A 57,671-nucleotide genomic window follows, 5' to 3' on the forward strand; every position below is an offset into this window, starting at 1 on the left:
GCGCACACTGTCAAAGATCGTTCGCTTGCATCCCGTTTCCGGTTTGCGCCCCAAGACGTTTCGTCCTAGGTGAGCCGCCCATTCTACATCGCTTTTCCTGTTCGTCAACACCCTTGTTGAAGCTTTTTTCGGGGTGGTTTTGAAGCAGGAGCCTTCGCAAGAGGACGCCTCGTCGAAGGGGCGTGAATCATAGCGCCGGGCAGCGCATCTTGGAAGGGGGGCGAGCCATTTTTTCGCGACTTTTTCCGTACAGGGGCTTCCGAGGCGGCACTACACTCATAAGCCTGTCTTCCGTATCTGATGAGGATGCTATGAAACGATGGCTGACATTGATCCCGTTGCTGCTGGCCGCCGGCTCCTGCAGCGCAAGGACAAACTCAGCGGCGGCCGCGGTCGAACTGGGCGGGCATCGCTTCTCGGTCGAGCTGGCTACCAATGACGAAAGCCGCCAGCGCGGGCTGATGATGCGCACCACGCTGGCGGCGGACCACGGAATGCTGTTTGCGTTCCCGGTGATCGGGCCGCAGGGGTTCTGGATGAAGAACACGCTCATTCCGCTGGATATCCTCTACTTCAACGAGGACAGGAAACTGGTTTCGGTCCAGCAGGACGTGCCGCCCTGCACCGCTGATCCGTGCCCGGTCTATCCCAGTGCCGCGCCAGCCATCTATGTTCTGGAGCTGCCGGCGGGCACGGCTCGGCGCATGGGGTTCAAGGCTGGAGACGTGTTGAAGATTGATGCGGATCTCGGCGAAGTGCGCTGAGCACTTGGCTCGATCGGATCAAGCAGATCGACGCGGAAAGGAATCAGGTCTTCAGGACGCAGGTTTTCCAGCGCGTCCCAGTCATCTTCGAAAGGAATGAACTGCTGCATGAGAGGCGTTCCCGTGTGGCGCGCCACTGATCGGGCGCAGGAACATCAAAGCAGCCGGCCCGGTCCGCATGCTGACAGGATCGGGCCATTTGGTGACAGGGATGGGCGTTCAGTCGAGCTCGATCATCTCGAAGTCATCCTTGGTGGTGCCGCAGTCCGGACACGTCCAGGTATCAGGCACGTCTTCCCAGCGGGTGCCGGCAGGAATGCCTTCGTCGGGAACGCCGAGGGCTTCGTCATAGATATAGCCACATACCACGCACATCCATTTGCGCACGGCGGTTTCGCTGGAACTCTGGCTCATGGTCGGTTTTCTTCGGATCGCAAGGGAATGGAACATTCTCTCAACTCGCCCATCAATGCGAAAGCACGAGTTGTGAAGGCTCCCGTTCTCGCCCCCAGGAGATGATGCTTTGACTACGTTCAGAACACCCCTATTCCGCGGACTTTACGCCGTCACCGACGGGCCGCGAGCCGACTTGCTCGAGGTCGCGGCACTGGCACTCGAGGGTGGCACGCGGATGCTGCAGTACCGCGACCTCAGCCGCGATACCCCGCGGCGACACCTTGAAGCCCTGGCGCTGGCACAACTGTGCCGCGCCCACGACGTGCCACTGATCATCGATCACGATATGGCGCTGGCGGTCGAGGTCGGCGCCGGGGGCGTGCACCTGGGCGGTGATGAAGATCCGGCTGCCGCAAGACGCGTGATGGGCGAGCAGGCGATCATCGGCGTGTCCTGTTATGACTCGCTGGCCCGCGCCGAGGCCGCTACTCGCGCCGGCGCAAGCTACGTCTCATTTGGTGCGTTTTTCCCGTCGTCGACCAAACCCCTGGCTTCCCTTGCCCCGCTGGAGCTGCTGAGGCAAAGCGCCGCGCTGGGAATCGCGCGAGTGGCGATCGGGGGCATCACGCCGGACAATGGACGGTCACTGGTTGAAGCAGGCGCCGACTGTCTGGCCGTGGTGGCGGCAGTCTTCGCCACCACCGATGTTCGAGCAGCGGCCCAACGTTTCACCGACCTGTACTCCTCCGATCGAGAACCTGCATGACGACCAACCACGAACTCTTCCAGCGCGCCCTGCCCCTGATGCCCGGCGGCGTGAACTCACCGGTGCGTGCGTTCAAATCCGTGGGCGGCGAACCGTTCTTCACGGAGCGCGCGGACGGCGCGTACCTGTGGGACGTCGAGGGCCATCGCTATATCGACTATGTCGGCTCCTGGGGGCCGATGATCGTCGGACACAATCACCCGTTCGTGCGCGAAGCGGTGGAGCGCGCCGTGAAGCACGGCCTTTCGTTCGGCACCCCGTGCCAGGCCGAAGTGGTCATGGCCGAGACCATCACGCGTCTGATTCCCTCCATCGACATGGTGCGCATGGTGAACTCGGGCACGGAGGCCACGATGTCGGCGATCCGCCTCGCCCGCGGCGCCACCGGCCGCAGCAAGATCGTGAAGTTCGAGGGCTGCTACCACGGTCACGGCGACAGCTTCCTGGTCAAGGCCGGCTCCGGGGCCCTCACTTTCGGCGTGCCCACCTCGCCGGGCGTGCCCAAGGCAAACGCCGACCTGACCCTGACTTTGCCCTACAACGATCTCGATGCCGCCAAGGTCCTTTTCGCCCAACACGGCCACGACATCGCTGGACTGATCATCGAACCGGTCGCCGGCAACATGAACTGCATATTGCCGGTGGACGGCTATCTGCAGGGCTTGCGCGAGCTGTGCACGCAGTCCGGCGCACTGCTGATCTTCGACGAAGTGATGACCGGCTTCCGCGTCGCGCTGGGCGGCGCGCAGGCGCACTACAACGTGACCCCGGACCTGACTACCTTCGGCAAGATCATCGGCGGCGGCATGCCGGTGGGAGCCTATGGCGGTCGGCGCGAGTTGATGGAGCAGATTGCCCCGGCCGGCCCGATTTACCAGGCGGGCACGCTGAGCGGGAATCCGGTGGCGATGGCAGCGGGCCTGGCCATGCTGGAATTGATCCAGGCACCCGGCTTCCACGAGCAACTGTCCGCGAGCACCCGCCTGCTGACGGACGGGCTGCAGTCGGTTGCCGACGGCGAAGGCGTACCGTTCAGCACCAATCGCGTGGGCGGCATGTACGGGCTGTTCTTCACCGCGGAGAAGGTCAGCACCTTTGCTCAGGCGACGGCGGCGGATACGGCACTGTTCAACCGCTTCTTCCACGGCATGCTGAAGCGTGGTGTCTATCTTGCCCCGTCCGCGTTCGAGGCCGGCTTCATGTCCAGCGCACACAGCGACCAGGACATCGCCGACACCCTCGAGGCCGCACGCGGCGCATTGCGCGAGGCGAAGGGCTGAATCACCACTCGCCGGTATTGGGCATCGACGCCCACGGCTCGCGCGGCGGCAAGTGGCCTTCCTGCAACAGCTCGACCGAGATCAGATCGGGTGAGCGCACGAAGGCCATGTGGCCGTCGCGCGGCGGACGATGGATGATGCAGCCCATGTCCTGCAACCGCTGGCAGGTCGCATAGATATCGTCAACACGAAATGCGAGATGGCCAAAGTTGCGGGCGGTCCCGTAATCCTCCTGCGAACCCCAGTTGAAGGTGAGCTCGATCTCGGCCTCGGGACTCTCCGCGGCACTCAGGAATACCAGGGTGAACTTGCCTTCGGGAACTTCCGTGCGCCGCACTTCGCGCAAACCGAGACCTTCGCAATAGAAACGCAAGGAGGCCTCCAGATCGCGCACGCGCACCATGGTGTGCAGATATTTCATCACCAACTCCGGGTTATGGATTGTCTGAGCTTGCCGCGAAATCGCTCAATGCCGCGTGCAGACGGGCAAGGCCATCGGCCAGCTCCTCGTCAGTGATCGTCAGTGGCGGAACAAAACGCAGCACGTCGGGGCCAGCCTGCAGCAGCAACAGACCGTGGGCGGCTGCGTGATCGAGAATGACGCCGGCCTTGCCCCGATGGTGCGCAGCCAGCACCGCACCGATCATCAGGCCGCGTCCACGCACCTCATCGAACAGATTCAATTCGTGATCGATGCGCAACAGCCCGGCGCGCAGGTTGTTCGCCTGCCGCTCCACATTGGCCAGTACCGCCGCAGAACCCAGTTTGGCCAGCGCGACGCGGGCCACCGCGGCCGCCAGCGGATTGCCGCCGAAGGTGGTGCCGTGGGAGCCGTAATGCATCACCTCGGCCACCTTCGGTCCGGCCAGCATCGCGCCAATCGGAAAGCCGCAGCCCAGCGCCTTGGCCAGCGTCACGATGTCTGGCGTGATGCCATCATCCGTGTGGGCAAAAAGTGCGCCGGTACGGCCCATGCCGCACTGGATCTCGTCCAGCACCAGCAAGGCGTCGTGCTCATCACACAACTCGCGAACACGCCTCAGGAAACCCGGTGCCGCAGGCAGTACGCCGCCCTCGCCCTGCACCGGCTCAAGCATCACTGCGGCGATGGGGTGGGTGGCGAACGTCGCTTCCAGCGCTTCGACATCATTGAAGGCCGAATGGATGAAACCGGCTGGCAAAGGCTCATAGCCGGCCTGGTATTTCGGCTGCGCCGTGGCGGTGACCGTCGCCAGAGTGCGGCCGTGGAATGAGCCGAAGAAAGTGAGAATGTTTCGCTGTTCCGGCAAACGACCCTTTCCGGCCGCCCATTGGCGAACCAGCTTGATCGCCGCCTCGTTCGCCTCCGCGCCCGAATTGCACAGGAACACGCGTTCGGCGAAGCCGGATGCCTCCACCAGTTCCGCGGCAAGACGCAGCGGCGGCTCGGTGTAAAAGACGTTGCTGCTGTGCCACAGCTTTTTCGCCTGCCCGGTCAGTGCCGCCAACAGGTCCGGATCCTGATGACCGAGCGCATTCACCGCGATGCCGGCACCGAAGTCCACGTAGTCGCGACCTTCCGCATCCCATACGCGTGCGCCCTTGCCGTGGTCCAGCACCAGTTCGCGCGGCTTGTACACCGGCAGCCAATAGCGTTTGCCCAGTTCGATCAGATCGGAAGATTGCTCGTGCATGCTTTTCTCGGAAAGGTGACTTCATTCGTACGGCCATGATGGGCGCGCCGTGGCGCGCATCGTAAAGCCCGGCCGCCGGTTCGCCCAGGTTGTTGGCCTGGCTCGTTCACCCGAAGCACTGCGATGTAACACGCCGGCGAACTGTATCTCAGCCGTTACAGACTTGCCTCGATGCAGGCGCCGCGGGCGGTTCGCCCATTCAGACGAGTCTCGCCTCTCTTCAGACTGTATCTGCCATGACACGACCTGAGGCCAGCGGCCGCGAGGCAAGTCGTCGCATGGCGCATGGTCAGACGCTTCCGCATGCATGGCACGCAGTTTGCTCTGAGTTACCGGGACAGTGAGAAGCGCACAGGCGAGTGCAGCATTTCTCTGCAATACGGTGGCATCGCGCCCCGTGATGCGGAACGCCGCTCACGCGGCGAACGAGGGCGGTAACCCGGCTATCCCTGTCGCCGGGCACCAAAGGAACCCCCCGGCCCGTCCCCTGCGGGTCGGGGGGCACTCCTTCAGCGGGCAACGCCGCTGGCCGGCTTGCCATGGATATTCCGACTCGTCGGCGAGCCACGCTCGTCGGGCTCGGTCGGAGCTTGCGCCGACTTTGCCGCGAACACCCCGCGGGGATGGGCGCGCAGGCTTTCCAGTTCCAGTGCGTGCTTCTTCAGCAAGCGGTACACCGTGACCCTGGACACGTGGAGCCGCCTTGCGCATTCGCTGATGTTGTAGCGGCTTTCGTGCAGGCTGTGCAGTACCGCCGCGCGCTCGGCCGACACGCGGCTCAGGTCGAGGCTGGAATTCGCCCCCTCGGCCGGCTGCGTGCCGACGAGATCAAGGTCGGCTGCGGTGATGAGGCTGCCTTCGGCGACCACGGCTGCACGCTGTACCCGATTGAGCAACTCCCGCACATTGCCCGGCCAGCCGAAGTCACGCATGGCTTGGCGGGCACCTTGTCCAAATGCGTGGGCGCAGCTGCGATGACGCTGCCGGAATGCATCCAGGAAACACTGCGCGAGCAATTCGACGTCACCTTCGCGCTCACGCAGCGGCGGCATGCGCAAGCGCAGGACGTTGAGTCGGTAGTAGAGGTCCTCGCGAAAGCGGCCTTGCGAGACGGCTTGTTCGAGGTCGACGTGGGTGGCGGCCAGCACCCGCACGTTCATCTTGATGGATTGACTCGAGCCGACCCTCTCGAGGGTCCCCTCCTGCAGAAAACGCAGCAAGCTGGTCTGGGCATCCAGCGGCAGGTCGCCTATTTCATCGAGAAACACCGTACCACCCGCGGCGGCCTCGAAATGTCCGATGCGCCTGGCATTGGCCCCGGTGAATGCACCGCGCTCGTGCCCGAAGAGTTCCGATTGCACGAGATTGATCGGCAAGGCGCCGCAATTGATCGCGACAAACGGATGCTCATGACGCGACGACAAGGTGTGCAACGCGTGCGCCGCCACTTCCTTGCCCGTGCCCGTCTCGCCAATGATCAGCACCGGCAAGTCCACGCTGGCGTATTTGCGCAGACTGAGCACGGTCGCGCGCATCACCGGGCTCTGCGCTCCGGTCATACCCGGCAGCAGATCCCCTGCTTCGCCGATGGGGGTCAGGCCTTCACCGAGTTTTTCGAGGGTATCGATCAGGCGCTGCATGTCGACCGGCGAAGTGACGCACTCCGCGCTCGCTTGCAGGATTTCCTCCACCTCGCGGGTATCGACGGCGGTCTGCCGGGAGATCAAGGCGAGCCATGGCAACCAGCGATGTTCCGCCATCAGTTGCCCCATCGCCTGCAGTGCGTCAGAGGTGTCGCAACGCAAATCGGCCAACGCGACCACCACGTCCCCGTGCCGCATGCCCACGCCATCGGGCCGTCGTGCGTCACTAATCCGCGTACGCCATCCGGCGTCTGCCAGACATGCACGCTCCATGTCCGTCGGCTGGCCGAACCAGACCACGCAACGTCTTGATGCCCGCTCCACTGTCATGGCATTTGACCCCTTCCCAAGGTCGCAACTGCGTATCGGGAAGACACGCCCGATGGTCGGGCCCTGAAACCCGACACGGCCCCCTTGCGAGCAACTTCGGCCGCAGAAAAGTGTGATCTACATCACATAACATACATCCGGACAAGCGGGCAAGATGTTAAGGGGCAAACCATTTCATCGAAGCAACGGCAAGTCGGAGGCGACACGCGCCCGCCTGAGCCCTGTCGCCGGACCCGTCCCGGATCGAAGCACCGCGGATCAATCCAGGAACAGATCGGGCAGCAATGGGGAGCCGGGTTGCACGGCGTAGCCGGAAAAGTCACTGACGCCCGCGTCACGAAGTACCTCCTCGTCGATCGCGAAATGCCCTGTGTAACTTCCTGCGGGGCGAGTCAGGATCACGTGGGCGGCGTCGGCCACGATCTCCGGCTTGCGGCAGTGTTCGACCTTCACCCCATCGATCATGCCGATCGCGGCCGTGGCGATGACCGTGCGCGGCCACAATGCGTTCACCGCGATACCCAGCGGCGCAAACTCGGGGCTCATGCCCAGCACGCACAGACTCATGCCGTATTTGGCGATGGTGTAGGCGGTATGTGGGGCAAACCATTTGGGCTCGAGGTTGGGCGGCGGCGACAACATCAGGACGTGGGGATTGGCCGCCTGCTTGAGATACGGCAGGCAACTGCGCGTGACCAGAAAGGTGCCACGGGTATTCACCTGCTGCATCAGGTCGAAACGCTTCATCGGTGTTTCCGCGGTGCCGGCCAGCCAGATCGCACTGGCATTGTTCACCACGATATCGATGCCACCGAAGTGGTCAGCCGCCCGTGCGGCAGCCGCCACCACCTGTTCTTCTTCACGGATGTCCACTTGCAACGCCAGCGCCTTGCCACCGGCCGCCTCGATTTCTGCGGCGGCGGTATGGATGGTGCCCGGCAGCTTCGGATTGGGCACGCCACTTTTGGCTGCGATCACGATGTTGGCGCCATCACGCGCCGCACGCAGCGCGATCGCCAAACCGATGCCGCGCGAAGCACCGCTGATGAACAAGGTCTTGCCGGCCAGCGTATCCATGAATGTCCGCTCCCTGGGAAAGGAATAGTGGAGCTGTTCAGTCTAATGCGTAATGCCTAGGCCTTCTGGAAACGCGGCAGGATGTCGCGCAATTCGGCCAGGCGCAGCAACGGGTCGGTCAATTCCAGCATCGCCTGTTGTTCGGCAAGATCCAGCGGCAGCAATTCGGCAAGACGCAGTCCAAGCCAGCTGGCATCGTCGTAGGCGCTGCGTGGGGCTTCGCGCCAGTGCGGCCGCATGGTTTCGACAAGCCGCTCCAGAATGCTCTGCAACAGTGCGAACTCCACCGGGACCGGCATGGCCGGCTCGTCCTGCCAGACTTCCACTTCGCCACGCAGCAGCCCGTCGGATCTTGCGCGGCTGCGCGCCACGCGGAAGCGCTGGGTCCCGATCGCGAGGATGCCGAGCAAACCACTTTCGTCGGTATGAAAATCATGGATGCGGGCCATCGTGCCGATCGCCGCCGGCAGCGCGGGTGCGCCCGTCTCGTGTCCCTGCAGGATAGAGCAGACACCGAATCCGGTGCCGTAGCGAGTGCACTCGCGCACCAGATCGACATAGCGTGGCTCGAAGATGCGCAACTGCAGCTGTCCGCCGGGAAACAGCACCGAAGAAAGCGGAAACAGGGGCATCTCGATGAAGGGTGATCGGGACTGGGCAACCATCCGTCGAGTGTAACCACAGCGGTCGACAGGGTCACCGCACCGATCGCTCAGCTGTGCCGCAGGCTCTCCACGAACCGCCGTGGTGCATTCTCGAAGCCGCCGTTGGACATGAACACCACTTGATCACCCGGCTTCGACAGCGAGTGCAAGGCGGCAAGCAGCGCATCGACCGTCGGCGTACTCGTCCCCCGCCCGTTCAGTGCATCCGTCACCCGGTGGGCATCCCAGGGCAACTCCGGACGCTGCAGGAAAACCACCGCATCAGCATCGACCAGCGATGGCGCCAGTGCCTCGGCATGGGCGCCCTGACGCATGGAATTGGAACGGGGCTCCAGCGCCACCAGGATGCGGCCGTCGGGCATGCTGGCACGCAGGCCGGCCAGGGTGGTGGCGATGGCGGTGGGGTGATGGGCGAAGTCGTCGTACACGCGCATGCCGTTCACTTCGCCGACCAGTTCCATTCTCCGCTTGACGCTTTCGAAGCTGGCGAACGCGGACAGCAGCGCTTTCGGCTCGGCGCCAGCGGCGGTTGCCGCAGCCAGGGCCGCCAGCGCGTTCATCACGCTGTGGTTGCCAAGCAAACTCCAGCGCACTTCGCCAATCCGCTCGCCGCGGTGGCAGACCTCGAACACCGACCCATCCGCCTCGACCAGACTGGCCTGCCAGTCACCGCGACCGATGCCGAAGGTTTCCACCGGGGTCCAGCAACCCATCGCCAGCACTTCGGCGAGACGCTCGTCGTGCGCATTGACGATCAACCGGCCATTGCCGGGTACGGTGCGTACCAGATGATGAAACTGGCGCTGGATCGCCGCGACATCCGGAAAGATGTCGGCGTGGTCGTATTCGAGGTTGTTGAGAATCGCGATGCGCGGCCGGTAGTGGACGAATTTCGAGCGCTTGTCGAAGAACGCGGTGTCGTATTCGTCCGCTTCAATGACAAAAGGCGCGGTCGAAGACCGTTCCAAAGATCCTTCTCCCTGCGGGGGAAGGTGGCGCGCAGCGCTGGATGAGGGTTCGGGGCCCGCGCAAACCTGCTTGCCTCCCAACCGTGCCGACACCCCGAAATTTCCCGGTACCCCGCCGATCAGAAATCCCGGCGCCATCCCGGCGCTTTCCAGCAAATGCGCCAGCAGGCTGGTGGTGGTGGTCTTGCCATGCGTGCCGGCCACGGCCAGCACTTCGCGCCCGGCCAGCACCGTCTCGCCCAGCCATTGCGGGCCGGAGATGTAGCGCAGTGACGCATCAAGCATGTACTCGACGGCAGGATTGCCACGGGTCATCGCGTTGCCGACCACGACGCTGTCCGGCGCCGGCTGAAGATGGCTGGCCGAATAACCGCTCATCAATGCGATGCCGAGCGCTTCCAGCTGGGTGCTCATCGGCGGATAGACATTGGCATCGGAGCCTTCGACCGTATGGCCGAGCTCGCGCGCAAGGGCTGCGACGCCGCCCATGAAGGTGCCGCAGATACCGAGGATGTGCAGACGCATGCCGAACGATTCCGTGAAGTCCGCCCCATCGGGAGCGGGAAATATCAGCCGTTCGCGGCGACCGGCTCGCTCTGCAGGGCCCGCTCGACCCGCGCGGTGACTTCGCTCAGCTCGCCGACGCCATCCACCACCTGCAACTTGCCGCGGCTGGCGTAGAAATCGGCGACCGGCGCAGTCTGCTCGGCATAGATCGACAGTCGTTTGCGCACCGTATCGGGATTGTCGTCCGCGCGACCTTCCGCCTTGAAGCGGATTTCGCAGCGGCCGATGATCGCCTCGTTCGGCACTTCCAGCTTGATCACCGCGTCCAGCGGCTGACCGAGCTTGGCCAGCAGATGGTCGAGCGCATCGGCCTGGGCGAGATTGCGCGGGTAGCCGTCAAGTATGAAACCCGCCCTGGCGTCGTCCTGGGCCAGCCGCTCTTCCAGCATGCCAAGCAGGATGTCATCGGACACCAGCTGACCGGCATCCATCACGGCCTTGGCCTTCAGCCCCATCGCGGTCCCCGCCGCCACCGCGGCGCGCAGCATGTCGCCGGTCGAGATATGCGGTACGCCAAGCGCCGACTTGAGTCGGGTTGCCTGCGTGCCTTTGCCCGAACCGGGCGCACCAAGTAGGACGAGTCGCATAATGCTCCACAAGTTCGACGCACTGCCGCACACTGCCGCAGTCCGTCCGATATCCCGGATATTGTGCGCCAAATTAGCCGCTGCACCGGGTGCCGTCAAACGGCGATCACCCGAAGACAGTCGCAAGTGACTGTTGTGCAAAGCGTTTGCATCCCATCACCCACATGCCCCACCAGCCCTGTCGAGGAACCCATGAGCCCTGGCCGCCGTTCTTCCCGCCCCACCGGCAATTTCCTGTACGCCCAGTCCGGAGGCGTCACCGCCGTGATCAATGCCACCGCGGCCGGCGTGATCGAAACGGCACGGCGCAAGGGCGTGAAGGTCTATGCGGCACACAACGGCATTCTTGGCGCGCTGCGCGAGGACCTGCTCGACACCTCGAAGGAAACCGCCGCAGCCATCGCCGCCCTGCGCCACACCCCCGGCGGCGCATTCGGCTCGTGCCGCTACAAGTTGAAGTCGCTGGATGAAAACCGCGCCGAGTACGAACGGCTGATCGAGGTGTTCCGCGCCCACGATATTCGCTGGTTTCTCTACAACGGCGGCAACGATTCAGCCGATACCGCGCTGAAAATATCGCAGTTGGGCAAGGCCATGAACTACGACATTCGCTGCATCGGCGTGCCGAAAACCGTGGACAACGATCTGGCGATTACCGACTGCTGCCCGGGCTTTGGCTCGGTGGCGAAATACACCGCCATTTCCACGCTGGAAGCCAGCCTGGATGTGGCCTCGATGGCCGAGACCTCGACCAAAGTCTTCATTCTTGAAGTGATGGGGCGCCACGCCGGCTGGATCGCGGCCGCCGCCGGCCTGGCCGGCGAGGGCAACGATGCCCCGCCGCACATCATCCTATTCCCCGAGAATGCCTTCGACGAAGCGGCCTTTCTGGCAAAAGTCAGGGCCACGGTCGAGCGTGTCGGCTGGTGCACCGTGGTCGCCTCCGAAGGCGTGCGCAACGCGGCCGGCCAGTTCCTGGCAGAAGCGGGCACGCGCGACGCCTTCGGTCACGCGCAGCTCGGTGGCGTGGCGCCGGTGCTGGCCGCACTGGTGAAGGAGAAGCTTGGCTACAAATACCACTGGGCGCTGCCGGACTACCTGCAGCGCTCGGCGCGCCATGCCGCTTCGAAAGTCGACGCCGACCAGGCCTACGCGGTGGGCAAGGCCGCGGTGGAATACGCGCTGGCGGGCATGAATGCGGTCATGCCGGTGATCGTGCGCACCGCCGACGCACCTTATCGCTGGAAGATCGAGGCGGCGCCGCTGACGAAGATCGCCAACCGCGAGAAGAAGATGCCGAAGAGTTTCATCACCCGCGACGGCTTCGGCATCACGGCTGCCGCACGGCGCTATCTCGCGCCGCTGATTCGCGGCGAAGCAGCGCTGCCATACGGCAAGGACGGTCTGCCGCGCTACGTGACCCTGAAGAAGACCGCCGTGCCGCGCAAGCTGAGCGACTTTCATCGCTGAACCGACGCTTTGCCGGAAAGCGGCCATCCTGAGTGCGACCTGAAACCGTCCCACCCGAATTGGGTGGGGTTCAGGCGCAACTTCCTACGATCTCTGCCACCCTGGTTGACGCTGCATTGTCGCGGCACGAGAACCGGGGAAGGAGACCCTAACATGACATTCTTCGCCCGCCTGCTCATTGCTTTCGCCCTGCTCACCGCCGGCAGTTACGCCTTGGCTGCGCCCGGTCCGGGCGACCACGGCGGACACGGTCACGACCGCGGCCACGATCGCCATCATGACAACCGTGGTCATGGTGACCGCCGCCACGATGATCGCCGCCACGACAACCGGCGCTATGTGCGCAGTCATGGCTACGGTCACGCCGCCCCGCGTTACTACGGCCGACCGCATCGCTGGGAGCGCGGTCATCGTTATTACGGACCGACGTATGTCGTGCGCGACTACCGGCACTATCGCCTGCGTCATCCGCCGCGTGGCTATCGCTGGGTCCGCGCCAACAACGATTACCTGCTGGTTGCCATTGCCACCGGCATCATCCTGGATGTCGCGCTGCGCTAGATCCGTTCGCGAATGAACGAAGCAAGGGCCACGTCTTCTCACGTGGCCCTTTTTGTTTTCAGGACGGCGCTGCGCCGCACAACAACTTGCGCCGGATGGTCTGCCTATACTGCCCCTGACCGCCCGTTCCGGACGGCCACATGAAACTCATGGGGAGGCTCCGATGCTGCAGCAGTATGGCTGGTGGATCGTTGTTGCTTGTGCGGTGGTGGCGGTTTTGTATGGCGCGTTCTCCGCGCGCTGGATCCTGGCGCAATCGCCAGGCAACGAACGGATGCAGGGGATCGCTGCAGCGATTCAGGAAGGCGCCCGCGCCTACCTCAATCGTCAGTACACCACCATCGGCCTGGTCGGCGTGGTGTTGCTGCTGCTGATCGGCTTCTTCCTCAGCTGGCCGACCGCGATCGGCTTCCTGCTGGGCGCGGTGCTGTCGGGGGCAGCCGGCTACATCGGCATGAACGTTTCGGTACAGGCCAACGTGCGCACTGCTGAAGCAGCACGCGGCGGCCTGAGCAAGGCGATGGACGTCGCCTTCCGCGGCGGCGCGATCACCGGCATGCTGGTGGTCGGACTGGCTTTGCTGGGCGTGGCCGGATACTGGCTGCTGCTCAATCGCATGGGCATCACCGGCGAACCGGCGCTGCACGCGCTGGTCGGCTTCGCCTTCGGCAGCTCGCTGATCTCGATCTTCGCGCGGCTGGGCGGCGGCATCTTCACCAAGGGTGCGGACGTCGGCGCGGATCTGGTCGGCAAGGTCGAAGCCGGCATTCCCGAGGATGACCCGCGCAACCCGGCAGTGATCGCCGACAACGTGGGCGACAACGTCGGCGACTGCGCGGGCATGGCTGCCGACCTGTTCGAGACCTACGCGGTCACGGTGATCGCCACCATGCTGCTGGGCAGCCTGATGGTCAGCGAGGTGGGCGCGAACGCGGTGTTGTATCCGCTGCTGCTGGGTGGCGTGTCGATCATCGCCTCAATCATCGGCACGCTGTTCGTCAAGGTGAAGGAAGGCGGCTCGATCATGGGCGCACTGTACAAGGGCGTGATTGTCTCGGCGATATTGGCCGCCGCGGCGTTCTACCCGATCACCATGCAGCTGATGCCCGACTTCAGCCACGGCGCGATGAACCTGTGGGGCTGCACCCTGATCGGGCTGGCGCTGACCGGCGCGATCGTTTGGATCACCGAGTACTACACCGGCACGCAATACAAGCCGGTGCAGCACATCGCGGCGGCTTCGACCACCGGCCACGGCACCAACATCATCGCCGGCCTCGGCGTGTCGATGAAATCCACCGCCTGGCCGGTACTCGCGGTGTGTGCCGCGATCTGGGGTGCGTTCGCACTCGGCGGCCTGTACGGCATCGCCATTGCCGCCACCGCGATGCTTTCGATGGCCGGCATGATCGTGGCGCTGGACGCCTACGGCCCGATCACCGACAACGCCGGCGGCATCGCCGAGATGGCCGACCTGCCGCCCGAAGTGCGTGGTGTCACCGATCCGCTGGACGCGGTCGGCAACACCACCAAGGCGGTGACCAAGGGTTACGCGATCGGTTCGGCGGCACTGGCGGCACTGGTGCTGTTTGCCGACTACACGCACAACCTCAGCCAGCACTTCGGCGGTTCCGTCGTGAGCTTTGACCTGTCCAACCATTACGTGATCATCGGCCTGCTGATCGGCGGCCTGATTCCGTATCTGTTCGGTGCGATGGCGATGGAAGCGGTCGGTCGCGCGGCCGGTGCGGTGGTGGTTGAAGTACGCCGTCAGTTCCGTGACATCCCGGGCATCATGGCCGGTACGGCCAAGCCGGAATACTCGCGCGCGGTGGACATGCTGACCAAGTCCGCCATCCGCGAGATGATCGTGCCGTCGTTGCTGCCGGTATTGGTGCCGGTGCTGGTGATCTTCGGCTTCAAGTGGCTCGGCGGTCCCGAAGCGGGCGCGCAGGCACTCGGCGGCGTGCTGATCGGCACCATCGTCACCGGCCTGTTCGTGGCGATCTCGATGACCACCGGCGGCGGCGCGTGGGACAACGCCAAGAAGTACATCGAGGACGGCCACCACGGCGGCAAGGGTTCGGAGGCACACAAGGCTGCCGTCACCGGCGACACCGTGGGTGACCCGTACAAGGACACCGCCGGTCCCGCGGTGAACCCCTTGATCAAGATCATCAACATCGTTGCCTTGCTGCTGATTCCACTGCTGTAACACTTCACCAGGCACTGCAAAAGTCCCGCCCCCGTGGCGGGACTTTTGTATCCGGCTACCGCGCCCAGACTTTGCGTGCAAGCGACCGTATGATCGAACGCTGGTCTTAGACCGTTCACCACCAAAGGCGATCCGTCCCACTCCCATCGCGTACACGGGGAATTTTGATGAAACCACTCTGGTTGATGCTGGCGCTTGGCGTCACACTGACAGGCATGAACAACATGCATGCACAAGAAAACGCGACCTCCGGGAAATCGCCTGCATCCAGCAGCGTGGACGACCCGTTCCTGTGGCTGGAAGACATCCGCGGCACCCGCGCACTCGACTGGGTGAAACAGCAGAACGCCACCACCGCGGCGCGCTTTGTCGACAACAATGAATTCGCCCACACCCGGGACGGCATTCTCGAAGTGCTCGACTCGGATGCGCGCATTCCTTACGTCAGCCGAATGGGCGACTACCTGTACAACTTCTGGCGCGACAAGGCGCATCCGCGCGGCGTTTGGCGCCGCACCACGCTGGCCGAATACCGCAAGGCCCAGCCGAAGTGGGACGTGCTGCTGGACATCGACGCGCTGAACAAGGCCGAAGACAAGCGCTGGGTGTTCAAGGGCGTGCAGTGCCTGAAGCCCGCGTTCGAGCGCTGCCTGGTCTCCCTCTCGCCCGATGGAGGTGACGCGATTGCCGTGCGCGAATTCGACATTCCCGGCAAGAACTTCGTCAAGAACGGTTTTGACCTGCCGGTAGCCAAGAGCCAGACCGGCTGGATCGACGAAAACACCGTCTATGTCGGCACCGATTTCGGCCCGGGCTCGATGACCGAATCGAGCTATCCGCGCATCGTCAAACAGTGGAGACGCGGCACGCCGCTGTCCGCTGCGACCACCGTCTACGAAGGCAAGCCCAGCGACCTCGCGGTCAGCGCCTGGCACGATCGCACTCCGGGCTACGAACGCGACTTCGTGTCGATCGCCAAGGATTTCTTTCACAGCGAAATGTACCTGCGCACCGGCGACAAGCTGACCCGCGTCGAGGTACCGGACGACGCCAGCGCGTCGGCCTACCGCGAATGGCTGCTGGTACAGACGCGCTCGCCATGGACCGTGGAGGGCACCACCTATCCCTCCGGTGCCTTGCTGGCGACGAAGTTCGATGACTTCATGGCCGGCAGGCACCACTTTGCCGTGTTGTTCAAACCGGACTCGCATACCTCGCTCGACGCGTACGCGTGGACCAAACACCATCTGATCCTCAACCTGATGGACGACGTCAAAAGCAGGCTCGAGGTGCTGACGCCGCCACCGACGGCCACCGCCAGTGGCGAATGGAAGCGCGAGACGATGCCGGGCGCACCGGCACTGAGCACGATCAGCGTGGTCGACACCGACCCCGATCACAGCGACGAGTACTGGCTCGACGTCAGCGGGTTCCTGACTCCGTCGTCGTTGCAGCGTGGCGAGCTGGGCGGCCATGATGCCGAAACGGTCAAGCAGGAACCGGCCTTCTTCGACGCCTCGAAGTTCACCGTCAGCCAGCACTTCGTCACGTCGAAGGACGGCACCCGCGTGCCCTATTTCGAGATTGCGCCGAAGAGCATGAAGCCGGATGGCGCCAACCGCACGCTGCTGTATGGCTACGGTGGCTTCGAAGTCTCGCTGCAACCGCATTACAGCGGCAGCGTCGGTCGCGCCTGGCTGGACCGTGGCGGCGTCTACGTGATCGCCAACATCCGTGGCGGCGGCGAATACGGCCCGCAGTGGCACCAGGCCGCGTTGAAGGCCAACCGCCCGCGCGCCTACGAGGACTTCGCCGCGGTGGCCGAAGATCTGATCAAGCGCGGGGTGACCTCACCGAAGCACCTGGGCGCCGAAGGCGGCAGCAACGGCGGCCTGCTGATGGGCAACATGCTCACCATGTATTCGCAGCTGTTCGGCGCGATCGCCTGCGAAGTGCCGTTGCTGGACATGAAGCGCTACACCCACCTCTCGGCGGGTGCCTCGTGGATGGCCGAATACGGCAACCCCGATACCGACGACTGGAACTTCATCAAGACGTTCTCGCCGTACCAGAACGTGAAGAAGGACGATCACTACCCGCCGGTGCTGTTCTACACCGCCACCAGCGACGACCGCGTCGGCCCGGTGCAGGCGCGCAAGATGGCCGCGAAGATGCAGGCGCAAGGTCATCCGAACGTATGGTTCTACGAGAACCTCGAAGGTGGCCACGGTGCCGGCGCGGACAACCAGCAATCGGCCCACATGCACGCGATGGCCTACGACTTCCTGTGGGATCAATTGAAATAGTCGTGACATCTGCGCGCCTGTGACGCAGAAGTTTCCCCTCGCCCGGAGCATGTTGTGCTCCGGGCGTTTTTTGTGGAAGGTCATCAAATGGATGCGTGCACAGCCCCGCATTGACGATGCCGTTCCCGACCTGCCACCCGCGCCCGTCACCAAGGCAATGAACGATATCCACCGACGAGGCGGATAGCCGTCTTTCCTGCCGGGATCGATGTCGCATGATGGATCGCTGACGCCCGCTGCGGTGACGGTCGTGACTTTTTGCACAAGGACGAATGGCCCGGGCCCATCACGGCGCAGGGTCGGTCGCGCGCGCTCGTCAAGGCGCTGCCACGCAATCGCCGGCCGCCATGCAACGCGGTTTCCAGCGCCGGTCAGTGGCTGAACTGCCATGCCGGATGACCCGGGTCCTGTTGCCATAGACGCGTGGCGATGCGCCGAATTGGCATCACGCGCGCGCAAGAAATTGGCTATGTATCGGGAGGTCGCCGATGCCTACGCTACAAAACAGACGCTTTTGTAACGAATCGCGAATGTCGTTGCGAACGTCCCCGCATCCCTCATCGAAGAATCTTGCCTTGCAGCTCGTATCGGGCTGCCTTCCCCTTCCCCGGAGATCACCACGATGCCAACGGCTGCAGCGCTTGTCGAACCTCATCCACCCCTGCACGACATGCACTCCATGTATCGCCCGACGGTCATTCGCGATGGCGCGGATGCTCGTGCCGTGCGAATGGAGCAGGCACCCGGCATGGAAATTGTCGCCCGCCATGCCTCGATTGCGAGCGGAACGCCCACTCCTTCGCGCAAATCCGCAGGGGGCTTGTCCGAACGCATCCGCGAACTGATCCGCATCGAAGGCAGCGCCTCGGCCGTCGCGGACCGTTGCGGGTTTTCCGAAGGCACCGTGCGCAACTGGCGCGACGGTCGCAGTGACATGTCGCGCGAGCGCTGCATCACGATGGCGCACTCACTGGGCGTTTCGCTGCTGTGGCTGATGACCGGCGAAGGATCCATGAAGGATCTGCCGGAGGCCCCGGCAGAAACCTTGGCTTCTTCGCCCGGCATGCCGTCGGAGTCAGACGCATTCCGCCCACCCAGGCTCGACTCGAATCTTCTGGCCATCGCGTTGCGGCTGATGCAGTCGTACATGGGCCTGATCGGCGGCTCGCTGGAGCCGGGCACGCGGGCCGCGCGGATCGCCGAGCTCTACGAAATCCTCAGCCACTGCGGGGACACCGCGCACGTCGGCCGACTGATGAATTTTCACCAGACCCTGCGCGATCAGCTTCGTCACGATCGCGCGCTGATCGCCTGAATCACTCGGGGCGGGGCCGGCCCGCGTGGCGTGGCGTGGCATTGCGCCACGCGGTTCACCGGATCCATCAGGACCGGCCGACATCGATCGGCCGGAGCCGCGTTCCGACACCAACTTCACCACCACTGAAATGGGGAGCTGCATGAACAATCGAAACATTGAACCGAAGCATCGCATGGCTGCGCGGACGCTCAGCCTGGCGGCCGCCGTCGCCATCGGCCTGTATGGCGTGATTGCGTCCACGCCAACTCACGCACAGGCCACCACCGGCAGTATCTTCGGCCAGGCGCCCAGCGGAAGCGGCGAGACCGTGACGGTGCTCAGCAACACCGGCTTCAGCCGCCAGACCGCCGTGGACGCCAGCGGCCACTACGCGCTCGACTCGCTCCCGCTGGGCGAGTACACGGTCACTCTGCTGCGCGATGGCCAGCCGGTGGACTCGCGCTCACACGTCACCATGCGCGTGGGCGCGGGTACCGATGTCTCCTTCGCTTCGGGCAGCGCCGCCAACGCACAGACGCTGTCGGCCGTCACCGTGCAGGCCAGTGCGTTGCCTGGCATCGACGTGACCGGCGTGGATTCGCGCACCGTGATCACATCGCAGGAACTCGCCCGCCTGCCGCTGGCGCGCAGCGCCGAAGCGATCGCGCTGCTGGCGCCGGGGGTGGTGGAAGGCAGCGGGCTGTTCAACGGCCTGAGCACCACAGGAGGCTCGGTGGTATCCCTTGGTGGATCTTCCGTCGTTGAGAACGCGTACTACATCAACGGTTTCAACACGACCGATCCGTTGAGCGGGTTTGGCGGCCTGACCTTGCCCTACGGCGCCATCGACCAGCAGGAAGTGCTCAGTGGCGGCTATGGCGCCGCCTATGGACGCTCTGACGGCGGCGTGATCAGCCAGGTCGGCAAGCGCGGCAGCAACGACTGGCATTTCGGCGCCCAGGTGCAGTGGACACCCACCGACCTGCAAAGTGATCCCAAGAATTTCTACTACGTCAACAAGGATGGCTCGCAGGGCAAGATCTATCGCCGCCGCGCCGACAACAAGTCCTGGACAACCACCATCGACGCCTATGTCGGCGGTCCGCTGATCAAGGACAAGCTGTTCTTCTTCGCTGCCGTTGAGGCCGAACGCGAGCAGGGTCTCGGCAACGCAGGCAGCACCAATGATCGAGGCGTGGGCCCGGTGACGGCACCGTTTGAAACCCACACGCGCGAAAATCGGCCGAAGTGGTACGGCAAGCTGGACTGGAACATCAACGACAACAACGTGCTCGAACTGACCGGCGCCTCGAACAAGTCTTCGTATGAAGGCACGATCCAGGACTACGACTACGCCAGCCACCGGGAGACCGGCTTCAACGGCTATGCCACGGCGACCAAGAACGGCGCGGATCTGTATTCGGGCAAGTTCACCAGCTACATCAGCGACGACCTCACGCTCAGCGTGTTGTACGGCAAGATGAAGGGCACCTACTACAGCGAAACGCCCGGCTTCGACCCGACTCAGGTCTACCTGCGCACCCCCGAGAACCAGAATCCCGCGATCACCGGCGGCGATCCGGTCACCAACAGCCAGACCATTTCCACGATCAACCTGCCGGGTCACCGCTCGACCAATACCAATCTGCGCGTGGATCTGAGCTACAGGCTCGGCGACCACACCCTTACGGCCGGCATCGACAACCAGAAGTCCTCCAACATGGACGGCGGCGTCTACTTCCCGCCGACCGGCGCGGGCTATGCGTGGGAATACAACCAGCAGGTGGACGGCAACGGCAATCCGCTGCCGGATGGCTACATCGTCGGTGGTCCGGATACCGCGCAGCCGGGCGCCGACTGGCGGAACTCGCCGTGGGTAGCGCCGACCGGCGGGCAGAACGGCTACTACGTGGCGAAGTACGAACTGCACAACAATGCGTCGGTGCGGGTGGCGCAGAAAGCGCAGTACATCGAGGACAGCTGGCAGATCAACGACCGCTGGCTGGTCAAGCTGGGCTTGCGCAACGACCAGTTCACCAACTATGGCGGTGATGGCCGTGCGTATCTGCGGCTGACGTCGCCACAACTGGCACCTCGCGTCGGTTTCAGCTGGGACGTCAATGGCGACTCCAGCTTCAAGGTCTACGGCAACGCCGGTCGCTACTATCTCGCCTTGCCGACCAGCGTCGCGTTGCGTTCCGCGGGTACCTCGCTGTTCACGCGCACCTATTACACCTACACCGGCATCGATGCCGACGGCATCCCGACCGGACTCACGCCGATCAACACCAGTCAGGGCCCGGGCGCGCCGTTGTCCGCCAACGGCGAGTACGGCCAGGCACGTGACCCCAGGACCTCCGCCTCGACCAACCTCAAGTCGGAATACCAGGACGAGTACATTCTGGGCTTCGACCGCAAGCTGGGCGACTCGTGGGTATATGGCGCGAAGGCAACCTACCGCAACCTGCGCAATGCGATTGACGACATCGGCGACAACGTGTCGATCATCGCCAAGATGAATGCGATGGGCATCGATCCTAATTCATATGACGCCACCAAGATCCCCGCATCGATCCTGATCAATCCGGGCAGCACCTCCTACTTCAATATTCCGAAGCTGGCTGGTGGCTACTACACCGTGCAGATGGACTGGAAGAACGACTTCCACTTCAACACCACGATGAAACGCAAATACTACGGACTGGAGCTGTTCCTGGAGCATCCGTTCGATGGCAAGTGGCAGGGCAAGGTCGACTATCTGTGGTCGCGCAGCTACGGCAACAGCGAGGGCCAGGTGAAGACCGACGTCGGTCAGACCGATGTATCGGCGACGTCCGACTGGGATTACGCCCAGATCATGGACTACGCCAACGGCGAACTCGCCAACAGCCGTCGACACCAGATCAAGGCGTACGGCTCCTATCAGTTGAATCCGAGCTGGATGGTCTCCGGCAACCTGACGGTGATGTCGGGCGCGCCGAAGAGCTGTCTCGGCCTGTATGCCAACAACACCAATCCGGGCCTTGGCTACGGCACGTACTACCACTTCTGCAATGGCGAACCGTCATCGCCGGGCGCGACGCACAACCCGTGGACTTATTTGCTGAGCCTGAGCACGGAATACCGGCCGGAATGGGCGCAACGGCGTCTGGGCTTCAACGTGATGGTCTACAACGTGCTTGACCGGCAGGAGACGCAGACGTACGCACGTCAGAACGTCAACTACCAGCGGCCGTTCACGGCGCAGACCCCGCGCTATGTGCGCTTCGGTGTGAACTACGACTTCTGATCGACGCTTGGTTCCGCCACACAGCGGCGCTGCCGGATTGCGGCAGCGCCGCGCTTTCCACGGAAGGCCACGGAAGGTGATCCGCATGACCCCTCATCACGTTTGCTGCGCGGTGGCAGATACCAGGTTGACCGCCGGACCTTCCGACGACAGGCACGGCCAGGGCGTCAACAGACGCCCTGCCGGGCGTGGAATTCGCCTCGACACGTGACTTTCGGCCATCCAAATCATCCGCGCGCACGTCCTTGGCGACCCCTCCAACGTCATGACTTCTGCCGCAGGACGACGTTGTACGGAGTGCCTAGACTCGCTCCCACGCGGAACGCAAATTTTTGCGTTCTGCACGCCAATCCGGCGACAGCATTTCTGAAACCCCTCGGAGATCTGGCATGTTCCTCATTCTTGACGGCGACGGCCCGCAGTACTCGCAACTGACGCGGGCCATGCGCGGCGCCATTCTTTCCGGCCGCATCACCGCCGGGCGGCGTCTGCCGCCCACGCGACAGCTGGCGCAGGAGCTTGGTTTCTCGCGCACCACGGTGCTGTCCGCCTATGAACAGCTGCGCGCGGAAGGCTTCATCGAGTCGCGCGCCGGCTCCGGCAGCTACGTGGCCGAGCTTCAGGCCAGTCTTCCGCCGCCGCCGACCGCGCGCGCCGTGGTGCCGCCCTCGCGTTACGCCGGTCGCGCCCGTGCGATGCAGGTGCGGAGAGTGGCTCGCCTGCAACACGGCATGCGCTACAACCTGCAGCACGGACATCCGCTGATCAATCCGTCCTTGAGTGAGACCTGGGGTCGCGAACTGGCTCGTGCGGCCGCCTACACGGCCACCAAGAGCGTCTCGCCACAAGGCCTGCGTGCGCTGCGGGTGCAAGTCTGCGAATACCTGGCCCAGCGCCGCGGGCTGCAGACCGTGCCGGAAAATATCCTGATCGTCAGCGGCACGCAGCAGGCGCTTTCTCTTGCCGCACGCGTGTTGCTCAACGAGGGCGACGCCGTGGTCCTGGAAGAGCCGCACTACTTCGGCGCGTACCAGACCATGCTCGCGCACGGCGCGAGGGTTTGCGCGGTGCCGGTCGACCACGAGGGTCTGCTCTGCGCATCGTTGCCCAAGCCGTCGCCGCCACTGATCTGCGTGACACCTTCGCATCAGTTCCCGACCGGCGCCGCGATGTCGCTGCAGCGACGACTGGAGTTGCTTCGGCATGCCACGACCCAGCGCTGCTGGATCCTCGAGGACGACTACGACGGCGACCTCGGCCACGCATCACAGGCGATGGCCGCGTTGCGATCGCTCGACCAGGATGACCGGGTGATCTACGTCGGCACCTTGTCCAAGGTGATGTTCGGCTCCATCCGACTCGCCTACATGGTGCTGCCTACCGCGCTGCGCGACGACTTCATCAACGCCAAGTTCCTCAGCGACTTCTCCTGCTCGGGCATCGAGCAGGCAGCACTCGCGCACTTCATGGAAAGCGGTGGATTCGAACGCCACCTGCGACTGGTCCGCAAGGAACTCAAGCTTCGCCGTGAGGAACTGATCCGCGGGCTGCGCCACCATGGCGGCGAACGGGTGGATATCGCCGAGTCGTCCGCGGGGATGCATGTGGTGATCTGGTTGCATGGCTACGATCACCCCAGGATGCAGGCACTGATCGACCTGGCGCGGGAGCGCGGCCTTGGCCTGTATCCCATCGCCCCTCACTACATCGAAGCTCCCGCGCGTGCGGGGCTGTTGATGGGCTATGGCAGCCTGTCGGCGCAGGAGTTGCGCGACGCGATGCAGCTGTTCGGCGGTTGCCTGGACGAGATGGACCGACGTGCACTGAGCATCCGGCCCAGCTTCGCGAGTCTGGGCACCTGAAGTAAGCTGGTCCGTCACCGACCAGCCTTGTTGAACCATGCACCCACGCACCACCATCACCCCCGAGCTGCGCGACTGGATTCTCACCACCACCCGCGACGGCCACAGCGTGGCTGAAGTGCTGCGGCTGATGAAGGACAACGGCTATGACCCGCGACAGAGCCGCGGCATCGTCGCCGAGGTGCTCAAGTTGTCGTTGGCGGCGCTGAACGCACAGGCGACCGGCGCCGCGCCGCGCGGCTTGCGCACCAGGCATCCGGAAGCGCCGGAAGTCGATGTTGAAGGACATGTCGTCGGCGTTTCGCTCGGCGTCGAGACGCCCGCCCTGCGCGTGCTGGAGAACATCCTCAGCGCACAGGAATGCGATGAGCTGATCGCACTGGCGCAGCCCAGGCTGAAGCGCGCGTTGACCGTGGCCAGCGATGGCAGCAACCAGGTGGACCAGCGACGCACCAGCGAAGGGATGTTCTTCACCTTGAACGAACTGCCGCTGGTCGGCCGGATCGAACAGCGCCTGGCGGCCTTGCTGGACATCCCGGCCAGTCACGGCGAAGGGCTGCAGATCCTGCACTACCTGCCCGGCCAGGAATACGAGCCGCATTTCGACTGGTTCGATCCGCAGCAGCCCGGCTACGAGGCGATCACCGCAGTGGGCGGCCAGCGCATCGCCAGTGTGGTGATGTATCTGAACACGCCGCTGCAGGGCGGTGGCACGGCTTTTCCGGAGCTCGGCCTGACCGTCACCGCCCGGCGCGGCACGGCCGTGTATTTTGCCTATGAGGGTGGCGACCAGAGCTCACTGCATGCCGGCCTGCCGGTACAACGCGGCGAGAAGTGGATCGCCACCAAATGGCTGCGCGAGCGACCCTACGGACAGCCGCGGCCGGCCTGACCGAGCCGTTCCCTCGAGCTGCGTTGCTGCGACGCAGCAGCGTTTGGCGTATCCTTGCAGACCCTGTTTCCCTTCAACCTCCTCAAGGACAGTCCATGGGTCTGCATCTCGTGCCCGCCGGCCGCAACGTGCCGGACGAAATCAACGTCATCATCGAAATCCCCAAGGATGCCGAGCCGGTCAAGTACGAAGTGGACAAGGACAGCGGCGCGATCTTCGTCGACCGCATCCTGTCCACCCCGATGCGCTACCCGTGCAATTACGGCTACGTGCCGGGCACCCTGGGTGGTGACGGCGATCCGCTGGATGCTGTGGTGATCCTGCCAATGCCGCTGACGGTCGGCTCGGTGATCCGCTGCCATCCGGTCGGCATGCTGAAGATGACCGACGAAGCGGGCGCTGACGAGAAGCTGGTGGTGATCCCCTCGCCCAAGGTGTTTCCGGGCTACGCGCACATCAACGACATGAAAGGCGTCTCGCCTCACTGGCTGGAACGCATCGGCCACTTCTTCGAGCACTACAAGGATCTGGAGAAGGGCAAGTGGGTCAAGGTCGACGGTTGGGCCGGCGCCGAAGAAGCGAAGGCCGAGATCCTCGCCGGCATCGAACGCTACAAGGCAACCAAGGCCTGATCAGCTGACGCAGCAACGGCGCGTCACCGCATGGTGACGCGCCGTTTTCGTGTCTGCGTTGCGTGCCGTTGTTCAGCCGCGCTTGAGCAACTCGCGCAGGTCGATCAGCGCCGCATTGGCGCGCGACACGTAGTTCGCCATCACCAGCGAATGGTTGGCGAAGAAACCGAACGGCGATCCGTTCAGCACCATCGGACTGTGCAACGGACGCTGCGCTTCTTCCAGTTCACGGATCACCTGATCCAGGCTGACGTCGGCATGCTTGCTGCGCAGGATCGGGCCAAAGTCCTGCTGGATCGCCTTGAGCTGCTCCAGCAGGGTCCAGGTGTAGCCGCGCGCCTCATAGAAATTGTCATCGATCTTGGTCCACGGGGTTTTCACCAGCTGCTGGCCCACCGGGCCATGCATGCTGCCAGGTTGTTCCGGTGCATCAGCCGCCGAGGCATCACCCATCCGGATCTGCCCCACGCTGGCCGATAGCCGCTGCGACAACGAGCCCAGCCGCGAAGAGACCAGCTGCAGGTAATCCGCCAGATTGTCGGCGCGCGCATAGAAGTGCGCATTGCTGTCCTCGGAATCGCCCAGGCGGCCCAGATAGCCATCCAGATGCCTGATCGCCTTGCGGTACTGGCTTTCCGAACTGGGCAGCAGCCAGCGGTCGTTGGGGCTGTTCAGCAGGGGATCGGCCTCGGCCAGGTCCTTGTCTTCGGTCGACTGCGTTTGCGAACGGCTGAAGTCGTTGCGCAACGCCCGCACCAGGTCGCGCGAGGCGGTCAGCGAGCCAAACTCCCAGTTGGGCAGGTTGTCCATGAACACACCCGGCGGCAACTTGTCGTTGCTGAGATAGCCGCCACGCTTGTCCAGCAAGGTCCGCACCGAGGTGATCAGGGTGACGGTGGTGGTGGCACCGGTGCTGATCGGACGTTTCAATTCCTGCATCCGTGATTGGGTCACCGCCACCGGATCGAACAGCGGCGGCTCGGTGTCCCACCACCACATCAGCGCCGCCACGCACAGCACCAGCAGGGCAACGAACACGAGGATGACGCGGCGAAAGCCGTGGTTTCGGTAGACGGGCGTGTGCTCGGTGGACATCACAAAACTCCTGGAAGCGTCATGGAAGCTTACCTGCTCAACGTTCCCACGGCGGTTGTTCGCCAAGGCGCTCGGCCAGAAAATCGACGAAGGCACGCACGCGCGGCGGCATCAGGCGACGCTGCGGCATCACGGCATGGATGCCGGTGGTCGCGATCGGATAGTCGGGAAGCACCTGCTGCAGTCGCCCCGAGCGCAATTCTTCATGAACGTGCCAGACCGAATGCTGCGCGATGCCGAGCCCGGCCATCACGGCATCGCGCAGCAACTCGCCCAGATTGCTCTCGAAACGGCCATGCACACGCTGCACGATGTCGTTGCCCTGGGGGTCGCGGAACCGCCACACGTCCTGCCGACCCTGGCTGCCAACCAGCAGAAGGCAATCGTGCGCGGCCAGATCCGCCGGTGTGCGCGGATGACCATGCCGCTCCAGGTACGCCGGCGCCGCGCACAGCACGCGATGATTGAGCGCCAGGTGGCGCGCCACCAGGTCCGAATCACCCAGTGCGCCGATACGAATGCCCAAGTCAAAGCCGGAGCCGACCAGGTCCAGCTGTTCGTCGGTGAGGTTCACGCTGAGCTTGATCCGCGGATACCGAGCGAGGAACTCGGGCAACAAGGGCGAGATGTACTGGCGACCGAACGAGGCCGACATGGTGACCCGCAAGGTCCCGGTAACTTCGGTGGCGGCCTGGCGCAAACCGTCGGTCAGCGCCTCCAGGTCTTCCACCAGCACGCGACCCTGTTCGGCCAACGCCACGCCTTCAGGCGTGGGATGCAACTGGCGCGTCGTCCGGTGCAACAGTCGCACGCCCAAAGCGCGTTCCAACCGTTTCAGGCGCTGGCTGGCCACCGCCACTGAAAGGTCGAGACTGCGTGCGGCAGCGCTGATGGAGCCCAGATCGAGCACCCGCAGGAACAGGCTGAGGTCGCCTACACGGTCCATGATTGTCAGTAATTCATTGAGAATGATTCGCCATCTTGGTGCTTTTTGCATAAAAGCCCAATCCCTATTCTGGGCGGACTCTCTTCAGGCTCCTCATCTATGCATTCCCCTTCCACGCGGCCGCGCACCCCGCTCGCGCTGTATGCCCTGACCGCCGGCGCCTTCGGCATCGGCACCACCGAGTTCGTGATCATGGGCCTGCTGCTGCAGGTTTCCGCCGATTTGCATGTGAGCATCGCCGCGGCCGGCCTGCTGATTTCCGGCTACGCGCTGGGTGTATTCGTCGGCGCGCCACTGCTCACCGCGGCGACCAGCCGGCTGCCGCACAAGACCGCGCTGATCGCGCTGATGGTCATCTTCACCCTTGGCAATCTGGCCAGCGCGCTGGCACCGAGTTACGCCGTGCTGATGGTTGCGCGGGTACTCACCTCGCTCGCCCACGGCACCTTCTTCGGCGTCGGCGCGGTGGTGGCGACCGGGTTGGTGGCCGAGGATCGCAAGGCTTCGGCGATCTCGATCATGTTCACCGGGCTGACCGTGGCCACCCTGCTCGGCGTGCCGGCCGGCGCGTGGCTGGGCCTGCATTTCGGCTGGCGCGCCACGTTCTGGGCAGTGACCGCGATCGGCGTGCTGGCCACGGTGATCATCGCCACGCTGGTGCCGGCTGACCGCGGTAACCACAGGCCGATGAAGTTCGCCGAGGAACTGAAAGGCATCGCGCATCCGCAGGTGCTGCTCGGCCTGTTGATCACCGTACTCGGCTTCGCCGGCGTGTTTGCGGTATTCACTTATATCCAGCCGATCCTTACCCGCGTCACCGGCTTCGCCGACGCTGCGGTGTCGCCGATCCTGCTGCTGTTCGGCGCCGGCATGGTGATCGGCAACCTGCTCGGCGGCCGCCTGGCCGACAAGCGGCTGGTGGCGACGCTGCTGGGCTCGCTGGCCGCGCTGGCGATCGTGCTGGGCGCGATGACGTTCGCACTGCACAGCAAGCCGGCGATGATCGCCTTTGCCACCGTGTTCGGCATCGTCGCGTTCGCCACCGTGGCACCGCTGCAACTGCACGTGCTGCAGAAAGCCACCGGCGGTGGCGTGCTGGCATCCAGCTTCAACATCGCCGCATTCAACCTCGGCAACGCGATCGGCGCGTGGCTGGGCGGCGCGGTGATCGGCCACGGACCGGGCCTGGGTGCCGTGCCCTGGGTGGCGGCGCTGCTGCCGTTGCTCGGCCTGGGCGTGGCACTGGGCAGCGTGCGGCTGGCTGCCAGGCGGCACGGGCCCGCGCCGATCATCGCCCGTGCCGAAACGATTCTCTGACCTTCAAAGGACGGCTTTCATGGACCATCGCAATCTCGGCCACTCCGGCTTCAAGGTGTCGCCGCCCGGTTTCGGCGCCGGCACGTTCGGCAACAAGGTTCCCTTGTTCAGCGCCTGGGGCAACATCGATATCGCCGAAGCCAAACGGCTGATCGACATCTGCCTCGACGCTGGCGGCAACCTGTTCGATACGGCGGACGTCTATCCGATGGTGCATCCGAATCGATTCTCGGCGGCGCACTGAAGGGACGCCGTGAACAGGCCAATCTCCCACCAAGCTCAAACCTGCGCGCGGGTAACGGCATCAACGATGCCGGCTCGTCGCGTCATCACCTGATCAACGGCGTGGAGCGCGCGGCTCGGCACCGATTACATCGACCTGCAGCAGTTGCATCACTTCGACGCGATGCCGCCAGCGCACTGATGCCGCCTTATCCTTACTATCCCTGCTGGCACGGCATGTTCGCCGAGCGCAACCCGCCGCCGGTCCCGTTCAACGTCCCCACGGAGTCTTCCGCATGAAAGCCGTCGCCCTTACCCGCTATCTGCCGATCGATGATCCGCAATCGCTGATCGATGTCGAACTGCCGCAACCCATTCCCGGCCAGCACGACCTGCTGGTGCGGGTCGAGGCGGTTTCGGTAAACCCGGTGGACACCAAGATACGTTCGCCCAAACCGCAGGTGGAGGACTCGCCCAAGGTGCTCGGCTACGACGCGGCCGGCACGGTCGAGTCGGTTGGCGCCACCGTGACCGGCTTCCAGCCTGGTGACCGCGTGTATTACGCCGGTGACATCACCCGCCCTGGCAGCAACGCCGAGTTCCAGCTGGTTGACGCGCGCCTGGTGGGTCACGCGCCGCGCTCGCTCGAACCGGCCGACGCCGCGGCGCTGCCGCTCACCGTGCTCACCGCTTGGGAGCTGCTGTTCCAGCGCATGCCGTTCGACAGCGAGCAGGGCGGCGAGGGCAAGTCCTTGCTGATCATCGGCGGCGCCGGTGGGGTCGGATCGATCGCGATCCAGTTGGCGCGCCGCGCCGGTTTCACGGTGATCGCCACCGCTTCCCGCGACGAGACCATCGACTGGTGCCGCACGCTGGGCGCGCAGCATGTGATCAACCACCGCGAAGCACTGGCGCCGCAGCTGCAGGCGCTGGGTTTCGAGCAGGTGGATGCGGTGCTCAACGTCGCCGACACCGATCACTACTGGGAGGCGATCGGCCAGTTGCTGGCCCCGCAAGGCCATGTCGGACTGATCGTGGAGCCGACCGGCGCACTGAAGATCGGTGACCCGTACAAGGCCAAGTGCATCGGCATCCACTGGGAACTGATGTTCGCGCGTGCGCGCTTCAAGACCGCGGACCAGGCCGAGCAGGGCCGCATCCTCGATCGCGTGGCCGCGCTGATCGACGCCGGTGAACTGCGCGGCACGCGTACCGCCACGCTTTCGCCGATCAACGTGGTGAACTTGCGCGAAGCGCACCGTCAGCTGGAATCGGGAAGTTCGATCGGCAAGCTGGTGCTCGCCGGCTGGTAAAACCAAACAGGGTGGCCTTGGCCACCCTGTTTCTTTCATCGAACCTGCACCGGATCAGCGCTGCTTTGCCCCGTCTTTCCTGGGCGAGGCCGGCTTGGCCGGCTCACCTTTCTTGCCGAAGTCCTCCATCAGCGTCTTCATGTCCTCGGCGTGCTCCTCTTCCATCGCCAGGATGCCCTCAAGCATGCGCTTGGTGGTGGTGTCCTGATCACCGACGTAGTTGATGATTTCGCGATAGCTGTCGATGGCGATGCGCTCGGCGACGAGGTTTTCCTCGATCATCGCTGCCAGCTCTTCCGGCACCACGAACTCGGCATGGCTGCGACTGGAGAGGCCGTCCGGCGAGAAGTTGGGCTTGCCATCGAGCTGGGTGATGCGCTCGGCGATCAGGTCGGCGTGACCCTGCTCCTCATTGGCGTGCTCGAGGAACTCGGCAGCCACGCTCTTGGCGTTGATGCCGGAGGCGAGATAGTGATGCGCCTTGTAACGCAGCACGCAGACGATCTCCGTGGCCAGGGCCTCGTTGAGAAGCTTGAGCACCGTCTCCCGATCCAGCGTGTAGCTGTCCGTGATCGCGCCGCGCTGCATGTGCGCGCGCGCGCGCTCACGAATGGTCTTGATATCGGAAAGGAACGGTTTTGACTTCGACTGAGTGGCCATGGGTAACCCCTTGCGTGGCGTTGGCTGCAATCGCGCCAGTCTAGTCATTTGATGTGGCGGTGGCGTCAACGCCGCGGGATGATCGCCTGGTCAGACCTCAGTGGCCTCACGAGGCAGATAGGCGCGCAGGAACATCTGCACACCGGCACGCGCAGTGGCCTCGATTTCCGCAGCGTAGGAGTCCGGACACTCGGCGCAGCCGAACATCTGCCGCATCATCAGGTTGCCCTTGATCAGGCTGAGGAACTGCGCGCTGGCACGTGGCACGTCGTCGATATCCAGCTGACCGACGTCAACCGCCTGCTGCAGCAGACGTTCCATCAAACCATGGGTACGGATGGCGCCCTCTTCCCAGATCAGCTTGCCGTAACGCGGATTGCCCTGGCGACAGTCGCTGAGGATGGCGCGGAACGTGCCGACGGTTTCGGCGTTGCAATCGAGGTGGGCATGGATGAGCGCCACCCGCAGCAAGGTGACGCTGATGTCGGCATCGGCATCGAAAGAGTAGGTGTCCTCCGGCAGCAGGTCCTCAATCCGCGAACGGATCACCTCGCGAAACAGGTTGTCCTTGTCGCCAAAATGGCTGTACACGGTCAACTTGGATACACCGGCATCGGCAGCAATGGCATCCATGCTGGTGCCGGCGAAGGCATTGCGGATAAACAGCGCCTTCGCCGCGACCAGAATGGCCGCACGCTTTTCCATGTCCTTGGGACGACCGGGACCCTGAGGTTTTACCTGCGCAAGACTGCTCATGCCTCCACCTTCACAAACGGGATCGATGGCTTTATTATACGCTCCGGTTCAATTATTTTCCAGAAAGGGGTCTGGCGCAGTTCCACCGCGCCGGCCACGCCGTCCGACCTGGTGACACCGGCCACCCGCTTCCGATGACTTCCGGCACTTCGTGGCCTGCCGCACAACCGGCACGCTGTCACCGCCGGACCCGTCATTGTGGGAGCGCACGGTAGCGCTTATCCTTTTTGACCTTTTTCAGATCCGCAACGGGACACGATCAGATGGCGATGAATATCGAGCAGGCGCGAATCAACATGGTGGAAAACCAGGTGCGCCCATGGGAAGTGCTGGACGCCCGCGTGCTGGATGTCATCGCCCGCGTGCATCGCGAGGACTTTGTTGCCGCCGAGCACCGGCAACTCGCGTTCGCCGACCTTTGCCTGCCGCTGGGCCACGGCGAAGTGATGATGAAGCCGGTGGTGGAAGGGCGCGTGCTGCAGGCGCTGGAACTGCTGGCGACGGATCACGTGCTGGAGATCGGTACCGGCTCGGGCTTCCTCACGGCATGCCTAGCCGGCCTGGCCGCACAGGTCACCAGCGTCGATATCCAGTCCGACTTCACGGCGGCAGCGGGTCAACGCCTGCGGACCGCCGGCGTTGCCAATGCGACCTTGATCACAGGCGAGGCTGTCAACGAATGGCAGCCCGATGGCTTGTTCGACGCGCTGGTGGTGACCGGGGCGGTGCACGCCATTCCGCCACGCTGGCTGACCTGGCTCAAGCCGGGTGGTCGTGTGCTGGTGGTCCGCGGTGAATCCCCGGTCCAGCATGCCACGCTGCTGACGCACGAGGACAACGGGCGCTACCGCGAAGAAAGCCTGTTCGAAACCGATCTTCCCTATCTGACCCACGCCGAGCCGCCGCCGCGGTTCGTGTTCTGACCTTCGTCCCCGATTCGATTCCCACGAGGCACCCCTCATGCGTTTGAAGCTGCTCACTCTTGCACTGGCCCTGGCCGCCATCTCGCTGCCCAGCCACGGCGAGGATCTGATGGATGCTTACCGTCAAGCACGCAACAACGACCCGGTGCTGTCGCAGGCTGACGCCAGCCGGCTGGCCACGGGCGAAGGGATCAACCAGGCCCGCGCGCTGCTGCTGCCGCAGATCAATGCGAGCATGACGCTGAACCAGACCAACGGCGGCAATCAGGTTGGCCACAGCCGTTCACGCTCGATCAACGGCACTCTGAACCAGAGCGTGCTCGACTTCAGCAAGTACGCCAATCTCAAGGCCGCCCACTCGGCCTCGCAGGCGCAGGACGAGTTGTATACCTCGGCCGGTCAGGATCTTTACGTGCGCGTGGTCTCCGCCTACTTCGGCGTGCTGACCAGCGAAGACGGTCTTACCTACGCCAAGGCCAACGAGGACGCGTTCCGGCAGCAGTTCGAACAGTCCGACCAGCGCTTCAAGGTCGGTCTTTCGGCCATCACCGACGTGTACCAGGCAAAAGCCTATTACGAAGCAGCCAAGTCGCAGACCATCACGGCACAGAACACGCTCAACGATGCACGCGAAGCACTGGCCCAGATCACCGGCACGCCCACCGGTGACCTGAAAAAGCTGCGCGACGACCTGCCGATGCTGCCGCCGTCACCCGCCGACCAGGACGCATGGGTGAAGCAGGCGCTGCAAACCAGTCCCGACCTGCTGGCCCAGAAAGCCAATGTCGAGACGGCGGAGCACAACATCAGTGCCGCGCGTGCCGCCCACCTGCCCACGATCACCGCCGGCGTCTCGTACGGCAAGGGTGCAGGCTGGTCGGAAGACAATGCCACGGCACGCTATCGCGATCCCGCCTCGACCACGATCGGACTGACCCTCAACGTGCCGATCTTTTCCGGCGGCGCCACCCAGTCACGCGTGCGTCAGTCGATCTACCAGCGCGACGGCGCTGTGGATGCGATGGAAGCGCAGCGCCGCCAGATCGTCCGCAACACGCTCAACTACTACCGCTCGGTGATCGCCGGCATCGCCCAGGTCGAGTCCGCGAAAGCGTCGGTCGATTCCGGCCGCAAGGCGCTGGAGGCGACCCGCGCCGGTTTCGAGGTCGGCACCCAGACGATGACCAACGTGCTGCTGGCGATCCAGACGCTGACGTCGTCGGAGAGCACTTATTCGCAGGCACGCCACCAGTTCATCCTGAACAAGTTGCTGCTCAAGCAAACCGCCGGAACGGCGGATGTGAAGGACATCGAGCAGATCAACGCACTGCTGCAGTAAACCTCGCCACCATCAGAGAAACGGCCGGGCTTGTCCCGGCCGTTTCTTTTGTGGCCAGCCGACGCGTCACTCCTGCAACGTGCCGTCGATGAGTTGCATGACGCGCTGAACCGCTCCGCGCTCTCGCTCGAACACACGCTTGGCGTCCTGACCCATGCGTTCACGCGTGGCGGCGTCCAGCAACAGCCGCAGCACATCCGGCCCCAGTCGCGCCATATCGGGCACCAGCATCGCGCCGCCCTGCTCGATCAGGATGCGGGTGATCTCGTCGAAATTGAACGTGTGCGGCCCCACCAGCACCGGCACCGACAACGCTGCCGGTTCCAGTACGTTGTGTCCGCCGATGGGTACCAGGCTGCCGCCCACGAAGGCCACGTCGGAACCGGCGAAGAAGGGCATCAACTGTCCCATCGCGTCGATCACGAAAACCTGATGCGAACACGACGGTGCCTGCTCGACACTGCGGGTGCCCACCGCGAAACCGAGACTGCGCACCGAGTTCTCGACCAGGCGGAAACGTTCGGGGTGGCGTGGCGCGAGCAGCAGCAGTGCATCAGGCAACCGTTTCAATACCTGCAGGTGCGCCTCGAGCACCGCCTGCTCCTCGCCTTCGTGCGTACTTGCCGCCATCCAGACGGGCCGGCGGGCGCCCCAGTGCTCGCGCATCGCCGCGCCGGCCGCGAGCGCGCCCTCGGGAATCGGCATGTCGAATTTCATGTTGCCGGTGACCAGCACCTGCTGCGGATCCGCGCCCAGCAGTCGATAGCGCGCGGCATCAGTGCGCGACTGGGCGGCGATCAGGGTCACGCAACGCAGCGCCGAGCGCAGCAAGCCACGCAGTGGCTTGTAGCCACGCAGGGAGCGCTCGGACAGGCGCGCGTTGACGATCATCAACGGAATGCCACGCCGACGGCAGGCAAAATACAGGTTCGGCCAGATCTCGGTCTCGACGATCAGCGCCAGCCGCGGCCGGATCTTTTTCAGGAATCGGCTGACCGCATACGGCAGGTCATACGGCAGGTAGACCTGGAACACGCTGTCGCCAAAAAGCTGATGTACCCGCGCCGTACCGGTCGGCGTCACGGTGGTGACCACGACATGGGCGTTGGGGTAGTCGCGCTGCAGCGCCTTGATCAATGGCTCCGCGGCATTCACCTCACCCACCGATACCGCGTGCACCCACAGGCTGCCACTGAACCCCGGTGTCTCGAAGAAGCCGAATCGCTGGGCCCAACGCTGGTGGTACGGCCGGGAACGCACCCCACGCGCCAGCAGCCGGAGTATCAGCAGCGGCGTGACCAGAAACATCGCGAGTGTGTACAGATAGCGCAACGGCAAGGCTCATGGTGTTGACGCGGCAGTATACGAGAGCGCGAGCCAGGCCACCCGGGACAGTCCTGCGCGATCCACTACAATACGCACGATGCCCGGCATGCCCCGTCCTCCGTTCACCCGCTCGCTGCTCGCGCCCCGTCATTGGCCGGCCTGGCTGGGCGTGGCCGTGATCTGGCTGATCGCGCGACTGCCGCAACCGATGCTGCTATGGCTGGGTCGCCGCCTCGGCGCCCTGGTGCTGCGCATACCGTCGGAGCGCAAGCACATCGCCGCGGCCAACATCGCGCTGTGTTTTCCCGAGCTTGATGCCGCAGCCCAGGCGCGTCTGGTCGACGCCAACCTGCGCGATATCGGACTGATGCTGGTCGAGTTCGCGCTGGGCTGGATGGGCAGCGACCGCCGCATCGCCGCCATTCCCACCCGCATCGAAGGACTGGAACATCTTGAGGCTGCGCGCGCCCGGGGCAAAGGCGTGCTGCTGGTCGGCGGCCACTTCTCGCACCTGGAACTGTGCGCGCGACTGGTTTCGCAGCAGATCAGCATTGCCGGCATGTATCGCCGGATGGACTCGACCGTGTTCGAGTGGGCGGTGCTGCGCGCGCGGCTGGATTATGCCGACGCCATGTTTGACAAGGACGACATCCGCGGCACGGTGAAATACCTGCGCCAGGGCGGCACGCTCTGGTACGCGCCCGATCAGGACATGCGCAGCAAGGACACGGTGTTCGCACCTTTCTTTGGCGTACCGGCCGCCACCATCACCGCCACCCATCACCTGGCGCGGATGTCCGGCGCGGTGGTGATTCCGTTCTTCCACCGCCGCCTGCCCGGCACCCGGGGCTACGCGTTGCGCCTGGGTGCGCCGCTGGAAGGCTTTCCCGGCCCCGACACCGAAGCCGACACCGCTCGCGTCAATGCCTGCATCGAGCAGATGGTGCGTGAGGCGCCCGAGCAGTACCTGTGGGTCCACAAGCGTTTCAAGACCCGTCCTGCAGGTGCGCCGTCGATCTACTGAATCGCCGAAAGCTTCGCAAAAGGCAGGGACGCGAAAATGTGCGCCCCACTCCCCTCCCCGACGACATGTCAGCTCAACTTTTCTGGCGCTCCTTGCGCGATCGCCGCGATGGGCGCGGCAATGCGTTGCAGCAGGCCGGCGCGGCCATCAAATACGCGCTGCGCAGCGCGCGCAGCGCCAGGCTGCATGCGGCTTGGCTGAACTTCATCTATGGCAGCCCCCTGATGTCGGCGATGCTGGCGCATGATCCGCGGCTGCTCGAGCGCGCACAGCATCACTACATCAACCGGCACATGGGGCAGGTCCGGCGCTATGCGGTCATTGCCGATCACTACCGCAGCGTCACGGCGGTCTTCCGGCCGGATATCTGCGAGGCGATCTATCTGGGCGGCCGCTACCCGCTCGGTACCTTGCGCCTGAAAGACGGCAGTGCGCTGGAGATCGAACTGCGCCGACCCACCGGACGCGGTCGGGAGGGCGAGCTGTGCCTGTGCCTGGCCGACGCGCAGGGTGAACTGCTCTCCTCGATGATCTTCAGCATCGCCGATGGCGGCCGCACACTGCTGCTCGGTTGCATGCAGGGGGCCGCAGCCGGACTGGGCCGCGAAGCGGTCCGCGAATTGACCCGGCAGAGTTACGGACTGCGTCCGAAGAATCTGTTGTTGTCCTTGCTTCGCGCGTTCGCCCAGCGGTACGGCATCGAGCGCATGCGGGGTGTGGCCAATGCGGCACACCCGTTCGCCGGGCAAGCTGACAAGATCAAGGCCGACTACGACAGCTTCTGGCTGGAATGCGAGGGCGTGCTCGATCGCGAGGGATTCTACGAACTCCCCGTCGGCGAGCCGGTCCGCGACGCGGCCCTGGTGGTGAGCAAACACCGCAGCGCTTTCCGCCAGCGCGAAGCGCTGCGGCGCGACGCCTGCATCCTGCTGCTGAACTCGCTGGATCAACACGTCGAACTGGCACTGGCAAGCTGAAGCGTGCCCGGTTCAATGCCTGCCGCGTGGCTCCGCTGAACCCGACCGCCGCTGCTCGTACAGCTTGGCGTATTTCAGGAACGCGTAGAAGGCGTGGATACGGGCCGCAATGAAGCCGGCCCAGCCAGAACGCCAATGCCCGCGCAACAGGTAGTAACGCAGGAAGGCCACAGTCGGATAGCCCACCATGCGCAAGCGCAACCACCTGATCCGGCGCCTGGTCAGGTCAGCCAGTTGCAGACTGGAATAGCGATCGGCCTTGGCCACGCGTCCGCTGATGTCGGGCTCGCCATGATGATCGATGACCACGTCGAGCACGCCGATCGGCCCGTCCACCTGCACTTCTTCGTGGACCTCATGACCACTCATGCGTGCACGCTGCCGGTCGAACAGCCGGACATAGTGGTTGAGCCGGGCGCGCCCCGATTGCCAGCGCCAGAATTGCCACTCGCGCCGCCACAGCTGGTAACCCGCGCATGCCGGCGCCAGCAGCGCGCGTTGCAACGAGGTGGCCGCCGCTTCGTCCAGCGACTCGTCCGAATCGAGCAGCAATACCCAGCGATGGCTGGCCAGGTTGATCGCCGCCTGCTTCTGCGCGCTGTAACCGGCAAACGGCTGACTGTGGATGTTCGCACCGTAGTGCGCGGCGATGGCCAGGCTGGCATCGGTGGAGCCGGAGTCCAGCACCACGATTTCCTCTGCCCAGCTCACCCCGTGCAGACAGGCATCGAGCGTGGCCGCGCTGTTGAAGCAGGTCACCACCACCGACAGCGGCTCACGCCCCATCGTGGCTCTCCCGAGGAAGCGCTTCTTCGGAGAGGCCGTCAGGGCTGCCGACGACAAACAGACTGGCGCACCACAGCCCGAGCAGCCAGGCGAACAGCAGCCCCCACCAGGCCGAATAGAAGGCCAGATGCGTATTCAGGGGAAACAGCATCACACCCAATGCCAGACTCACCGGAAACGCGCGCTCCCGCGCCAGCGGGCCCACCCGACGCCATGCGCGCCATGCCAGGACGACCGCTGCCAACCACAACAGCAGACCAAGCGTGCCGGTTTCGGTCAGCACCTCAAGCACCAGCTGATGGGCGTGACAGGCACCCTCGCCGACGCCACACGCCTCGGCGGAGACCACGAAGTGATCGTTGGCCGGTGCGTAGTGCGGATACGCATAGCGAAAGCCGCGCACGCCCACGCCATTGATCGGGTGCGCGGCAAACATGCCGACGCTGGCATGCCAGATGTCGAGCCGGCCGCTGAGCGCGGTATCCAGCGACTGGTCGGTGCCGTGCAACGCCAGCAAGGTGCGATCCATCCGCTCCTGGAAGCGCGCCGAAGTCTTCCAGGCCAAGCCACCGGCCAGCGCCAGCACGATCGCCGCGATCGCGCAGAAACCCGCGAAACGCAACGGTGAACGCGCCTCGCGCCAGGCAAAGCCCAGCGCGACCAGCCCGTAACACAACCATGCGGCGCGCGAGCCCGCCAGCAACACCGGTCCGAGAATCAGGCCGAACGCCAGCAGCAAGCCGGGCAGCCGCCAGCGTCGCCGGGCCGCCCACAGGGCAAACGGTGACAACACCGCCAGGGTGGGTCCCAGCTTCAGGTTGTCCGCACCGAAGATGCCCGAGACCCGCTCGGCCTCGGCCGGACCACCCAGACTCCATCCGGTCAACGCCTGGACCCAGGCATCAGCGCACCACAGCGCCAGCACCCAGGCCACCGCCACGTACAACGCCTGCAGCTTCTGTTCGCGGCGGATCGCGAAGCACGCGTACAGGCCCAGCGGCGCGTAACGCAGCAAGGCCGCGACCGTGCTCCAGCTCTTGCCCGGCCTGATCGCGTCCACCGCGGAGAAAAGTGCCGCGCCGACGTAGGCCGCGAGCAACCAGAGCAGCAGGCGCGCCCCGGCATGTTGTTGCAAGGCCTGCGGATCGCGCGCGAACAACATGATCACGCCGAGCAGGCACAGCAGGGTGCCCAACTCTGCGCTGCGTCCGAACGGCAGCAGCGCGACCACCAGCCAGAATGGCAGCAGGGGCGAGCGCAACGCCGCCTTGAGTGAGGTGCCGAACGAATTCATGCATGGACCGGGTAACGGTGATCCCGCATTGTAGGCGAGCAAGCAACGGACGGAGGGGAATCCCCCCTGCAACGAGCCTTCAGGACGAAGCGACTTCGTCGTACAAGGCCAGGGTGGCCTGCTGCATGTCGCTGAGACGATAGTTCTGCAGCAGCGGAATCGGCGGGGCCACTCGCAGCAACTCCGCGGCACGCTCGACCAGCCGCTCGCGATCCCCCGGTGGCACGCGCCCGGCCGGGTACAACTCGGCCAGCAGCTCGCCCACGCCACCATGCGCATAGCCCAGCACAGGCCGGCACAGCGACAGCGCCTCGACCACGGTGCGACCGAACGACTCCGGCTTGTTGGACAGCTGCAACACCAGCGCCGAAATGGCATACACGTCGCGCACATCGTCGCGTGGCGGCGTCAGCACCACCTGCGAGGTCACCCCGCGCAAACGGATCAGCTCGCGCAGTTCGGCCAGATAGGCCTCGCGCCCGGGCTCGATCACGCCCAGCAACAGCAGCCGCGCCTCGATCCCGCGGCGCTTCAGGTCCGCCAGCAGTTCGATCGCATCGTGATGGCCTTTCAGCCGGGTGCCGCGACCCGGCAGGGTCAGCAGCGGCGCACCGGTCAGCGCGGGAAATTCGGCGAAAAATGCTTTCTGCCAGGCGTCATCCGGGCGGTGTCCATAGGGAAACGCCAGCGGGTCGATGCCACGCGGAATCACCTTGACCTTGCCCGGCTCCAGCCAGCGGTAATGACTGAGCACGTAATCGCGCATGGTCTGCGATACCGCCACCACGCGTTCGCCGCGCAACAGGATCCCGCTGTAACGCCCGGGCGAGTTGAGGCCGTGCACCGTGGTGACGAAATGGGGCCGCGGCTTGACGCCCTTCAACGCCCACCAACCCATCCAGGCGGGCAGGCGCGAACGCGCGTGCACGATGTCCGGCTTGATCTGCCGCAACGCACGGCGCAAGGCACCCAGATGGCTCAACGTGACCAGCGACTTGCGCCCGATATCAAGCGTGATGTGCTCACTGCCTTCGGCCTGCAGGCGCTCCACCAACCGGCCACCGGCCGAGATCACCACCGAACGGTGGCCCGCCTGGACCAACGCCCGGGCGATCTCCAGCGCTGACCGCTCTGCACCACCGGAGTGGAGCGCAGGGATCAGTTGGACCACAGTCAGCAGCTTGGCAGGGACGGCAATGCTGGACATGAGCTCGGGACTGGCGGCTTTCATTCTGAAAAGGCAAGCAAGAACAGTGCCGCAAGGGGTTGCAACGACCCCTGAAGATCAGTCCCGCAGGACGTAAAGAGCGCCACAGTAGGCGCAGCTTGACTCGCCGCCATCGTCGACGATCGGCAGATAGACCTTCGGATGGGAATTCCACAGTTCCATGCCCGGCATGGGACACGACAGCGGCAGGTCCGCGCGCGTCACTTCATAACGATTTTCGGCATTTGCCGGCACCACGCGTGCCGTTGCGGATAGGGGGGACGACATCAGTGAACTCCAGACCGGACATCAGACCGCAAATGGTAACAGGCCGCACGCCCGGGCCGGTGTACCGCCGCCGCGTCTTCGACGGCTCGTGGGATGCCGAAAGGCCGCCGCAGCCCGGACACAAGAAAGCCGCGCCGTTTCCGACGCGGCTCTTTCATCGAACGAAACCTACTTCTGCTTCGGCACCGATCCTTCGGTGGTGATGCGGATGGCGATTTCGTCGCTCACGTTCGGCACGTAAGCGCCCACGCCGAAGTCCGAACGCTTGATGCTGGTGGTGGCGTCAAAGCCGATCGACTGCGCCTTGCTCATCGGGTGCGGGCCGATCTTGTTCAAGGTCGCGTCCAGCACCACCGGCTTGGTGACGCCGTGGACGGTGAGGTTGCCGGTCACCTTGAACTTGTTGCCGCCCAGCGGCTGCACCGCCGTGCTCTTGAAGGTCACCACGGGGTATTTGCCGGCATCGAGGAAGTCGGGCTGCTTCAAGTGCTCGTCCAGTGCCGCCACGTGGGTGTCCAGTTTGGCCAGCGGCAAAGTCACTTCCACCCTGGCATTGGCCGGATGCTGCTCGTCGAATACCACGGTGCCCTCGCCCAGGCCGAGGTCGGCGGTGGGATTGGAATAGCCGAAGTGGTTCCAGCTGAACAACACCATGGTGTGGCTGGGGTCGAGCTTGTAGGTCACCGGAGCAGCCTGGACCGAGATGGCTGCGCCAAGCAGGCCGGCGAAAGCGAGATATTTCAGTGCGCGCATGAGAAGTTCCTGGGGATGGTTGTGCGGGAATCAGGCGATCGTGCAGGCTTCGTCGAACGCCAGGCGCGGGCTGCGCGGAAACAGATTTCGACTGGCATCGCCGTAACCCATGCTGATCAGGAAATTGGACTTGATCGCGGTGCCGGCAAAGAACGCCTCGTCCACGCCGGCATTGTCGAAGCCGGACATCGGACCGCAATCCAGACCCACGGCGCGGGCGGCCAGCAGCAGATAGGCGCCTTGCAAGGTGGCGTTGCGGAAAGCCGTGGTGTCGATCAGCGGCTGGTTGCCGACAAACCAGCTGCGTGCGTCGGCGTGCGGAAACAGCTTCGGCAGCTGTTCGAAGAACTCGTGATCGGTGGCGATGATGGCCGTGACCGGCGCTTCCATCGTTTTCGCGCGATTGCCGTCGGACAGGAACGGCTCCAGTTTCGCCTTGGCCTCCTTCGACTTCACGAACACCACTCGCATCGGCGAGGCGTTCGCACTGGTCGGACCGAACTTGGCCAGCGCATAAAGCTGCTGCAGCTGCTCGTCGCTCACATCCTTCGGCAACCAGGCATTGAAGGTGCGCGCATCACGGAACAATTGGTCAAGGCTGGCCTCGGAAAGCAACTCGCTCATCGGTATCCTCTGTTCTAAAGACGCGCCCGGAGTGACGCTATCCTGCCAGTGTATAGGCGGTCGCACGCGAACAGTCCACCCAACGGAAGAACGTAGAGTGCTCATTCGAGAAACAGTGACGGGACGCCTGCGCCGATGCTGAGACTGCATGGCGAATGCTGGGTGATCACCGACGCAGCCGCCGGCAACCAGCGTCAGGCGCTGGCGCTGGCCGAGTCCCTGCACCTGCCCGTTCGCCACCTGGTCCTGCAGCCACGCGCCCCCTGGTCGTGGCTGGCGCCGAATTTGACACTGGGTGGGCGGCTCGCATTGCCCGCGAGTCAGCGCACGCTGTTTGCGCCGCCGTGGCCGACCGTGGCAATCGGCTGCGGTCGTGCGGCAGCCCTGTTCACGCGCATGCTGCGCGACCTTTCCGACAGCCACTGCTACACCGTCCAGATCCTGGATCCACGCATCGATCCAAGCTGCTGGGACACCGTGATTGCGCCGCGGCACGATGGCGTGGATGGCCCCAACGTGCTGCAACCGCTGGGGTCGCTGAACGCGATCGACGACGACTGGCTGGCCGATGGCCGCGAATCCTGCCCCAGCTTCGCCGACCTGCCGCGACCGCGCGTCGGCGTTCTGCTGGGTGGCCCGCGCAAGGGCATCACGCTGGACGCGATGTATGCCAGACAACTGGTCTCGCGTCTGCTCGAACGCCAACGCCAGGAAGGCGGCAGCCTGCTGGTGCTGGCCTCGCGACGCACGCCACCGGCACTGGCCGGGATCTTTCGGGCCGCCCTGTGCGAGATACCAGGGCTGGTCTGGAGCGGACCGGACGACGGCAGCAATCCCTACCCCGGCGTGCTGGGCTGGGCCGACCGCCTCGTTGTCACGCCCGACTCGGTGAACATGCTCAGCGAAGCGTGCGCGGTCGGCTGTCCGGTGCAGACGTTCGTCAATGCTCCGCTGCCGGCGAAGATCGAGCGCTTCCATCGCGCGCTGCGCGAAGCCGGCCATTTGCAGGATCTGGATGCTCCCGCTTCGCTCACGCAGGCGTTGCCGCTGCGCGAAACGGCAGCCATCGCCGACGCCCTGCGCACGCGGATCGCCCAGCGGCACGCCGACTTGTACGGCACGACTGCTGAATCAGCGTCGGACCTTGCCGCGCCCCCGCATCGAAAGGATGCGAGGTGACTCTCGTGGCCCACCCCAAGGGCTGGGCCGGCGCCTGGGCCGTGCTCGCAGCCTACGTGGCGACCAGCTTCGTGCTGGCGGTGCTGCTGCCCGCATCGATCGTGGCGCAGAGCTGGATTCCGTTCGACACGCATCTGTCCCGCTCATTTGCCGCCGCGTCCGCCGAACCGGAGCGCGTGCGCCTGTACTGGGCCTGGATGCTGCTGCTGGCGCCGCCGGCGCTGATCGCGTTTTCGATCGCGGCGCCGATCAGGCTGGACAAGATGGCGGCGCGCGACAAGGAAGGCTCGATCCTGATGCTGGTCATCGGTTTCGTGTTGTTCGGTTACCTTGCCACGCCGTGGTCGATCTACATGCTGTTCAATCTGGATGTGGAGTTCATGTCGCCAGCGGCAGTGGGACGCGGGCGCTTTGTCGACGCGATGAGTCACGGCCGGATGGGGCTGTTCTGTGGCGGCAGCTTCCTGACCACCGGCACCTTGCTGAGCGCTTGGATCGCTTACGTGGCCATCCCCACCGGCTATGTCAAAGTGCTGCGATTCCACCGCCTCCAGCGCCTCCTGGCACCCGGACAGCCAAACGGGCGTCACTAGCAGACGGCCTGTTTGCGGCATCAGGTACGGTCAGAACGCGAATCCCAGCGCATTCGTCACCTCGCGCACGCTGCCGCACAATGCCTCCAGTTCCGCGTTGCGCGGCGCCGTGCGCGAGCGCAGATCGAGGGTGCAGGCCAGTGCGCGTTGCAGCAGGTCGGCGTGGCCCACGCGGAGAATCGCCGCCTGCTGGTTGTCGAGCAGTCCGGCCAGGCGACAGGCTTCGATCAGGCCGGCATTGGCGGTGACGCCCAGCAGCGCCGGCTGCTGCGCCGCATGGGCCAGCACCAGCCCCTGCAGGGCGAATTCAATGTCCAGCAGACCACCGTGACCTTGCTTGAGGTCGATCTGGCGCTCGTCCGAGCGATCGCGCTCGGCACGCCAGCGACGACGCATGTTGCCCACATCCACCAGCACGGTCGCCGGCGGGCGCGGCACGCCCAGAACGTCCCGTCGCACCACGGCAAGCCTGGCGTTCAAGGCTGCATCGCCGGCCACCGGCCGCGCACGCAACAAGGCCTGATGCTCCCACGTCCAGGCGCGGCTCTGCTGATAGGCCACGAACGCGTCGAGGCTGCCAACCAGCAAACCCTTGGAACCGTCCGGGCGCAACCGCGTGTCGACTTCGTACAGGCGTCCGCCACGGGTCAGCACGGTCAGCCAGTTCATCGCGCGCTGGGCGAGGCGCTGGTACCAGCGCGAACCTTCGATCGGGCGTTTGCCGTCGCTCATAGCCTGCGCGCGGCTGCCGTCATAGACGAAGACCAGATCCAGGTCCGAGGCGAAACCCAGTTCCTCGCCGCCGAGGCTGCCGTAACCCAGCACGGAGAAGCCCGAACCCTGACCCGGCAGGCGACCATGCTGCGCGACCAGTTCGCGCTCGGCCAGGGTCAATACGGCGCCCACCACCGACTCGGCCAGCGCGGCCAGCCGGCGCGCCGTGGCAACCGCATCGGCGCGCCCGTCGTTGAATGCGAGACCCAGCCGAAAGGCCGTCGAGGCCTTGAATTCGTTGATCCGCTCCAGCTCCGCCTCGGCTTCGCGCTCTTCCAGCGTGGTCAGGACGCGGGCGATCTCGGCGGTGATGTCGGCACGCTTGAACGGCAGTTGGTCGATGCGCGGATCCAGCACGTCGTCCAGCAGCAACGGCTGGGCGATGACGCGTTCGGCGAGGAACGCGCTGTCGGCGAACAGCCGCACCAGTCGGCGTCGCGCCGCGGGTTGTTCCTCCAGCAGGGCCAGATACGACGAACGCCGCGCCACCGCCTGCATCAACCGGATCAGCCGCAGCAGACTGGCCACCGGCGACGCACTGGCGCGCGACGCCTCGAACAACTGCGGCATCAGGCGATCAAGGCGCTCGCGCGAGCGCGGCGACATCGCGCGCACCGAAGCGGCCTGCGGCAACTTGAGCAAGGCATCGGCCAACTCGGCCCCCGGAGCGAAGCCGGAGCTTTCCAGCAGCATCGCGTCCAGCGACTCATCGCAGGCGTGTTGCCACAGTTGCTTGTCCGCGACCGGCACGCTGGCAGAACGTCCGCCTTGCGGCATCAGCACCGCGGCGAACTCCTCGCTGACGATGGCGCGTTGTGTTGTCAGCGCCGCCTGCAGGCTTTCCCAGTCGGGATGATCCAGGCTCAACGCCAGGCGTTCGCGGCTGAGTTCGTCAGCGGGAATGTCATGGGTCTGCGCATCGCGCAGCATCTGCACGCGGTTCTCGACCCGCCGCAGCAACACGTACGCCTGGCGCAATGCGTGCGCGCGCGCTGCGGGAATGTGACCCCGAGCCTCACAGGCGGTCAGCGCCGGCAGCAATCCGCGCACCCTCATCGAGGGCTCGCGACCGGCACGAATCAGCTGGGTAAGCTGCACGATGAATTCGATTTCGCGGATGCCGCCGGGGCCCAGTTTCAGGTTGTCGGCGAGGTCCTTGCGTGCCACCTCCGCGTCGATCAACGCCTTCATTTCGCGCAGGCCGGCGAACGCGGTGTAATCGAGGTACTTGCGATAGACGAACGGACGCAGCAGCTCCTGCAATTGCCTGCCGGCCACCCGGTCACCGGCGACCGGGCGTGCCTTGATCCACGCGTAGCGCTCCCAGTCGCGACCCTCGCTCTGGTAGTACTGCTCCATCGCGGCGAACGACAACGCCAGCCGGCCGGCATTGCCGAACGGTCGCAGGCGCATGTCGACGCGGGCACAGATGCCGTCCATGGTGGGTTCGTTGAGCAACCGCACCAGCTGGCGCCCGAGCCGCACGAAGTATTCGCTGTTGTCGAGCGGTCGCGCGCCATCGGTCTGGCCGCCATGCGGATAGGCGAAAACCAGGTCGATGTCCGAGGAAAAATTGAGTTCCGACCCGCCCAGCTTGCCAAAGCCGATCACCAGCAGGCGTTGCAACTGGCCGTCGGCATCGCGGCTGTAGCCGTAGCGTTCGGCCAGCATTCGCTCGGACCAGGCCAGCGCCTGTTCCAGCAGCACCTCGTAAAGCACGCTGGTGGCGGACAGGGTTTCCGGCAGCTCGTCCAGTCCGTTCGCATCGCGGAATACCAGTCGCAACGCCTCGGCGTGGCGGAAGCGGCGCAGCGCCTCCATGCAGGCGGCCTCGTCCGCGGGCAGCTTCAGCGCATCGACACGGGCGCTGGCATCGCTGCCCGAACGCAGCCGCTCCAGCCCGGCGGGCGCCAGCAACTGTGGCTGGCGGCACCAGGTATCGAAGGCGAAGTCGCTGGCCAGCAACGTTCGGCGGATGCGTTCGGCCACACCGGCGTCGTCGTGCAGGGGCACGCCGGCCGCGCGGCAACGGGTGGTCAATTCGCCGTAGCGGTCATCGATCAGGGCGCGCAGGGCGGGGCTTGCTGGATGCGTCATGCCGGCATTGTGCCGCATGGCGGGCGACCGCCGGCACCCGGGCGGCGTACAGGCGCCGCTTGAACACGGCTTGTGCAAGCCGGACACTGGCCGGCTACGCCTACTCCTTGTTCATCTGGATGCCATTACATTGTCGCGTCCAGACCATGACAGCAATCGCAGGACTGCCATGCCGCCACTCGCTTCCCCGCCCCTTTCCCGCCGCCGGGTCATCCTTTGCCGGATGGCGCTGTTGCTGGTGCTGGCGCTGGCCTTCGTGTTGCTGACCGGCTGGGTCGATGGCGGCGTCGGGGTCACCCCGCTGCGCATCTTCGATCAGCCGCGCTTTCCGCTCGCCAATGCATGGCCGGGCCTGCTGCTGGCCTTCGTGCTGCTGGCGATCAGCCGTCGCGCGGTGCTGTCGTTCGCGCTGGCCTTCCTGTTGCAGGGCCTGCTTTACGCGGTGAACATGCTCAAGGTGGCCAACCTCGGCACGCCGCTGCTGCCGGATGATTTCCGCATCGTGGGCCAGTTGCACAAGGGCGGCATGCATTTGTTGTCCGGCTACCTTCCCCACAGCCCATGGCCCTACCTCGGCCTGCTGGCCGCGGTGGCGCTGATCGTGGTGGCGTGGCGACTGGAACCGCCGCTGTTCGAACGTCGCCCGCGCCTGCCGCGCGTGTTCGGCGGCGGCGTGGCCGCGCTGGCACTGATCTCGATGCTGGCCGGGATGACCGCGTGGACGAAGGTCTACAACGCCAGGACCTTGTGGCTGGAACCGTGGTCGGCCATCTCCACCACCACCCATTCGGGCCTGATCAGCTCGTTGATGATGTTCCACCTGCAATACGGCAAGGGCGCGCGCAAGCCTGACCAGACCGCGGCGGTCCGGTTGATCGAGGAATCCTCGCCGGCCCTGCTGCAGTCCATGCAATCGACGCCGGCCGCCGACCTGCCCGATATCGTGGTGGTGCAGAGCGAGTCGTTCTTCGACCCGACCATCGTGCGCGGCTACGAGCACAGCAACTTCGCGCCGAACCTGCGCCGGCTGGCCGCCCATGGCGTCACCGGCAAACTGCACGTGCCGACGTTTGGCGGCGGCACTATCCGCACCGAGTTCGAATTTCTCACCGGACTGTCGCTGCGCTATTTCGACAACCTGCAGTTCCCGTATCTGCAGATGAGCCACAAGGCCCTGCCCGGCCTGGTTCGCACCCTGAGCCGGCATGGGTACACCACGCTCGCGTTGCACGGCAACGACCCGGCGTTCTGGAACCGCACCACGGCCTTCAAGGCGATCGGCTTCGACCGCTTCGTCTCGCAATCCGCGTTTCCGTCGACCGCCGTCAACGACGGGAAGTACATGGCCGACAGCGCGATGACCGACGAGATCATGACCCAGCTGAAGGATCAGGGACCGCCCCAGTTCGTCTTCGCGATCAGCATCGAGGCGCATGGTCCGTACGATGTCGAACCCACCCATGTCGCCGAGCGTGACGCAATCCCGGTGCCGGACGGCATCAGCGGGCGCGACAAGCTGGAGCTGCAGACCTATCTGTATCACCTGCAGCACGCCGACGCCGAGCTGGGCCGACTGGTCAAGCTGCTGGCACAACGCCAGCGGCCCAGCGTGGTGGTGTTCTACGGCGATCACCTGCCCGCACTGAGCAACAGCTATCAGACCGCCGGCTTTGTCGACGGCGGCGACATGCTGAGCCAGGCTGGGGTGTGGCTGATGGTGGATCCGAAACAGCCGGCCAAACCCGGCCACGTGGACACCGCGTCATGGTTGCTGCCGGGCAAACTGCTGGCGCACATCGGCATCCACGATGATCCCTATTTCGCGCTGACCGAACTGGTCGGACCGCAGCTGGCCGCACTCACCGAAGCCCCCGGCGCACCGCCGATGCCCGAAGGCGCTCAGCAACAGCAGCTGGACAAATCCATGGCCGGCATCGATCAGCTGCGCATGAACGGCAAGCTGGACAAGCTGTGGCCGGCGCCACTGGCCGCCGCTGCCGAGCGCGACGACAAGGCGCCGCCGCAGGCATCCAGCGCCGCCACGACCGGCAGCGCGACGCACTAAACCGAGAGGCTCGGTTCCGGGTGGCAGCCGCACTTCACATCGGGATGGCCATGCCGCATAAAGAAAAACCCCGCCGAGGCGGGGTTTTTCTTGCAAAGGCTCTTGCCGGGCAGGGCGGCCACGAATGACCGCCTGGCGATTCCCGCCATCACGGATGACGGCAGGAATCAGCGACTTAGAAGTCCATGCCGCCCATGCCACCCATGCCGCCGCCCATGCCACCGCCGCCATGGCTGTGGCCTTCGTCCTTCTTCGGCAGCTCGGCAACGATCGCCTCGGTGGTGATCGCCAGACCGGCCACCGATGCCGCGTGCTGCAGGGCCGAACGGGTGACCTTGGTCGGGTCCAGGATGCCCATCTCGACCATGTCGCCGTACTCGCCGGTGGCAGCGTTGTAGCCGTAGTTGCCGGTGCCTTCCTTGACCTTGTTCAGCACCACGCTCGGCTCTTCGCCGGCGTTGGCGACGATCGCACGCAGCGGCGCTTCCAGCGCGCGGCGGGTAATCGCGATGCCCAGATCCTGGTCGGTGTTGTCGCCCTTCAGGCCTTCGACCGCCTTCATGGCGCGGATCAGCGCCACGCCGCCGCCGGGGACCACGCCCTCTTCAACGGCCGCACGGGTGGCGTGCAGGGCGTCTTCGACGCGGGCCTTCTTTTCCTTCATCTCGACTTCGGTGGCCGCGCCGACCTTGATGACCGCCACGCCGCCGGCCAGCTTGGCCACGCGTTCCTGCAGCTTCTCGCGGTCGTAGTCGGAGGAGGTCTCCTCGATCTGCGCCTTGATCTGGCCGATGCGCGACTGGATCTTCTCCGCTTCGCCGGCACCGTCGATGATCGTGGTGTTTTCCTTGGTGATGACGATGCGCTTGGCGCGACCCAGATCGGCGATCGTGGTCTTTTCCAGCGACAGGCCCACTTCCTCGGACACGACCTGACCATTGGTCAGCACGGCGATGTCTTCCAGGATGGCCTTGCGACGATCACCGAAGCCCGGCGCCTTGACGGCGGCGACCTTGACGATGCCACGGATGGTGTTGACCACCAGGGTAGCCAGCGCTTCGCCTTCGACTTCCTCGGCGACGATCAGCAGCGGCTTGCCGGCCTTGGCGACGGCTTCCAGCACGGGCAGCAGCTCGCGCACGTTGGAGACCTTCTTGTCGTGGATGAGGATGAACGGGTCATCCATTTCGACCTGCTGGCTCTGCTGGTTGTTGATGAAGTACGGCGACAGGTAGCCGCGATCGAACTGCATGCCCTCGACCACGTCGAGTTCGTTGTCCAGGCCCGAGCCTTCCTCGACCGTGATCACGCCTTCCTTGCCGACTTTCTTCATCGCGGTGGCGATGATGTCGCCGATGTTGGTGTCGGAGTTGGCCGAGATCGTGCCGACCTGGGCGATTTCCTTGTCGTTCGCAGTCGGGTTGGAGAGCTTCTTCAGCTCGCCGACGGCGGCCACGACGGCCTTGTCGATGCCGCGCTTCAGGTCCATCGGGTTGATGCCGGCGGCAACAGCCTTCAGGCCTTCCTGGATGAACGCCTGCGCCAGCACGGTCGCGGTGGTGGTGCCGTCACCGGCGACGTCGGAGGTCTTGGAAGCGGCTTCCTTGACGATCTGCGCGCCGAGGTTCTCGTAACGATCGGCCAGCTCGATCTCCTTGGCGACGGACACGCCGTCCTTGGTGATCGTCGGCGCGCCGAAGCTCTTCTCGAGCACGACGTTGCGGCCCTTCGGGCCCAGGGTAACCTTGACGGCGTTGGCGAGCGTGTTCACGCCCTTGAGGATGCGTGCGCGGGCGTCTTCGCCGAAGCGGACTTCTTTAGCTGCCATGATTTTTTTGCCTCAAAAAAATTGAAATTAAGAATGGAATCTGTCGCGAGAAAGCTGCCAGAAGGAGCCGAAGGCGACTGGGTGCGCGCTTTTGACTTTCAGTCGCGCTCAACCAACCTCAGCCCCACTCGATCAGCCTTCGATCACGGCCACGATGTCGTCTTCCTTCAGGAACACCAGATCCTCGCCGTCGATCTTGATTTCCTGGCCGGCGTACTTGCCGAACAGCACGGTGTCGCCAGCCTTCAGCGACATCGGACGGACCTTGCCGTCAGCCATGATCAGGCCGGTGCCGGCAGCGACGACTTTGCCGCGGGTCGGCTTTTCGGTGGCGCTGTCGGGGATGACGATGCCGCCGGCGGAGACGCGCTCTTCTTCGAGACGCTTGACGATGACGCGGTCATGCAGTGGACGCAATGTGCTCATGGAGGACTCCAGCTGTTCAAACAGTTGATGGACAAGGCTTTCAGAACCCGGGCCTGCGGTTCTGTTAGCACTCGGGGGTAATGAGTGCCAATTTTACGCAGATACCATTCCGCAGCAAGATGTTCGTGCCCGGGGATGCAACAGCACATTGGGTGATCCGACCGGCCTTTCAAGGGCGGGCGGGTCAATCAGCGCCGTCCGCCCGGCTCGGCTACGCTGCCGTGATGACGCCGACCGATCACCCCGCCACCGTGCTGCTCTGTTACTGCAGCTGCCCCGACGACACCACGGCCCGCCAGCTTGCCGACACCTTGGTGGGCGAACGACTTGCCGCGTGCATCAACCAACTGCCGGGAATCACGTCGACCTACCGCTGGCAGGGTGCGGTGACCCGCGACAGCGAGGTGCTGCTGCTGATCAAGACCACGGCCGGACGCCTGCCCGCGCTGCGCGCCCGCCTGCTCGAACTGCATCCGTATGAACTGCCCGAGCTTGTCGCCGTGCCGGTGACCCGCGGCCACGAAACCTATCTGCAATGGGTGCGCGACGAGGTGGGCGGATGAGGGAGACAGCCGCCCGCGCGGCACAGTGAAGCACCGCCGGGTCCGGTCTCGGATACTGGGCCATAATGCCGACTTGCCTGCGCTCACCATCGTTCTTTGCCACTGGAGTCGTGATGCGACCGTTGCTTACCGGCCGAATGGCCGCTCGTCTGCTGGTCTGGCTGGGCCTGCTGCTGGTCGCGGGACCGGCGCTGGCCCAGGACACCGCCGACCTGCTGCCGGTGACCGAGGCCTACAAGCTCAGCGCCGACACCGCCACACCGGGCGTGCTGAAGCTGCACTGGACGATCGCGCCGGACTATTACCTCTACCGTGGCCGCATGAAGTTCAAGGGCGGCGACGGCGTCACCCTGGCCGAGGCCCGACTGCCCGACGGCGAAAAGCACCATGACGAATACCTGGGTGATGTGGAGACCTATCACCACGGCGTGGACGCCAGCATTCCTTATACCGTCGCTACCGGGACCACGCGCCTGCAACTGAGCGTGCAATACCAGGGTTGCCACGAAGTCGATCCGAAAATCTGCTATCCGCCGCATACCGAGAAACTGGACCTGCCGCTGCCCGCAGATGCAACCGGAACGACCGGCACCACCGGCGCGGATGCCGGCACGGGTACCGCACTGGGCGCGGCGCTGAGCCAGCTTGGCAGCAACCGGATCAGCGCCAGCGCGGGCGCGGCGTTGCCCGCCGAGCAGGCCTTCCACCTGGAAGCGCTGGCTCAGGGTCCGCGGCAGTTGCTGCTGCGCTGGACGATGCCGAAGGGCTACTACCTGTATCGCGATCAGACCACGCTGAAGCTGCCTGACGCCGCTGGGCTGGCCTTGAGGCCCAGTTGGCCGACAGGTACGTCGCATCAGGACGAGCACTATGGTCAGGTCACCGTGTATTTCGACCAGGTCGAACTGCCGGTGGCCTTGCAGGGCGACATGGCCGGCCGCCGGCAGCTCGACCTGGAAGTCAGTTTTCAGGGTTGCCAGGAAGGCGGCCTGTGCTATCCGCTGATGACGCGAACTCTGCACATCGACCTCAGCCGAAATACCCCCGCCACCGCGATCGCGACCGTGGCACCCGAGCTGCCGCCAGCCAGCATTACCGGCAGCCCCGTCCAGGTCAGTCTGGCGCTGGCACTGCTGCTGGCGCTAGGCGGCGGCTTGGTGTTGAACCTGATGCCCTGCGTGTTGCCGGTGCTGTCGATCAAGGCGGTCAGCGTGCTGGAAAGTGGTGAAAGCCACGCTCGGGCACGCCGGCACGCCTTGTTCTATACGGCGGGCGTGCTGTGCAGTTTTGCCGCACTGGGGCTGGGCATTCTTGCCTTGCGCACGGCCGGCCATGCGATGGGCTGGGGTTCGCAATTGCAACAACCGGTGGTGGTCGGCGTGCTCGCCTGCCTGATGCTGGCGGTCGGTCTGTCGATGTCCGGCGTGGTGCAGTTCGGCGCAACGCTGGGCAACACCGGCGCCGGACTCGCCGCGCGCTCCGGCCCGGCCGGTGATTTCTTCACCGGCGTATTGGCCGTGATAGTGGCCAGCCCGTGTACCGCACCGTTCATGGGCAGCGCACTGGCGTATGCGTTCGCCGCGCCGATGGTCTCGGCCTTGCTGGTCTTCCTGATGCTGGGGGTCGGCCTGGCGCTGCCGTTCCTGCTGATCGGTTTCGTACCCGCACTGGGGCGGCTGCTGCCGCGACCGGGGCGCTGGATGGAAACCCTGAAGCAGGTGCTGGCCTTCCCGATGTACCTCACGGCGGTGTGGCTGGTGTGGGTGCTGGCCAACCAGCGCGGCGCCGACGCGGTCGGCCTGGTGCTGGTGGCGATGGTGCTGCTGGCGATGACGCTGTGGTGGTTCGAGCGCAGTCGCTCCCGCGGCACGATCAGCCGGATCGCGGTGGTGTTGCTGGCGTTGATCACGCTGGTGCCGGTGTACCTGCTCGCCCAAGTGCCGCCACCGGCCACCGTGGCAGCCGCCAGCGAAGGCGTGACCGCCTACAGCCCGGAAAAGCTGGCCGAACTGCGCGCGGCCGGCACGCCGGTCTTCGTGGACATGACGGCCGACTGGTGCGTTACCTGCAAAGCCAATGAGCACACCGTGCTGGATACGGCCGCCTTCCGTGACCTGCTGACGCGCACCGGCGCGGTCTACATGAAAGGCGACTGGACCGACGTCAATCCCACCATCAGCGCCTTCCTGCAGCAATACAACTCGCCCGGCGTGCCGCTGTACGTGGTGTTCCCGAAGGGTGGCGGGCCTGGCAAACAACTGTCGACCGTGCTGACCCGCGCCATGGTCGAACAGGCACTCACCGAGGCGGCACGCTGATGCTCAGTCGCAGCAACTGGACCATCCTCGGTCTGGCCGTGCTGGCCGCCGCCGCGGGTGGCTACATCCAGCACCGGGTCCAGGCGGTGCCGAACGACGTTCCGGCAGCAGCCTCGGAGCCGGCCATCATCGGCCAGCGCGTGCCGGCACTCGGCCTGTCCGATCTCGACGGCAAGCCCCGCTCGCTTGATGAGTATCGGGGACGTCGCGTGCTGCTCAACTTCTGGGCCAGCTGGTGTGCGCCGTGCGTGGAAGAGATGCCGCTGCTTGCCAAGGTCCAGCAGAAGTTCGGCGAACGTGGCTCCATCGTGATCGGAATTGCGATGGACGATCCTGCTCGCGTTCGGGCGTTTTTGACCACACATCCGGTCAGTTACCCGATCTTGATGGGTGAGATCATGCCCCCGAGCACGTCGTTCAAACTCGGCGATGTAGCCGAAACTCTGCCATATAGCGTCCTGATTGGCGAAGATGGACGCATTCTGGCCACTCACCAGGGCGCGTTGACCACGCAGCAAGCGGAGCAGTGGCTGCAGCACTAGATCGCGGGCGGTGCGGTTGATCCAGACATACGCCCACGCACGGAAATCCGGTCGTTCTCCGGCAAACATCGTCGATCTGCAGCGAACTGGACAAGATTCCCCAGTACGCGCACACTTCGCCCGTTCCGGGATGTCCGGACGCGATCTGGATCATGACGTTGGCGAAAATCCTGGTCCTGCATGGACCCAACCTCAATTTGCTGGGCGCCCGCGAGCCGGATATCTACGGCCACGAGACCTTGGCTGACATCAACCAGCAACTGGCCGAGCGCGCTGAATCCGCCGGACACGAACTGGTCTGGTTTCAGTCCAACGCCGAGCACGAACTGGTGGGTCGGGTGCACCAAGGCCGTGACGAGGGCACCGCGATCATTCTTTGCAACGCCGGAGCGTTCACGCATACCAGTGTTGCGCTGCGCGACGCATTCGCCGCGGTGGGCATTCCGTTCATCGAAGTTCACCTGTCGAATGTTTTCGCCCGCGAGCCGTTCCGGCATCACTCCTATCTGTCCGATATCGCGCTCGGCGTGATCTGCGGTTTCGGCGGCGACAGCTACCGGCTGGCGCTGGATGCGGCCATTTCGCGACTGCAAGCCAACGTCCCGGCCTGACCAAGACAAGCACACACCCCTTTCCCAGCCACCTGCGCGTGGCATGACTGACCAAAGGCTGATCCGATGGATTTGCGCAAAATCAAAAAGCTGATCGACTTGCTCGAGGAATCCAACCTCGCCGAACTGGAGATCAAGGAGGGCGAAGAAGTCGTTCGCCTGTCGCGCGTGCCGAAGAACACCGCGCCGGTCGCCGTGGCCGCAGCGCCGGTCGCGCCCGCCGCCCCGGCAGCAGTTGCCGCCGCACCGGCGGTGGCCGAAGCGCCCTCCACTCCCGCCCTGCCCGCGGGCAACGTGGTGAAGGCACCGATGGTCGGCACGTTCTACGCCTCGGCCACGCCCGGCACGCCAGCCTTCGTCAAGGTCGGTCAGCAGGTCAAGGCCGGCGAGACGCTGGGCATCATCGAGGCGATGAAGATGTTCAACCAGATCGACGCCGAAGTCTCCGGCACCGTGCAGGCGATCCTGGTCGAGAACGGCCAGCCGGTGGAATTCGACGAACCCATGTTCGTGATTGCCTGAATGATCGTGCGGGAACGGGGAATGGGGAACGGGGAACGGAAAAAACAGGAGCTGCGATATCGCGCTTTTGATCTTTCCGCTCCCCGTTCCCTGCTCCCCGTTCCCGCTCCCTGGAGCTCCCCATGCTAGAAAAAGTCGTCATCGCCAACCGCGGCGAAATTGCGCTGCGAATCCTGCGCGCCTGCCACAGTCTGGGTATCAAGACCGTGGCGGTGCATTCCACCGTGGACCGCAATCTGAAGCACGTCGGCCTTGCCGACGAGTCGATCTGCATCGGCCCGGGCCCCTCGGTCGACAGCTATCTGAATATCCCGCGGATCATCGCGGCCGCCGAGATCACCGACGCCCAGGCGATCCACCCGGGCTACGGCTTCCTGTCCGAGCGCGCGGATTTCGCCGAGCAGGTCGAGCAGTCCGGCTTCATCTTCATCGGCCCGACTGCCGAGGTGATCCGCCTGATGGGCGACAAGGTCGAAGCGATCCGTGCCATGAAGGCCGCCGGTGTGCCGTGCGTCCCCGGTTCCGGCGGCCCGCTTGGCGAGGATGTGGACACCAACATCAAGATTGCCCGCGAGATTGGCTATCCGGTGATCATCAAGGCCGCCGGTGGCGGCGGTGGCCGCGGCATGCGCGTGGTGCGTACAGAAGCTCACCTGGGCAACTCCATCGTGATGACCAAGCAGGAGGCCAAGGCGGCTTTCGGCAACGACGTGGTCTACATGGAGAAGTTCCTGGAGAACCCGCGTCACGTGGAAATCCAGGTGCTGGCCGATGGCCAGGGCAACGCGATCCATCTGGGCGAGCGCGACTGCTCGATGCAGCGTCGCCACCAGAAAGTGGTCGAGGAAGCACCGGCACCGGGCATCACGCCGGAACTGCGTGCCGAGATCGGCAAGGTCTGCGTGGATGCGTGCATCCGCATCGGCTACCGCGGTGCCGGCACCTTCGAGTTCCTGTTCGAGAACGGCCGCTTCTACTTCATCGAAATGAACACCCGCATCCAGGTCGAGCACCCGGTGACCGAATGGATCACCGGCGTCGATCTGGTTCGCGAACAGTTGCTGATCGCCGGCGGCGAGAAACTGTCGATCAAGCAGGAAGACATCGTGATCCGCGGCCACTCGATCGAATGCCGCATCAACGCCGAGGATCCGGAAAGCTTCATGCCGAGCCCGGGCACGGTGAAGCGCTTCGAGGCCCCGGGCGGCCCCGGTGTGCGCGTGGACACGCATCTGTACGACGGCTACAGGATCCCGCCGAACTACGACTCGATGATCGGCAAGCTGATCGTGCACGGCCCTGACCGCGCCACCGCCATTGCCCGCATGCAACTGGCGCTGGCCGAGACGGTGATCGAAGGGGTCAAGTGCAACATTCCTCTGCAGCAGAAGATCATGGCCGACGTCGGCTTCCAGCACGGTGGACAGAACATCCACTATCTGGAAAAGCGGATGGCCGAGCAGAAGGAGCACAAGGCGAAACACGAGGAGTGAGCGCAGAGGAGCGAGGAGTGGGAGAAAGCATGCATCTCCACTCCACGACGCTTCCGCCCTTATCTCTCCACTCACTCCTCCATCCTCGATCCTCGCCTTATGCCCTTCCTCGAACTCTCCCTGATCGTCCGCATCGAACAGCAACCCGGCACGGAAGAAGCGCTGAAAGAGCTGGGTGCGTTGTCGATCACCTTGCGCGATGCCGATGCCGAAACGCCGGACGAGCAGGCGATCTTCGAACCTGGCGTGGGCGAACTGCCACTGTGGCCGACGATCACGCTGAATGCGCTGTTCGACGAACACGCCGATCGGCGCGGACTCAGCGCCGCACTGGGCGAACTGCTGCCCTGGCTGGAGCCTGACCAGCTGAGTTTCTGCGATGTGGCCGACCAGAACTGGGAACGCGCGTGGATGGACCAGTTCAAGCCGATGCCGTTCGGTCGGCGGTTGTGGATCTACCCATGGAACATCGAACCACCGGCCAATGACGAAATCGTGGTCGTTCGCCTCGATCCGGGCCTCGCCTTCGGCAGCGGCACCCACCCCACCACGGCGCTGTGCCTGGAATGG

At 64.7% G+C, this 57,671-nt stretch carries 50 protein-coding genes and 1 pseudogene (1 of these 51 running past the window's edge); 29 read left to right on the top strand and 22 right to left on the bottom strand.

What is annotated here, in order from left to right:
• Window positions 1–311: 311 nt before the first annotated feature.
• A complete protein-coding gene (locus tag ACVWWQ_RS13815; RefSeq protein WP_133951530.1) occupies window positions 312–764 on the top strand; it encodes a DUF192 domain-containing protein in 453 nt (150 codons plus the stop codon).
• Between the two features lie 219 nt (window positions 765–983).
• On the opposite strand, the gene ACVWWQ_RS13820 is transcribed toward ACVWWQ_RS13815, so the two are convergent.
• A complete protein-coding gene (locus ACVWWQ_RS13820) occupies window positions 984–1,178 on the bottom strand; it encodes a rubredoxin (RefSeq protein WP_099654300.1) in 195 nt (64 codons plus the stop codon).
• Between the two features lie 109 nt (window positions 1,179–1,287).
• Here ACVWWQ_RS13820 and thiE point away from each other — a divergent pair, with 109 nt between their 5' ends.
• Both thiE and hemL read left to right on the top strand, forming a co-directional pair.
• On the top strand, window positions 1,288–1,926 hold the full coding sequence (gene thiE, locus ACVWWQ_RS13825) for a thiamine phosphate synthase (protein WP_133951532.1): 639 nt from the start codon (window positions 1,288–1,290) through the stop codon (window positions 1,924–1,926).
• Window positions 1,923–3,206, top strand: a complete 1,284-nt coding sequence (hemL, locus tag ACVWWQ_RS13830) for a glutamate-1-semialdehyde 2,1-aminomutase (protein ID WP_133951534.1) — start codon at window positions 1,923–1,925, stop codon at window positions 3,204–3,206. Before thiE ends, hemL begins: the two co-directional genes overlap by 4 nt.
• Window position 3,207: 1 nt before the next feature.
• On the opposite strand, the gene ACVWWQ_RS13835 is transcribed toward hemL, so the two are convergent.
• From ACVWWQ_RS13835 to ACVWWQ_RS13865, 7 genes are all read right to left on the bottom strand, one after another.
• Window positions 3,208–3,627, bottom strand: a complete 420-nt coding sequence (locus ACVWWQ_RS13835) for a lactoylglutathione lyase (RefSeq protein WP_099654303.1) — start codon at window positions 3,625–3,627, stop codon at window positions 3,208–3,210.
• Window positions 3,628–3,640: 13 nt separating this feature from the next.
• A complete protein-coding gene (locus ACVWWQ_RS13840; RefSeq protein WP_133951536.1) occupies window positions 3,641–4,879 on the bottom strand; it encodes an acetylornithine/succinylornithine family transaminase in 1,239 nt (412 codons plus the stop codon).
• A 509-nt stretch (window positions 4,880–5,388) separates the two neighbouring features.
• Window positions 5,389–6,852 (bottom strand): sigma-54-dependent transcriptional regulator, encoded by a 1,464-nt coding sequence (locus ACVWWQ_RS13845; protein WP_133951538.1) that lies wholly within the window; start codon window positions 6,850–6,852, stop codon window positions 5,389–5,391.
• A gap of 258 nt (window positions 6,853–7,110) precedes the next feature.
• The gene (locus tag ACVWWQ_RS13850; protein ID WP_099654306.1) at window positions 7,111–7,929 is read right to left on the bottom strand and encodes an SDR family oxidoreductase; all 819 of its coding nucleotides are present in this window, start codon (window positions 7,927–7,929) and stop codon (window positions 7,111–7,113) included.
• 56 nt (window positions 7,930–7,985) lie between these two features.
• Window positions 7,986–8,594, bottom strand: a complete 609-nt coding sequence (locus ACVWWQ_RS13855) for an LON peptidase substrate-binding domain-containing protein (protein WP_133951540.1) — start codon at window positions 8,592–8,594, stop codon at window positions 7,986–7,988.
• A gap of 47 nt (window positions 8,595–8,641) precedes the next feature.
• Entirely contained in the window at window positions 8,642–10,087 is a 1,446-nt protein-coding gene (mpl, locus tag ACVWWQ_RS13860; protein WP_133951542.1) for a UDP-N-acetylmuramate:L-alanyl-gamma-D-glutamyl-meso-diaminopimelate ligase, read from the bottom strand.
• Window positions 10,088–10,131: 44 nt separating this feature from the next.
• Window positions 10,132–10,716 (bottom strand): adenylate kinase, encoded by a 585-nt coding sequence (locus ACVWWQ_RS13865; protein WP_099654309.1) that lies wholly within the window; start codon window positions 10,714–10,716, stop codon window positions 10,132–10,134.
• A gap of 192 nt (window positions 10,717–10,908) precedes the next feature.
• Between ACVWWQ_RS13865 and ACVWWQ_RS13870 the strand changes: the two genes are divergently transcribed.
• From ACVWWQ_RS13870 to ppa, 9 genes are all read left to right on the top strand, one after another.
• Window positions 10,909–12,186, top strand: coding sequence for a 6-phosphofructokinase (locus ACVWWQ_RS13870; protein WP_133951544.1), 1,278 nt, complete (start codon window positions 10,909–10,911; stop codon window positions 12,184–12,186).
• Between the two features lie 153 nt (window positions 12,187–12,339).
• A complete protein-coding gene (locus ACVWWQ_RS13875; protein ID WP_133951546.1) occupies window positions 12,340–12,747 on the top strand; it encodes an RcnB family protein in 408 nt (135 codons plus the stop codon).
• A 163-nt stretch (window positions 12,748–12,910) separates the two neighbouring features.
• The gene (locus ACVWWQ_RS13880) at window positions 12,911–14,962 is read left to right on the top strand and encodes a sodium-translocating pyrophosphatase (protein WP_133951548.1); all 2,052 of its coding nucleotides are present in this window, start codon (window positions 12,911–12,913) and stop codon (window positions 14,960–14,962) included.
• 224 nt (window positions 14,963–15,186) lie between these two features.
• A complete protein-coding gene (locus tag ACVWWQ_RS13885; protein WP_457383457.1) occupies window positions 15,187–17,268 on the top strand; it encodes a prolyl oligopeptidase family serine peptidase in 2,082 nt (693 codons plus the stop codon).
• A gap of 748 nt (window positions 17,269–18,016) precedes the next feature.
• Window positions 18,017–18,583 (top strand): helix-turn-helix domain-containing protein, encoded by a 567-nt coding sequence (locus tag ACVWWQ_RS13890; RefSeq protein WP_166669775.1) that lies wholly within the window; start codon window positions 18,017–18,019, stop codon window positions 18,581–18,583.
• A 175-nt stretch (window positions 18,584–18,758) separates the two neighbouring features.
• Complete coding sequence (locus ACVWWQ_RS13895) at window positions 18,759–21,854, top strand: TonB-dependent receptor (protein WP_166669787.1); 3,096 nt, start codon at window positions 18,759–18,761, stop codon at window positions 21,852–21,854.
• A gap of 389 nt (window positions 21,855–22,243) precedes the next feature.
• Window positions 22,244–23,716, top strand: coding sequence for a MocR-like pyridoxine biosynthesis transcription factor PdxR (gene pdxR / locus ACVWWQ_RS13900; RefSeq protein WP_133951556.1), 1,473 nt, complete (start codon window positions 22,244–22,246; stop codon window positions 23,714–23,716).
• A 37-nt stretch (window positions 23,717–23,753) separates the two neighbouring features.
• A complete protein-coding gene (locus ACVWWQ_RS13905) occupies window positions 23,754–24,608 on the top strand; it encodes a 2OG-Fe(II) oxygenase (RefSeq protein WP_099654317.1) in 855 nt (284 codons plus the stop codon).
• Between the two features lie 95 nt (window positions 24,609–24,703).
• Window positions 24,704–25,240 carry an inorganic diphosphatase gene (ppa, locus tag ACVWWQ_RS13910; RefSeq protein WP_099654318.1) on the top strand — a complete coding sequence of 179 codons (537 nt, stop codon included), beginning with the start codon at window positions 24,704–24,706 and terminating at the stop codon, window positions 25,238–25,240.
• A gap of 72 nt (window positions 25,241–25,312) precedes the next feature.
• Here ppa and ACVWWQ_RS13915 read toward each other — a convergent pair whose 3' ends face one another.
• Together ACVWWQ_RS13915 and ACVWWQ_RS13920 are read right to left on the bottom strand one after the other, a co-directional pair.
• Complete coding sequence (locus ACVWWQ_RS13915) at window positions 25,313–26,335, bottom strand: DUF2333 family protein (RefSeq protein WP_133951558.1); 1,023 nt, start codon at window positions 26,333–26,335, stop codon at window positions 25,313–25,315.
• Between the two features lie 37 nt (window positions 26,336–26,372).
• Complete coding sequence (locus ACVWWQ_RS13920; RefSeq protein ID WP_133951560.1) at window positions 26,373–27,281, bottom strand: LysR family transcriptional regulator; 909 nt, start codon at window positions 27,279–27,281, stop codon at window positions 26,373–26,375.
• Between the two features lie 69 nt (window positions 27,282–27,350).
• Here ACVWWQ_RS13920 and ACVWWQ_RS13925 point away from each other — a divergent pair, with 69 nt between their 5' ends.
• From ACVWWQ_RS13925 to ACVWWQ_RS13935, 3 genes and pseudogenes are all read left to right on the top strand, one after another.
• A complete protein-coding gene (locus tag ACVWWQ_RS13925) occupies window positions 27,351–28,598 on the top strand; it encodes an MFS transporter (protein ID WP_457383458.1) in 1,248 nt (415 codons plus the stop codon).
• A 19-nt stretch (window positions 28,599–28,617) separates the two neighbouring features.
• Window positions 28,618–29,013: pseudogene (locus ACVWWQ_RS13930) on the top strand (aldo/keto reductase); the annotation flags it as partial.
• A 103-nt stretch (window positions 29,014–29,116) separates the two neighbouring features.
• Window positions 29,117–30,133: a zinc-binding alcohol dehydrogenase family protein gene (locus tag ACVWWQ_RS13935; RefSeq protein ID WP_133951564.1), complete on the top strand. Its 1,017-nt coding sequence runs from the start codon at window positions 29,117–29,119 to the stop codon at window positions 30,131–30,133.
• Window positions 30,134–30,187: 54 nt separating this feature from the next.
• Here ACVWWQ_RS13935 and ACVWWQ_RS13940 read toward each other — a convergent pair whose 3' ends face one another.
• Both ACVWWQ_RS13940 and ACVWWQ_RS13945 read right to left on the bottom strand, forming a co-directional pair.
• A complete protein-coding gene (locus tag ACVWWQ_RS13940) occupies window positions 30,188–30,793 on the bottom strand; it encodes a ferritin-like domain-containing protein (RefSeq protein ID WP_099654323.1) in 606 nt (201 codons plus the stop codon).
• Between the two features lie 90 nt (window positions 30,794–30,883).
• The gene (locus tag ACVWWQ_RS13945) at window positions 30,884–31,549 is read right to left on the bottom strand and encodes a TetR/AcrR family transcriptional regulator (protein ID WP_099654324.1); all 666 of its coding nucleotides are present in this window, start codon (window positions 31,547–31,549) and stop codon (window positions 30,884–30,886) included.
• A gap of 263 nt (window positions 31,550–31,812) precedes the next feature.
• On the opposite strand from ACVWWQ_RS13945, the gene ACVWWQ_RS13950 reads away from it, so the two are divergent.
• Entirely contained in the window at window positions 31,813–32,472 is a 660-nt protein-coding gene (locus ACVWWQ_RS13950) for a protein-L-isoaspartate O-methyltransferase family protein (protein ID WP_099654325.1), read from the top strand.
• Between the two features lie 37 nt (window positions 32,473–32,509).
• Window positions 32,510–33,811, top strand: coding sequence for a TolC family outer membrane protein (locus ACVWWQ_RS13955; protein ID WP_133951566.1), 1,302 nt, complete (start codon window positions 32,510–32,512; stop codon window positions 33,809–33,811).
• A gap of 66 nt (window positions 33,812–33,877) precedes the next feature.
• Here ACVWWQ_RS13955 and waaA read toward each other — a convergent pair whose 3' ends face one another.
• A complete protein-coding gene (gene waaA, locus ACVWWQ_RS13960) occupies window positions 33,878–35,143 on the bottom strand; it encodes a lipid IV(A) 3-deoxy-D-manno-octulosonic acid transferase (protein WP_099654550.1) in 1,266 nt (421 codons plus the stop codon).
• A gap of 100 nt (window positions 35,144–35,243) precedes the next feature.
• Between waaA and lpxL the strand changes: the two genes are divergently transcribed.
• A complete protein-coding gene (lpxL, locus tag ACVWWQ_RS13965) occupies window positions 35,244–36,161 on the top strand; it encodes an LpxL/LpxP family Kdo(2)-lipid IV(A) lauroyl/palmitoleoyl acyltransferase (RefSeq protein WP_133951568.1) in 918 nt (305 codons plus the stop codon).
• Between the two features lie 65 nt (window positions 36,162–36,226).
• Window positions 36,227–37,138, top strand: a complete 912-nt coding sequence (locus ACVWWQ_RS13970) for a DUF535 family protein (protein WP_133951570.1) — start codon at window positions 36,227–36,229, stop codon at window positions 37,136–37,138.
• A gap of 12 nt (window positions 37,139–37,150) precedes the next feature.
• On the opposite strand, the gene ACVWWQ_RS13975 is transcribed toward ACVWWQ_RS13970, so the two are convergent.
• The 6 genes from ACVWWQ_RS13975 to ACVWWQ_RS14000 all read right to left on the bottom strand — a co-directional run bounded on the left by ACVWWQ_RS13975 (window position 37,151) and on the right by ACVWWQ_RS14000 (window position 42,090).
• Window positions 37,151–37,924, bottom strand: a complete 774-nt coding sequence (locus ACVWWQ_RS13975; protein WP_133951572.1) for a glycosyltransferase family 2 protein — start codon at window positions 37,922–37,924, stop codon at window positions 37,151–37,153.
• A complete protein-coding gene (locus ACVWWQ_RS13980) occupies window positions 37,914–39,218 on the bottom strand; it encodes an O-antigen ligase family protein (protein WP_133951574.1) in 1,305 nt (434 codons plus the stop codon). The genes ACVWWQ_RS13975 and ACVWWQ_RS13980 overlap by 11 nt, the downstream gene beginning before the upstream one ends.
• A gap of 79 nt (window positions 39,219–39,297) precedes the next feature.
• Complete coding sequence (locus tag ACVWWQ_RS13985; protein ID WP_133951576.1) at window positions 39,298–40,425, bottom strand: glycosyltransferase; 1,128 nt, start codon at window positions 40,423–40,425, stop codon at window positions 39,298–39,300.
• Between the two features lie 78 nt (window positions 40,426–40,503).
• On the bottom strand, window positions 40,504–40,713 hold the full coding sequence (locus tag ACVWWQ_RS13990; RefSeq protein ID WP_099654330.1) for a zinc-finger domain-containing protein: 210 nt from the start codon (window positions 40,711–40,713) through the stop codon (window positions 40,504–40,506).
• 168 nt (window positions 40,714–40,881) lie between these two features.
• A complete protein-coding gene (locus tag ACVWWQ_RS13995) occupies window positions 40,882–41,466 on the bottom strand; it encodes a YceI family protein (RefSeq protein ID WP_133951578.1) in 585 nt (194 codons plus the stop codon).
• Between the two features lie 30 nt (window positions 41,467–41,496).
• On the bottom strand, window positions 41,497–42,090 hold the full coding sequence (locus ACVWWQ_RS14000) for a malonic semialdehyde reductase (protein ID WP_133951580.1): 594 nt from the start codon (window positions 42,088–42,090) through the stop codon (window positions 41,497–41,499).
• A 135-nt stretch (window positions 42,091–42,225) separates the two neighbouring features.
• Here ACVWWQ_RS14000 and ACVWWQ_RS14005 point away from each other — a divergent pair, with 135 nt between their 5' ends.
• Together ACVWWQ_RS14005 and ACVWWQ_RS14010 are read left to right on the top strand one after the other, a co-directional pair.
• Window positions 42,226–43,269 (top strand): mitochondrial fission ELM1 family protein, encoded by a 1,044-nt coding sequence (locus tag ACVWWQ_RS14005; RefSeq protein ID WP_133951582.1) that lies wholly within the window; start codon window positions 42,226–42,228, stop codon window positions 43,267–43,269.
• Complete coding sequence (locus ACVWWQ_RS14010; protein ID WP_133951584.1) at window positions 43,266–43,862, top strand: hypothetical protein; 597 nt, start codon at window positions 43,266–43,268, stop codon at window positions 43,860–43,862. Before ACVWWQ_RS14005 ends, ACVWWQ_RS14010 begins: the two co-directional genes overlap by 4 nt.
• Window positions 43,863–43,892: 30 nt before the next feature.
• Here the strand turns inward: ACVWWQ_RS14010 and glnE are convergent, their stop codons facing one another.
• On the bottom strand, window positions 43,893–46,733 hold the full coding sequence (glnE, locus tag ACVWWQ_RS14015) for a bifunctional [glutamate--ammonia ligase]-adenylyl-L-tyrosine phosphorylase/[glutamate--ammonia-ligase] adenylyltransferase (protein WP_133951586.1): 2,841 nt from the start codon (window positions 46,731–46,733) through the stop codon (window positions 43,893–43,895).
• A gap of 169 nt (window positions 46,734–46,902) precedes the next feature.
• Between glnE and ACVWWQ_RS14020 the strand changes: the two genes are divergently transcribed.
• Window positions 46,903–48,798, top strand: a complete 1,896-nt coding sequence (locus tag ACVWWQ_RS14020; RefSeq protein WP_133951588.1) for an LTA synthase family protein — start codon at window positions 46,903–46,905, stop codon at window positions 48,796–48,798.
• 175 nt (window positions 48,799–48,973) lie between these two features.
• Here the strand turns inward: ACVWWQ_RS14020 and groL are convergent, their stop codons facing one another.
• Window positions 48,974–50,626 (bottom strand): chaperonin GroEL, encoded by a 1,653-nt coding sequence (gene groL / locus ACVWWQ_RS14025; protein WP_099654337.1) that lies wholly within the window; start codon window positions 50,624–50,626, stop codon window positions 48,974–48,976.
• Window positions 50,627–50,758: 132 nt separating this feature from the next.
• Entirely contained in the window at window positions 50,759–51,052 is a 294-nt protein-coding gene (locus tag ACVWWQ_RS14030; protein WP_007081521.1) for a co-chaperone GroES, read from the bottom strand.
• A gap of 224 nt (window positions 51,053–51,276) precedes the next feature.
• Here ACVWWQ_RS14030 and cutA point away from each other — a divergent pair, with 224 nt between their 5' ends.
• From cutA to prmA, 7 genes are all read left to right on the top strand, one after another.
• Entirely contained in the window at window positions 51,277–51,615 is a 339-nt protein-coding gene (gene cutA / locus ACVWWQ_RS14035; protein ID WP_099654338.1) for a divalent-cation tolerance protein CutA, read from the top strand.
• A gap of 113 nt (window positions 51,616–51,728) precedes the next feature.
• The gene (locus ACVWWQ_RS14040) at window positions 51,729–53,933 is read left to right on the top strand and encodes a protein-disulfide reductase DsbD family protein (protein ID WP_133951590.1); all 2,205 of its coding nucleotides are present in this window, start codon (window positions 51,729–51,731) and stop codon (window positions 53,931–53,933) included.
• Window positions 53,933–54,475, top strand: coding sequence for a TlpA disulfide reductase family protein (locus ACVWWQ_RS14045; RefSeq protein ID WP_133951592.1), 543 nt, complete (start codon window positions 53,933–53,935; stop codon window positions 54,473–54,475). The genes ACVWWQ_RS14040 and ACVWWQ_RS14045 overlap by 1 nt, the downstream gene beginning before the upstream one ends.
• 158 nt (window positions 54,476–54,633) lie before the next feature.
• Entirely contained in the window at window positions 54,634–55,086 is a 453-nt protein-coding gene (gene aroQ / locus ACVWWQ_RS14050) for a type II 3-dehydroquinate dehydratase (protein WP_133952029.1), read from the top strand.
• Window positions 55,087–55,152: 66 nt separating this feature from the next.
• Entirely contained in the window at window positions 55,153–55,608 is a 456-nt protein-coding gene (accB, locus tag ACVWWQ_RS14055) for an acetyl-CoA carboxylase biotin carboxyl carrier protein (RefSeq protein WP_099654341.1), read from the top strand.
• 122 nt (window positions 55,609–55,730) lie between these two features.
• Window positions 55,731–57,101: an acetyl-CoA carboxylase biotin carboxylase subunit gene (accC, locus tag ACVWWQ_RS14060; protein ID WP_099654342.1), complete on the top strand. Its 1,371-nt coding sequence runs from the start codon at window positions 55,731–55,733 to the stop codon at window positions 57,099–57,101.
• Window positions 57,102–57,200: 99 nt separating this feature from the next.
• Window positions 57,201–57,671 carry the 5' portion of a 50S ribosomal protein L11 methyltransferase gene (gene prmA / locus ACVWWQ_RS14065; protein WP_133951594.1) on the top strand. It continues 429 nt past the right edge of the window, so 471 of the gene's 900 nt are visible here — the first part of the coding sequence; its start codon is at window positions 57,201–57,203; its stop codon lies off the right edge, out of view.

The organism is Rhodanobacter sp. TND4EL1, assembly GCF_054061035.1.

Coding starts and splice junctions, on each gene's coding strand:
- ACVWWQ_RS13985 (WP_133951576.1), bottom strand. CDS start 40,425: ATGTCCAGCATTGCCGTCCCTGCCAAGCTGCTGACTGTGGTCCAACTG.
- ACVWWQ_RS13915 (WP_133951558.1), bottom strand. CDS start 26,335: ATGTCCACCGAGCACACGCCCGTCTACCGAAACCACGGCTTTCGCCGC.
- ACVWWQ_RS13970 (WP_133951570.1), top strand. CDS start 36,227: ATGTCAGCTCAACTTTTCTGGCGCTCCTTGCGCGATCGCCGCGATGGG.
- hemL (WP_133951534.1), top strand. CDS start 1,923: ATGACGACCAACCACGAACTCTTCCAGCGCGCCCTGCCCCTGATGCCC.
- ACVWWQ_RS13835 (WP_099654303.1), bottom strand. CDS start 3,627: ATGAAATATCTGCACACCATGGTGCGCGTGCGCGATCTGGAGGCCTCC.
- ACVWWQ_RS14005 (WP_133951582.1), top strand. CDS start 42,226: ATGCTGAGACTGCATGGCGAATGCTGGGTGATCACCGACGCAGCCGCC.
- ACVWWQ_RS13905 (WP_099654317.1), top strand. CDS start 23,754: ATGCACCCACGCACCACCATCACCCCCGAGCTGCGCGACTGGATTCTC.
- ACVWWQ_RS13850 (WP_099654306.1), bottom strand. CDS start 7,929: ATGGATACGCTGGCCGGCAAGACCTTGTTCATCAGCGGTGCTTCGCGC.
- ACVWWQ_RS13815 (WP_133951530.1), top strand. CDS start 312: ATGAAACGATGGCTGACATTGATCCCGTTGCTGCTGGCCGCCGGCTCC.
- ACVWWQ_RS13880 (WP_133951548.1), top strand. CDS start 12,911: ATGCTGCAGCAGTATGGCTGGTGGATCGTTGTTGCTTGTGCGGTGGTG.
- lpxL (WP_133951568.1), top strand. CDS start 35,244: ATGCCCCGTCCTCCGTTCACCCGCTCGCTGCTCGCGCCCCGTCATTGG.
- glnE (WP_133951586.1), bottom strand. CDS start 46,733: ATGACGCATCCAGCAAGCCCCGCCCTGCGCGCCCTGATCGATGACCGC.
- ACVWWQ_RS13870 (WP_133951544.1), top strand. CDS start 10,909: ATGAGCCCTGGCCGCCGTTCTTCCCGCCCCACCGGCAATTTCCTGTAC.
- accB (WP_099654341.1), top strand. CDS start 55,153: ATGGATTTGCGCAAAATCAAAAAGCTGATCGACTTGCTCGAGGAATCC.
- ACVWWQ_RS13875 (WP_133951546.1), top strand. CDS start 12,340: ATGACATTCTTCGCCCGCCTGCTCATTGCTTTCGCCCTGCTCACCGCC.
- ACVWWQ_RS13820 (WP_099654300.1), bottom strand. CDS start 1,178: ATGAGCCAGAGTTCCAGCGAAACCGCCGTGCGCAAATGGATGTGCGTG.
- ACVWWQ_RS13920 (WP_133951560.1), bottom strand. CDS start 27,281: ATGGACCGTGTAGGCGACCTCAGCCTGTTCCTGCGGGTGCTCGATCTG.
- ACVWWQ_RS13855 (WP_133951540.1), bottom strand. CDS start 8,594: ATGGTTGCCCAGTCCCGATCACCCTTCATCGAGATGCCCCTGTTTCCG.
- ACVWWQ_RS13980 (WP_133951574.1), bottom strand. CDS start 39,218: ATGAATTCGTTCGGCACCTCACTCAAGGCGGCGTTGCGCTCGCCCCTG.
- ACVWWQ_RS13890 (WP_166669775.1), top strand. CDS start 18,017: ATGGAAATTGTCGCCCGCCATGCCTCGATTGCGAGCGGAACGCCCACT.
- ACVWWQ_RS14000 (WP_133951580.1), bottom strand. CDS start 42,090: ATGAGCGAGTTGCTTTCCGAGGCCAGCCTTGACCAATTGTTCCGTGAT.
- ACVWWQ_RS13895 (WP_166669787.1), top strand. CDS start 18,759: ATGGCTGCGCGGACGCTCAGCCTGGCGGCCGCCGTCGCCATCGGCCTG.
- accC (WP_099654342.1), top strand. CDS start 55,731: ATGCTAGAAAAAGTCGTCATCGCCAACCGCGGCGAAATTGCGCTGCGA.
- ppa (WP_099654318.1), top strand. CDS start 24,704: ATGGGTCTGCATCTCGTGCCCGCCGGCCGCAACGTGCCGGACGAAATC.
- ACVWWQ_RS13975 (WP_133951572.1), bottom strand. CDS start 37,924: ATGGGGCGTGAGCCGCTGTCGGTGGTGGTGACCTGCTTCAACAGCGCG.
- ACVWWQ_RS13945 (WP_099654324.1), bottom strand. CDS start 31,549: ATGAGCAGTCTTGCGCAGGTAAAACCTCAGGGTCCCGGTCGTCCCAAG.
- ACVWWQ_RS13935 (WP_133951564.1), top strand. CDS start 29,117: ATGAAAGCCGTCGCCCTTACCCGCTATCTGCCGATCGATGATCCGCAA.
- ACVWWQ_RS13990 (WP_099654330.1), bottom strand. CDS start 40,713: ATGTCGTCCCCCCTATCCGCAACGGCACGCGTGGTGCCGGCAAATGCC.
- ACVWWQ_RS13845 (WP_133951538.1), bottom strand. CDS start 6,852: ATGACAGTGGAGCGGGCATCAAGACGTTGCGTGGTCTGGTTCGGCCAG.
- ACVWWQ_RS14030 (WP_007081521.1), bottom strand. CDS start 51,052: ATGAGCACATTGCGTCCACTGCATGACCGCGTCATCGTCAAGCGTCTC.
- pdxR (WP_133951556.1), top strand. CDS start 22,244: ATGTTCCTCATTCTTGACGGCGACGGCCCGCAGTACTCGCAACTGACG.
- ACVWWQ_RS14020 (WP_133951588.1), top strand. CDS start 46,903: ATGCCGCCACTCGCTTCCCCGCCCCTTTCCCGCCGCCGGGTCATCCTT.
- ACVWWQ_RS13885 (WP_457383457.1), top strand. CDS start 15,187: ATGCATGCACAAGAAAACGCGACCTCCGGGAAATCGCCTGCATCCAGC.
- groL (WP_099654337.1), bottom strand. CDS start 50,626: ATGGCAGCTAAAGAAGTCCGCTTCGGCGAAGACGCCCGCGCACGCATC.
- mpl (WP_133951542.1), bottom strand. CDS start 10,087: ATGCGTCTGCACATCCTCGGTATCTGCGGCACCTTCATGGGCGGCGTC.
- ACVWWQ_RS13955 (WP_133951566.1), top strand. CDS start 32,510: ATGCGTTTGAAGCTGCTCACTCTTGCACTGGCCCTGGCCGCCATCTCG.
- ACVWWQ_RS13865 (WP_099654309.1), bottom strand. CDS start 10,716: ATGCGACTCGTCCTACTTGGTGCGCCCGGTTCGGGCAAAGGCACGCAG.
- ACVWWQ_RS13940 (WP_099654323.1), bottom strand. CDS start 30,793: ATGGCCACTCAGTCGAAGTCAAAACCGTTCCTTTCCGATATCAAGACC.
- ACVWWQ_RS14045 (WP_133951592.1), top strand. CDS start 53,933: ATGCTCAGTCGCAGCAACTGGACCATCCTCGGTCTGGCCGTGCTGGCC.
- ACVWWQ_RS13995 (WP_133951578.1), bottom strand. CDS start 41,466: ATGCGCGCACTGAAATATCTCGCTTTCGCCGGCCTGCTTGGCGCAGCC.
- ACVWWQ_RS13840 (WP_133951536.1), bottom strand. CDS start 4,879: ATGCACGAGCAATCTTCCGATCTGATCGAACTGGGCAAACGCTATTGG.
- cutA (WP_099654338.1), top strand. CDS start 51,277: ATGACGCCGACCGATCACCCCGCCACCGTGCTGCTCTGTTACTGCAGC.
- ACVWWQ_RS14040 (WP_133951590.1), top strand. CDS start 51,729: ATGCGACCGTTGCTTACCGGCCGAATGGCCGCTCGTCTGCTGGTCTGG.
- ACVWWQ_RS13950 (WP_099654325.1), top strand. CDS start 31,813: ATGGCGATGAATATCGAGCAGGCGCGAATCAACATGGTGGAAAACCAG.